The organism is Micromonospora sp. U21 (assembly GCF_018070045.1).
In the GTDB taxonomy this organism is placed as follows: Bacteria; Actinomycetota; Actinomycetes; order Mycobacteriales; family Micromonosporaceae; genus Micromonospora.
Genome location: NZ_JAGPYK010000003.1, coordinates 285,714 through 343,058, shown reverse-complemented (window position 1 = coordinate 343,058; position 57,345 = coordinate 285,714). Strand labels below are relative to the sequence as shown.

Genomic DNA, 57,345 nt, shown 5'->3' with positions numbered 1-57,345 from the left:
TAGGTGCCGTCGCTGATCCGGCTCAGCGCACCGGTGATCTGCTCGATGTTGCGGCGGGTGGCCACCAGCAGCGCGGCCTGGTGATGGGCCTCGCTGGGGTCGCCGGTGTCCGCGTTGAGCTCGGTCAGTTCCCGCAGCCGAGCCGTCTGTGTGGCGAAGTCGTCCGCCAGGGACGCTCGCAGATCAGCCAGCCAACTCTGGTCGACAGTACGATGATCGGCGCTCATGGTCTGCCTTTCAAAAGGGACGTGAAAATGAAAAAGGGCCGAAGCCTGAATAGCTTCGCCCTGGCGGTCGTTCTGGGGTGCAACGATTCCGCGGGAGGGCCTCGGCCGGTTCGCGCCGGGCTCGACAGCCTGTGCGTGGGCGCGATGTGCAGCGCGCGGACAACCGGCACCCGCATCCCGGCCATCAGGCGCGCCGCCGTCGCTACGCGGACAGCGCCGGGTGCCGCCACCTCGGTGACGGCAGGCGAGCGGACCGTCACCGGCTGCATGCCTCCACCATAGGTCGATGAATGCCCTAAAGCCAACGCCCGCGGTAAGGCCTCACTCCGATCACGATCTGCCTCATCGAGCGCAACCCCCTGAGTCATCGACAGCAACGGCGGATTCGAATCTCTACAGCGTCTGCTCAGGTGCTGGCTACCACTCGGTGACCAGGGGTTCGTTGAAGATGTGCTCGCCCTGGGCCGGCTCCCGCAGGGGTGCTGATGCCAGGACCGTGCCGTCGCCGGCCAGGGCGCGCAGGGTGACTTTCGCGCCGACGGCGATCGTGAGTACGGCCGCACCACTTCGGACGTCCGCGCTGGCCCGTGCGTCGGCGGGAGCGCCGTCGGTGACCGCGTCGACGCGTGCCGCTGCGGGTGGTGGAACGACCAGCAGTTGGTCCGTCAGTACGCCGCGCCCGCCGGAGACAGCTGGTACCCGGACCGCGGCCAACGTCGCCGAGGTGGTGACCGCCGTTGCGACCAGCGAGCCTTCGGCGCTGCTGGCGGCAGTTTCCTCGCCGTCGTTCGACGTGGTGTCACCGGGCTTCGCGAGTGCCAGCACGCTTCCCTGAGCGCCCACGTGCAGCAGCAGAGGGCCGGTGCCTGAGGCCGGGCCGATGACGGCTGCCTCCGGTTGGCCGTTGCTGTCCAATCGCCCGGACCAGCGGACAACTGGATCCGGGGCGGATGGCAAGCCGCTCATGTCCATCAGGTTGCGGTACGAGACGCCACCCCACCGCTCGGCCCGCCAGGCGTCCATTCTCCTGGAGGTGTCCCCGCCAGGCAGGGCATCAGCGAGCTCGGTTGGCTGGTAACGGCCGCCCTCGCCACGGATGACAACGCCGCTGTGGCCCACCGGCCCCTCCACGCGGACCTGCCCTTCACACTCCACCCGCCACCAGCCGCGAACCTGCGACGCGTCCAGAAGGACGTAATCCCCCGTCGGCGACGATTCCCACTGCCGCCGTGGTACTCCGTCCGCGCCCACCACGGCCGCATCCGCTACGGACACGACGCAGCCGGCCGGAGCGAGACCCAAGAGCCCCACATCCTCCGGCCCACGAGGGTCGTACGAGGCATCGAGCACGCTGAACGGCTTCATCCGTACGTTGACGGAGCCGTTGTAGATGCGGACTGACTGCTGAGGCTGGGTGCCGACGGGAACCTTCAGTTCAACCAGGGCGGCGGAGCGGTCGGAATGGTAAGCGGCAACCAGTTGCCGGAACCCGGCCGATTCGTCGGCGTAGAGCACCTTCACCTCCGGCAGCGATTCGGACATCCGCAGATCGGCCCGGTCGCGGTCGAACAGCCTGGTCAACTCGTCGATCAGCTTCTGATCTCCGGCCAGGCTCCCCCGTGTCGGTGAGTTGATCAGCCGCCACTCCCAGTCTGAGGTCACCGCATAGCCATCGAGCACCCGACCGTCCTCCCGATCCTGGCCGCCGGAACCGGCACCGAGGGCGACCGGGCCGAGCAGCACCGTGGCCAGCAGGCCAGACACCGCCGCGACCAGGCCGGCGAGCCGGTGACGCTTCCGCCGTCGCGCGTGACGCAGCAACCGTCCGTACGGGTCCTCATCCGGCACCACCGGCTCCGCGATCCGTGCCAGACCGGCACGCAGCTCGTCCACGCTCATGCCCGTTCCCCCATCAACTCACCACGGACCGCCGGCCCAGCAACCGGCGCCGGCCGGAGCACCTCGCGCATCCGAGCCAGACCGCGCGCCGCCTGACTCTTGACCGTCCCGACAGAACATCCCATCGTCGTTGCGACCTCAGCCTCGGAAAGGTCCTCCCAATACCGCAGTACCAGCACCGCCCGCATCCGTACGGGCAGCCGGTCCAGGGCCGTCAGCAGTTCGTCTCGGACGACCACCGCCTCGGTGGAATCCGGGCGGGACCGGTCCGGCACAGCAGCGGTGAGCAGCTCACGCAACCCGAGCCGCCGCCATCGGCTGGTCCGCTCGTTGACCATCACTCGCCGCACGTACGCCATCGGCTCATCGACTGTGCGCCAGTACCGCATCGCCTTGAGCAAGGCATCGTGCACCAGGTCCTGCGCCGTGTCCCGACTACCGGTCAACAGGTACGCCGTTCGTAGCAGATCGCCGTAGCGCACCTCGACGAACTCCCGGAAGTCGGCGTCATCCACACGCCGCCCCTTCACCATGGCCACCCATCCTGCCGCTCCCCTCATCAGCGCTGTCACCCGAGACGACGCGGAAGGAGGGTCAAAGGTTGAGAGGGCGAGCCCTACCGGATGGACCCGGTGGAGAACTGGACTCCGGGCGCCTGATCTGAACCCGGTGTCCGGCGCCCGTACGGACGCAGGGCGAACCGACGCCAGCAGATGATCGACGCGATAGTGCCGGGCCTCCTGTTCCTGATTGGCGTTATACCTGTGAGGCATACTTATGACTCACAGGTATAACCCTTTTGCGGCACATGCCGGCCGGGCAGCGTCACGGGCGGCATGACGATCGCCGTCTCGGCGCGGGCCACCACGAACAGGCTCGGCCTGACGCTCGCTGGGCGCGGCCCGCACCGTCGCAGCGCGCGCAGATCGGCCTGGCGACGGAGACCGTGGAAGCCGCGATGCGTGCTGACACGCACGTGGCGAGAGGTCCGGGGAAGCGGACCGGGAGCTGGCCTCTCCGCAATGACGGAGAGTGCTGTTCAGTCGAGCAAAATCCGGTGTCGCAGCGAACCCAGGGGGCGGCTTGCGCTTGCCGCCTTGCCGGTCGCGCGGAACGACGAATCGGACGACTTACGTCCGCTTATGGTACTCTTTGGGGATGCCTGATCTGGACCCTGCGCAAGGTGTCCGCGCGGACGCCCGACGCAACCGACGCCAGCTGATCGTCGCGACGCGGGAGGCGATCGCCTCCCGCGGGCTCGACGTCTCAGCTCTGGACATCGCGACGGCGGCGGGCGTGGGAGTGGGCACCTTGTACCGGCGCTTCGGCACCAAGGAGGCGCTGCTTGACTCCGTGGTGCTCGGCCTCTACGACGAGCTGTGCGACACCGCGCAGGTCTGTCTGGAACGTCCGGATGCGTGGGACGGCCTGGCGGAGTTCGTGATGGAGTTGGCCGGAGCGCACCGGGACAGCCGCGGCCTGGCCGAGGTCACCGCAGCATGCGAAAGGCCACCGTCGCCCGAGCTCGCACAGCGGACCGCCGCATTGCAGGACGCCGTCGCCCGGCTGACCGAGCGGGCGCGCGCCACAGGTGCGCTACGTGCCGACGTGACCTGGCAGGACATCCTGATCTGCTCGCGCGCGGCGCTGGACACCGACCACTGCCTCGGCGTCGATGCAGGACCCGAGGGGTGGCGTCGAGTCGTGACCATCCTGCTCGACGGGATTCGCGCCCCCGGGCGCACCCCTCTCGAGGGGCCCGCACCGCAGGTCCACGAGGCAGCATGACGAATCCTGCGTGGAGTGGACGTACAACGAGGCGCTGCCGTAGGTGGCGCCGGCCACGTGGCAGGACTCTTCCGCGTTCATGAAGGCACCGGAGAAAGCACCGCGGAACCACTGATGGCGGTGGCGACGACCCAGAGCGCCGCTGTTCCGATGAACCAGCCTGGAGCTTTCCATCGGCCGGTGTACAGGGGCCTGCCCCACAGCCACAGCACGAGCAGGGTGGGCATGGCGACGCAGAGGGACGTCGTGATGAGACCCATGCTTGAGTTGCCGCCATCCCTCGGTTGGTTCACCGGCGGTGCGAGGGAAGCATTGGGGCTGCTCCACGTCCGGTCGGGTCAGCAGTCGAAGTAGAGGGCGAACTCGTGTGGAGTCGGGCGCAGCACCATGGGTTGGACCTCATCGGTGCGCTTCCAGCTGATCCAGGTGGAGATCAGGTCAGGGGTGAAGACACCGCCGTCGAGCAGGTAGTCGTGATCGTGGGCGAGGGAGTCCAACGCATGTGCGAGGGCGCCGGGGACCTGCTTGACGTCGCCCCATTCCTCCGGTGGGAGGTCGTAGAGGTCCTTGTCGATCGGGGTGGGTGGTTCGATCTTGCTTTTGATGCCGTCGAGGCCGGCCATCATCATCGCGGAGAAGGCGAGGTAGACGTTGGCCGAGGGGTCGGGGACGCGGAATTCGACGCGCTTGGCCTTCGGGTTCGCGCCGGTGACGGGGATGCGGGTGCAGGCCGAGCGGTTGCGCTGGGAGTAGACCAGGTTGACCGGTGCTTCGAAGCCGGGCACGAGGCGGCGGTAGGAGTTGATGGTCGGGTTGGTGAAGGCCAGCAGTGAGGGGGCGTGGTGCAGCAGGCCGCCGATGTACCAGCGGGCGGTGTCGGACAGGCCGGCGTAGCCGGTCTCGTCGTAGAACAGTGGTTCGCCGTTGAGCCAGAGGCTCTGGTGGGTGTGCATGCCGGAGCCGTTGTCGCCGAACAGCGGTTTGGGCATGAAGGTGGCGGTTTTGCCGTTGGCCCAGGCTTCGTTCTTGACGATGTACTTGAAGAGTTGGAGTTGGTCGGCGGCGTGCAGGAGGGTGGAGAAGCGGTAGTTGATCTCCGATTGGCCGGCGGTGCCGACTTCGTGGTGTGAGCGTTCGACGGTGAAGCCGGAGTCGACGAGGCGGCGCACGATCGAGTCGCGTAGGTCGGCGTAGTGGTCGACCGGGGGCACCGGGAAGTAGCCGCCCTTGTACGCGGTCTTGTAGCCGCGGTTGCCGCCCGGCTCCTCGCGGCCGCTGTTCCAGGCGCCCTCGATGGAGTCGATGTAGTAGAACGACTGGTGCGCGGAGGTTTCGTGGCGGATGGAGTCGAAGATGTAGAACTCGGCTTCGGCGCCGAAGTAGGGGGTGTCGGCGATGCCGCTGGCCGCGAGGTACGCCTCGGCTTTCTTGGCGACGTTGCGGGGGTCGCGGGTGTAGGCCTCGCGGGTGAACGGGTCGTGGATGAAGAAGTTCAACGCGAGGGTCTTCTGCGCCCGGAACGGGTCGATGAAGGCGGTGGCGACGTCCGGGAGCAGGAGCATGTCCGACTCGTGGATCGCCTGGAAACCGCGGATCGATGAGCCGTCGAACGCGAGGCCGTCGGTGAACAGATCGTCGTTGACGGACTCGACCGGCAGGTTGAAGTGCTGCATCACGCCGGGCAGGTCACAGAAACGAACGTCGACGAACTTCACGTCCTCGTTCTTGAGGTATCGCAGCAGTTCCTCGGGATTGGCGAACACACGTCCTCCCGGAAGGCGTAGTCCGATCACGGGCCAGGCCGACGGCCGTACCGGACTTGGTCGGTGCACCCATGCTCCGACCGTACGACGACTCGTGGGACCACCGTCGCCCATCCGCCCATCCGCCCATCCGCACGGCCACACCGGCGGGTGAAAGAGCGTGCATGCGGCGGAGCACACCGGGTACGCCGCTGCGGCCCTACAGCCAGCGGGGTGTCCAGGTCTGACCGCTTCCAGCGCAGCCGAGGAGCACCGACATGAGTACCGCGGGGCGGGCGCGACTCTCACCGAGGGCGTCCCTGTTGCTGCTCGCGTCGATTCTCGTGTCGTTCCTGGCCGCGTCGGCGGCTCCGACCCCGCTCTACGGCATCTACCAGGAGCGCTGGCACTTCTCGCCGGTCACGACCACCGTGGTGTTCGCCGTCTACGCGCTGGCGGTGCTGGCGTCGCTGCTCACGTTCGGCAAGCTGTCCGATCATGTCGGTCGCCGACCGGTCCTCGCCGTCGCGATCGTGGTGCAGATGGTCTCGCTGGTCGTCTTCGTCTTCGCCAACGGCGTACCCACGCTGCTGGCCGCCCGGCTCGTGCAGGGGCTCGCGGCCGGCGCCGCCACCGGCGCCGTCGGTGCCGCCATGCTCGACATCGACCGCGCCCGCGGCACGCTCGCGAACTCGATCGCCCCTGGTATCGGAACCGGTAGCGGTGCCCTGCTCTCGGCGCTGCTCATCCAGTTCCTGCCCGCGCCGACGCGGCTGGTGTACGTCGTCCTTCTCGTGATCCTGCTGATCCAGGCCGTCGCGGTCGCGCTGATGCCGGAGACGGTCACGCGGATGCCGGGAGCGCGACGCAGCCTACGGCCCGACATCAAGCTGCCCCACTCCGTGCGCCAACCGGTACTGGTCGTCGTTCCGGTGCTGTTCGCGGTCTGGGCGCTGGCCGGCTTCTTCGGGGCGCTCGGCCCGGCGCTCGTGCGCGCCCTCATGAACACGTCGATCGTGGTTGGCGGTCTGGTCCTCTTCGTCTTCGCCCTCTTCGGGTCGATCGCCGTCCTGGTGCTGCGGAACACCGCCGCGCGGACCGTGATCCTGACCGGGATCGCCGCCCTCATCCTGGGCATGGTCGTCACGTTGGTGTCGGTCATGGCCGAGTCCGTCCCCGGCTTCTTCGTCGGACTCGCGCTCGGGGGCGTCGGCTTCGGTGGCGGTTTCCAGGGCAGCCTCAAGATGATCATGCCGCTGGTCGAGGCGCACGAACGCGCCAGCGTGCTGTCCCTGCTCTACGTCGTCTGCTACGTCGGCTTCGGCCTCCCCACCGTGATCGCCGGCTTCCTCGTGGTCTACGGCGGCGGCGTGCCCCGGACCGCCGACGAGTACTCCGTCGCCGTCATCCTCCTGGCCCTCGTCGCCCTTTTCGGGGTGCGCCGGGCGACGAGGATGTCCCCCGGCTGATGCCGGGAACGAGGCACCCGGGCGCAACGCAGGCAGTAGCGTGGTGATCGAGCTGGCGCCGCTCACGGGAGCGGTGGCTCAGGTGCTGATCCGGGGAAGGTTCGGCCGCCGTCGCGGCATGCCGGCCAGGAAATCCCCCATGAGTACGCCGGGCAAGCGCATGGCGCCGCACGCAATCCAGGGAGGCCGCGATGAGCCCGAGGGATGCCCAGAGCGACGCGAGTGGGACGTCGAGCATCGAGAACCTCGACGTGAAGCTCGAGGTGGTCGTCGTCCCGGTGTCGGATGTCGACCGCGCGAAGGAGTTCTACGGGCGCCTCGGGTGGCGGCTCGACCAGACACCGCCTGGCGTGGTCCAGTACACGCCGCACGGCTCCGGGTGCTCGGTGCAGTTCGGCCCGAAGCTCACCTCGGCCGCGCCCGGTTCGGCCACGGCGTACCTGATCGTGTCCGACGTCGAGGCGGCCCGGAACGCCCTGGTCTCTGCCGGTGTCGAGGTGAGCAATGTCTTCCACGCCAGCCCGGACGGCCCGGTCGACGGGCTGGATCCCGAGCGACGCAGCTACTTCTCGCGCGCCACGTTCCGCGACCCGGACGGCAACACCTGGTTGATGCAGGAGATCACGACCAGGCTTCCCGGGCGCATCGAGGGGGGCGTGACGTCGTTCGGCTCCGCGAGCGACCTGGCGATCGCACTCCGGCGCGCGGCCGCCGCCCACGGCAAGCACGAGGAGCGCACCGGCGAGAGGGACGAGAACTGGCCCGACTGGTACGCGACGTACATGGCGAGCGAGCAGACCGGGGCGAAGCCGCCCGAGTGAGCCGTGACGACGCGAGGCGTCGGGTCGGTTCGGTCATCTGGTGAAGGACCGGAGATGCGTGAGCCCCTGTGACACCTCGGCCCCGGTGACGGCCGTCACGAACGCGTGGTGTCACAGGAGGTGCCGGGGCGGCGTCTCGTGAGGGACAGTCGGGACCGAAAGCGACAGGAGCGGCCATGGCGAGCACAGTTCCGGACGCCGGGAGCGCAGCCACGCGGGAGAATCGCCGGCTGGATCCCACTACCGACGCATTCGTCACCCACCGCAACCTGCTTTTCACCGTCGCATACGAGATGCTCGGCTCTGCCGCCGACGCCGAGGACGTCCTCCAGGAGACCTGGCTGCGGTGGGCGGACGTCGATCTCGACGCGGTGCGGGACCAGCGCGCGTACCTGGTCCGGATCGCCACCCGCCAGTCACTCAGCCGGCTGCGTACGCTCGGCCGCCGCAAGGAGTCCTACGTCGGCTCCTGGCTCCCCGAGCCCCTGCTGACCACGCCCGACGTCGCCGAGGACATCGAGCTGGCCGAGAGCGTCTCGATGGCCATGCTGCTGGTGTTGGAGACGCTCGCTCCGACCGAGCGGGCGGTGTTCGTACTGCGCGAGGTGTTCGATCTCCCGTACGACGAGATCGCCGAAGCCGTCGACAAGAGCCCGGCCGCGGTCCGCCAGATAGCCCACCGGGCACGAGCACACGTGGCCGCGCGCCGGCCGCGCGGGGTGGTTTCTCCGGCCGAGACCAAGGGTGCGCTCGAGGCGTTCCAGCGGGCGGTCGAGACCGGTGACGTGCAGGGCCTGCTCGACATCCTCGCGCCGGACGTCGTGCTCCTGGGTGACGGTGGCGGAGTCAAACAGGCCGTGCTGCGGCCCATCGCCGGAGCCGGCAAGGTGGCGCGGCTGATGGCCTCCAAGAAGGCCAGGATCGCCACCGCGTCGCTGCAACCCGCCCAGGTCAACGGCTACCCTGCGCTGGTCCTGCGGCTCGACGGCGAGATCGACACGGTCATCGCGCTGCGCGTCGACGACGGCCTCATCACCGGGCTCTACGCCGTACGCATTCCCGAGAAGCTGTCGCACATGCAGGCTGAGACCGCCCTGCGTCGCTGAGTCCGCGGCCCTCGAAACGAGCACCAGCGTCCCTGCCCGCGGCCGCAAAGTCCGGGTGGCGGTCGGCCGGTTACCGTTGCCGGTGTGCGGGCGGAGGTGGGCGAGACGATCGGTTTCTCGGTGCTCGGCTCGATCAGGGTCGTCCGTGCCGGCGCCGAGCTGCATCTGGGCGCGCGCCAACAGCGCCTGGTGCTCGCGTTGCTGCTGGCCCGGGCCGGTTCACCGGTCTCCCTGGCCGAACTGGTCGACCTGCTCTGGGACGAGGAGGCCCCGCCCAGCGCCGCGAACGTCGTGCACCGCCACGTCGGGGTGCTCCGGCGGCTGCTCGAGCCCGGCCTGCCCAACCGGTCGGCGGGCCGGCACATCCTCCGGGAGCTCTCGGGCTACCGGCTGCGCGCCGACGAGGAGTCCCTTGACCTGCTGAAGTTCCGGTCGTTGAGCCGGCTGGCGGGCCGGAGCCTGCAGGACGGCGACCCGGAGTCGGCGCTGCGGCATTCCCTCGACGGGCTGCGGCTGTGGCGCGGCCGGTGTGCCGCGGGCCTGGAACCGGTCTCCCGCCTGCATCCCGCGTTCCTCGCCGTGGAGGCCGAACGCGCCGAGGCCGTGCGCGAGGCCGCCGACGCCGCCGAGCGCTGCGGCCGGATGGGCGCCGTGCTGGCGCCGTTGCGGCAGGCTGCCGAGCAGCATCCGCTCGACGAGTCGCTGCAGAGCCGGTTGCTGCTGGCGCTCGCCGCCGACGGCCGCCAGGCGGAAGCCGTCGAGATGTACCGGGTGGTGCGCCGCCGGCTCGCCGACGACCTGGGCATCGATCCGGGTGAGGAACTGCGGGAGGCGTACGACCGGCTGCTGCACCAGCGCACCCGGCCGGCGCGTACCGAATCGCAGTCGCCCCTTCCCCGGCCCGCGCAGTTGCCGCCCGACCTGCCCTTCTTCAGCGGCCGGGACGACCTCGTCGCCGAGGCCCGCGCGGCGGTCGCGGGCCCGGGCGGTCCGGTAGTGCTCGCGATCGACGGCATGCCCGGGATCGGCAAGACCGCCCTCGCCGTCCACCTCGCCCACGAGTTCGCCGCCGGCTACCCGGACGGGCAGCTCTATGTGGACCTGCGTGGATACGACGGGCGCGAGCCGGCGATGAGCCCGGCCGAGGCGCTGCGTGGCTTCCTCGGCTCGCTCGGGGTGCCGCAGGAGGGCATTCCCGCTGAGCTGCACGCGCAGGCGGGCATGTACCGCAGCAGCCTCGCCGGCCGGCGTCTGCTGATCGTGCTCGACAACTGTCGGGACGCCGAGCAGATCCGGCACCTGCTGCCGGGCAGCCCCGGCTGTCTGGCGATCGTCACCAGCCGCAGCCGGCTCAGCAGCCTGCTGACCACGGCCGGCGCCCACCCGTTGCCGGTCGGTCTGCCGAGCCTCGACGAGGCCCGTGCGGCGCTCCTGCGACCGCTCGGCGCCGGCCGCGTCACGGAGGACCCGGCCGCGATCGACGCCATCATCGCCAGCTGCGGGCGGCTGCCGCTCGCGCTGGCCGTGGTGGCGGCCCGCGCGGCGAGCCTGCCACGGACGCCACCGGCGCAGATCGCCACCGAGTTGACCCGGGCGCCGGGCAGCCTGGACGGCTTCGACGGCGACGACCCGCAGACCGGCCTGCGTGCCGTCTTTTCCTGGTCCTACCGGGCACTTTCCGCCCCGGCCGCCCGGCTCTTCCGACTGCTGCCGATCCATCCCGGCCCCGACATCTCGATCGCCGGGGCGGCGGGCCTGGCCGGCGTCCCGCTGCGGACCGGGCGTGCGCTGATCGGCGAGCTGAGCCGCGCGCACCTGATCAGCGAGGAACTGCCGGGCCGCTACCGCACCCACGACCTGCTGCTGGCCTACGCCACGGAACTCGGCGAGGAGAACGACAGCCCGGCGGAGCGCGCCGCCGCGGAACTCCGCTGCCTGCGGTTCTACCGGGCCACCTGCTATCAGGCGCACCGACAGCTGCTGACCTCCGAGCACCACCCGATGATCGAGCCAGGGCCGGGCGAGACCCCGTTGCGCTTCGCCGGCCACGGCGAAGCCATACGCTGGTTCAGCGCCGAGCGGCAGGTCCTGATCGCGCTGGTCGGCCGGGCCGCCCGGCAGGGTTGGCACACCGAGGCCTGGCAGCTCGCCCTGGGAATGCAGCATTTCTTCGACCGCACCGGCAGGTGCGCCGACTGGACGGCCACCGGCGAGGTGGCCCTCGATGCCGCGCGGGCGGGCTGCGACCTGGTCGGGCAGGCCCGGATGCACCGCAGCCTGGCCGGCGCGGCTTACTTCCGGCGCGAGCACGAGACCGCGGTCGCGCATCTCGACCAGGCGCTCGATCTGCTCGCCCGGCTCGGCCTGCACGACGAGCTGACCCGGGCCACGATCAACCGGGTGATGATCCTGGCGGCGCAGGGGCGACACGAGGAGGTCGTCCGGACGCTCTCCGCGGTGCTGGGGCCATGGGCGGCCGGAGACGACAAGCTGTTCGCGGACGCCCTGGTGATCCTGGCCGCGAGCAACGCCGAACTGGGCCGGGAGGAAGAGGCCGTGCGCTGCGCCGAGCAGGCGATGGCGCTGTCCCGCCGAGCGCAGTACAACCTGGGGGTCGCCGAGGCGTGGGAGGTGCTCGGCCAGGTGCATTCCGCCCGCGGGGAGCCCGGCAAGGCTGTCGGCTGCTGGCGCGAGGCGGCCGTCGCGTACCAGGAGGCCTCGGCGTCGGCCCCGGCCGCGGAAGTGCTGGCACTGCTCGGTGACGCCCTCGCCGCCACCGGCGACCAGGACGCCGCGATACGGGCGTGGCAGGAGGCGTTGGCTCTGATTCCGTACGCGCAGACCCGGACCGGCCGGCGGCTGGCCGGCCTGCTCGCGGCGGTCACGTCGCGTCCGTGACCGGTTGCGATCGGCGACGGCACTCGATCCGCACTAACGCGTCAGTCCATTGGCAGCGGGCGTCCCTAGGCTCATGCCTCAATCACCGTTGCTCCTGCCTGTGGGGGAGATGCCGTGCTGCGGACACTCGACGAATCACCGGCCGGCCGGGCCGAACGCATGACCACGCTGCATGCCGATCACGCCCGTGCCGTGCTGCGTCTCCTGCTCGTGCTGACCCGCGGTCAGCGGCAGACCGCCGAGGATCTGCTCCAGGACACGATGCTGCGGGCCTGGCGGCACCTCGACTCGGTGCCGGCCGAGCCCGATGCCGCCCGTCGGTGGCTCGTCACCGTCGCCCGACGGCTCGTCATCGACGGCGTCCGGCTGCGGCGGGGCCGCCCGGCGGAGGTCCATCTCGTCGACATGACGTGGATTCCCGCTGGGGACGACACCACCGGCGCCGCGCTCGCGTCGTGTGCCATCCGGCACGCGCTCGGCCGGCTGAGCCCGGCGCAGCGCAGTCTGCTCTCCGAGGTGTACCTGGTCGGGCGGTCAGCGGAGGAGGTAGCGGGCCGGCTGGGAGTGCCGATCGGCACGGTGAAGTCCCGCACCCACTATGCGCTGCGCGCCCTGCGCACCGGTCTTGATGCGGCCTGAGCAGGGACGACTCCACCGCCCGGCGATCCGGCTCCTGAGCCGAAGCTCACACTGCCACAACACACGCCCGTCTCGCGGCGCGCGCCCTGCCATGCTCTGGCGATCGTGGCAACCAGCCCCAGACGGATCGCATCACCATGACCAGCCTGCTCTCCTTCGCGGTTCTCGGCCCGGTGCGGGCCTGGCGTGGCCAGTCCGAAATCGACCTGGGCACCCGGCAGCAGCGGCTGATCCTGGCGTTGCTGCTCGCCCGGGCCGGCGGCGCGGTCAGCGTTGCCGAGCTCGTCGACCTGCTCTGGGAATCCGACCCTCCGCCCAGCGCGGTCAATGTGGTGCACCGGCACGTCGGGATGCTCCGGCGGCGCTTCGAGCCGGGCCTGCCGACACGGGCAGCGGGCTCGGTACTGATCCGTGACGGCGCCGAATACCGGCTGCGGATCGACGGGGAGTCGCTCGACCTGCTGCGTTTCCGGCACCTGGTCGCCCAGGCCGCTGGCGGCTCCGGCGAGCCGGCCGTCGAGCTCTACCGGGAGGCGCTGGCGCTGTGGCGCGACCGTTGCGCCTCGGGCCTGCAGGCCGGCGGTCGGGCCCACCCGGAGTTCGTCGCTGTCGACGGTGAACGGTTCGCGGCAGTCCGGGCGGCGACCGACATCGCTCTGCGGACCGGCTGCGTCCACGCGGTGCTGCCGGCGATCCGGCTCGCCGCCGAATACGAGCCGTTGGACGAGGCACTGCAGGCGCGCCTGCTGCTCGCGCTCGCCGCAGACGGCCGGCGGGCCGAGGCCCTCGCGGCCTATGCCGACATCGAGCACCGGCTCGCCGACGAGCTCGGCATCCAGCCAGGCGGTGACCTGCGCGCAGCCCGGGACAGCCTGTTCCACCACGACGCGCCGGCCGACGGCGCCAGGTCGCGGCGCGGGGTCGGACCGGCCTTCAATCGGCCCGGAGCGCTGCCCAGCGGTGCGAAGGCCGAATCATGGCCGCCAGCCGAGCTGGAGGTGTCGCAGTCGACCCGGGCCGAGCGGCCGGCGCAGTTGCCGGCCGACCACCCCTATTTCATCGGTCGTCGCGGCCTCGTGGTCGCCGCGGAGGAGCTGCTGGCCGGAGACCGGCGGACCACCGCGCTGGTCATCGACGGAATGCCCGGCGTCGGGAAGACGACCTTCGCAGTGCACCTGGCCCACCAGCTGGCCGCCCGCTACCCCGACGGGCAGTTGCACGCGGACCTGCGCGGCTTCGATTCCGGCGACTCGGTGATGACACCGGCGGAGGCGTTGCGCGGCTTCCTCTGGTCCCTCGGGGTGGCGCCGGGCGCCATCCCGGCCGAACTGCACGCCCAGGCCGGCCTCTACCGCAGCATCCTGGCGGAGCGCCGGATGCTGATCCTGCTCGACAACTGCCGCGACTGGGACCAGATCCGGCACCTGTTGCCCGGCACCGGCGGCAGTCTCGTCATCGCCACCAGCCGCCGCCGGATCACCGGTGTCGCCGGTCAGGCGGGTGCCCACCCGCTACACCTCGACCTGCTGACCGATGCCGAGGCCCGCGAGCTGCTCACCCGCCGGCTCGGCGACGCGGCGGCCGCCGACCCGGACGCCGTCAACGAGATCATCGCGCGCTGCGGACGTCTGCCGCTGGCCCTGGCGCTGGTCGCCACCCGCAGCGTCGGCCGGCCCGGGCTCAGCCTGCCCGCGGTCGCCGGTGAGCTGGCCGAGTCTGACGGCCGGCTGGCCGGCTTCGGGGACGCACACGCCGATCTGGAGGCGATCTTCTCCTGGTCCTACCGGGCCCTGACTCCCGAGGCGGCCCGACTCTTCCGGCTCCTGCCCCTGCACGCGGCGGGGGAACTGAGCACGGAAACGGCCGCCGCCCTGGGGGGTCTGTCCCTGCGCGCCGCCCGCAGCCTGCTCGCCGAGCTGGGGGCACAGCTGCTGGTCCAGCCCGCCGACGGCCGGTGGCGAATGCATGATCTCCTGCGCGCCTATGCCGTGGAGCTCGGGGAGGAGCACGACGACGCGGCCGAGCGGAACGCTGCCATCGAGCGGGTCCACGACTACTACCAGCTCAGTGCCTACGCGGCGCATCTGCCCTTGCAGCCGCAGGTGCCGCTGCCCGAGCCGGAGCCGTCCGAGCGCGAAGTCACCGGGCGAGGTTTCTCCGGCCGGGCCGACGCGATGGCCTGGTTCGCCGCCGAGCAGCGGGTACTGGCCGACATCGTCGCGCGAGCCAAGGAGCGCGGCCGGCCCCGCACGGCCTGGCAGATCGCGTTGGCAATGCAGAACTTCTTCCAGGACACCGCGCAGTTCAAGCAGTGGGCGGAAGTGGTGAGCGCCGGCCTCGCGGCGACCGGGGACGACCCCGCCGCTCAGGCCCTGCTGCACCGCAGCCTCGCCGGCGCCTGCTACTTCCTGGCCGACCTGGACCGCGGGCTGTCACACCTCCAGCACGCCCGGGCGCTCTTCGACCGGCTCGGCCGGCGCGCCGAGCAGGGCCACGTGGAGAACAACATCGCTGAGATCCGGCTGGACCAGAGGCGCTACCGCGAGGCGATCCGGCATGCCGAGGCGGCGCGGGCGCTCCTTCGCGCCGAGGGCAACGTGCGGGGCGCCACCAACGCCCTGTTGTCCATCGCGCGGGCAAAGGGCTGGCTGGGCCGGCACGCCGAGGCGCTGGGCATGTTCGTCGAGGCGCGGCGGCAGTTCGAGGCCCTCGGCGACCTGCACGGAGTGGGCACCACCCAGACCTGGCTGGCGCACACGTACTCGATGATCGACGATCTGCCGCACGCGATGGCGACCTGGCAGCAGGCGATCGACACCTTCCGCGGCGCACGGGCCCCCCACCACACCGCGGAGGTGCTGGTCTCCATCGGCGACTTCCACTCCGCGAACGGCGACCCGGCCCTGGCCGGGCAGGCGTGGAGCGAGGCCCTCGCCGAGCTCGACGGAACGGACTCGCCGATGGCCCGGCGGATCCGCGACCGGCTGTACTGGCACCGGTGACCCGGACGCGGCGCCGCCAAGGCGCCGCGTCCGGGGTCCAGCCTCAGTACCGGTAGGCGCGGATCACAGTCTGCTTGACCGTGTTACCGCTGCTGTCCGTCGCGCCGGAGCGCAGCGAGACGAAGCCGGTGCCGGCCGGGTTGTGCACCCAGGCGACCGCCTTCTCGCCCGACCGCTGCACGGGCAGCTGCCGCCAGGTCTTGCCGTCGTCGAAGGACGCCTCGACGGTCAGGGTCCTGGTTCGGCCCGGCGCCGCCCCGACCTGACGGTCGAGCGAGACCGGGATCGGGAACAACCGGCCGGCCGGCGCCCGGTTGTCGATGTTGAGCTCCGGGGTGTACCGGATCGCCGTCATCGGCAGCTTCACCAGGTCGCCGTCGCCCACATGTGCGGACTTGAAGGTCCACTCCGCGTCGACCACGGTCGACAGGGTGAAGGCCGGGTCGCTGCGGAAGGTCGCGGCCAGCCGGTAGTCACCCTTCTCCGCGGGCACGTCCCACGTCCAGGGCGCCTGGTTCGCGTCGCCGATCTTGACCCCGTTGCGGTAGAGGTCGACCTGCACGCTGCCGCCGACGACGTGCCGGAAGCCCATGTGCCCGGCGCCGTCGCCGTGCAGCGGCCCGGGCCCGCCCATCGTGTCGCCCCAGTAGCGGGTGGCGAACTGCTGGCCGAAGTTCGGCTCCGGGAAGACCGGCCCGGCCACCGCGTTGGCCCACTTCACGTTGTACGTGCGCCCGGGCTTGAAGCTGGTCCACGCCGACTCGTAGTACGTGTACCGCGGCTGGCCCGAGGTCGACTGCCACACCGCCTTCTTGTCCTGGTTGTAGTACTCGGTGATGGTGCTCGGCACGTCGTAGGTGAAGCTCGGCGGGCCTACGCGCTCGGTGCGGTAGACCGGCGAGTTGCCGGGCGCGTGTGCGCGCGCGAGCCGCCAAACCGGCACGCCGGCCACGTCCGCGCTGATCTGGGAGCGGACCGTGGCGAAGTCGCCCGCGCGCAGCTTGCGGGTCAGCCCGGTCATCATCTTCTCCGGCTCGTACAGGTAGACCCGGTAGACGTACGGGCTGTTGTGCAGGCTGCCGTCCTGGGCCACCTGGCCCCACATCCCGTGGACGTAGGAGACGAAGCCGGGCGTCTTGCCGGCCCCGATCTGCGCGGTCCGCACGTAGTCGAAGGGGACGTTCATCAGCACGCCGAACGGGTCGTTGCTGCCCCAGATCTGCGGCTCCTCGGTCCGGATCGTCCAGCCGGACTCCTGGAAGACCGCCGTGGCCTCCGGGTTCGGCACCGACACCGCGATCGGCTTCGCCAGGCGGGTGTCCATGGTGAGCGCCTGGTCCCTGGTCAGGTCGAGGCTCGGGCGCACCAGCGACGTGATCTGCGGGAAGTTCGGGTCGCTAGTCTGCAGGTAGGTCTGGACCAGGTAGCGGCCCGCGCGGACGCGGTGCTGGGTGGCCGTGGGGTCGCCGAGCACCAGGAGGGTCTGCCGGTCCAGGTCGGTCAGGACGGTCACCCAGCCCTGGTCCGCCCTGGGTGCGCCACCATCCGGCCCGACGAGCTTGAGGGTCAGCTGGTGGCGGGCGATGTCGAGCGCGACCGGGGTCTGCACCCGCGTACCGCCGCCGGTGGCGGTCACCTCACCGCCGAAGTAGCGGTCGGGCAGGTTCGTGCCGGGCTGCGCGGTGACGGTCACGGTGGCCGTGCCGCCGGCCGGGACCGTCACCGAGGGGGCGCTGAGGCTGAACAGGCCGGCCGGTGCCGGGGCGCCGTCGGCGTCCTTGGCGGCGAGGGAGACAGCCAGGGTGAGCGCGGACGAGCCGCTGTTCGCGTACGTGACGGTGCGCTGCTGCGCGGCGGTGGTCCGCTCGAAGGCGACGCTGACCGGGCTCGCCGTGACGGTCTGGTGGATCGCCCGGGCTACGTCGAGGAACCCCGCGCCCTGCTCGTAGACGCCGATGCCGGCGTTCGGCTGGGCGGCCGCCATCAGCGTGGACTTGATCCGCTCAGGCGTCCAGTCCGGGTGCTGCTGGGTCAGGATCGCCGCCGCGCCGGCCACGTGCGGCGTGGCCATCGAGGTGCCGTTGAGGCTGGCGTACTGCGGGTTCTCGTCGCTCGGCCACATGTCGGAGGTCGAGCTGCGGGCGGCGACGATGCCGACGCCGGGAGCGGTGATCTCCGGCTTGATGCCGGCGTCGCCCGTGCGCGGGCCCCGTCCCGAGAACTCGGCCAGCTCGCCCGTCTTGGTCACGGCGCCCACGGTCAGCGCCTCGGCGACGGAGCCGGGCGAATCCACCGTGGAGTCGCCGGCCATTCCGCTGTTGCCCGCGGCGACGACGAAGAGCACGCCGTAGCGGCGGGTGAGGTCGGCCAGGGCCGCCTCGATCGGGTCGGTCTCCGGGCTGTCCGGGCCACCGAGGCTCATGTTGACGACCTTGGCGCCCTGCTCCGCCGCCCAGGTCATGCCGGCCAGGATCGCCGACTCCGGGCAGCCCTCTGCCATGCAGACCTTGGCGCTGTAGAGGGTCGCGCCGGGCGCCATGCCCTTGTAGCGGCCCTGCGAGGCGGCTCCGTTGCCGGCGATGGTGGACGCGACGTGGGTGCCGTGGCCGACCCGGTCGAGGGCGTCCGGGTCGGCGGTGAAGTTCTCCGCGGCGGCGACGTGACCGACCAGGTCGGGGTGGGTCTGGTCGATGCCGGTGTCGATCACGCCGACCTTCACGCCGGTACCCGTCCAGCCGGCCTGCCAGGCCTGCGGCGCGCCGGTCATCGGGACGCTGACGTCAAGGCTGGGCTGGCGCAGCCCGTCGAGCCAGACCTTCTCGAACCCGGCCCGGAGTTTGCGCTCGGCGCCACCCGCGGTGGACGTGAGGTTGTTCCAGAAGGACACCGCTTCGGCGCGGTTCTCCGCGACAGCGCTCGCCCCGGAAAGCTCCCGGGTGGTCCGGGCGCCGGCGAGGCCAGCGGGGGCGGCGCCGCCGTGCTGGACGATGAGCGGCAGCGTGGCGCGGGTGTCGTCGTAGCCGAAGTCGACCAGCGTCGAGATGTCGAAGAGTCGCGGGTCGAGCTTGCCCCGGTTGAGCAGGCCGACGGCGTCGGCGGGGATGACCCGCACGTCCTCGCCGGCGCTGTGGGTGATGAACGGGATCCGTTCCCGTCCCTTGCCCGGCACGACGTCGACAGCCGTCTGGCCGTTCACAGTGCTGAGATGGACGGTGTCGCCGGTGAGCAGAGTGACCGTCCGGGGCTTGGACGCGACCGTGGGTGTGGTCGCCGGCTTCGCGGCCCGGGGCTGCGCCGAGGCCGGCACACCGCCCGGAGCCACCGCCGAGACGCCCAGCACCAGCAGTGCCAGCGCCGATAACTTGCGAACTGAACGCATCATTCTCCCTGGATGAACTCGAGAGGTATCCAGGTGCTCCGGACGTGACCGGCGGGTGAAAGTTCACCTCGAGTGACCTGGGTCACTCCGGCTGAACCTGCACGGGCGGGGCAGCACCGCCGGTGTCTCTTCCGGGGCCGGCGTCGAAACGCCTCAGCGGGAGGTCGGCGTGGGCACGTCCGACCTCCCGCTGCGAAGCGACCGCGTCCTCAGCTGACCGCCTGCTTCACGAGTGCCCCGATCCGCGCCTCGTCGTCGGCCGTCAGCTCGGTCAGCGCGAAGTAGCACGACCACATGGTGCCCTCGTCGAGGTTCGCCTGGTCACTGAAGCCGAGCGTCGCGTACCGCGTCTTGAACTTCGCCGCGCTCTGGAAGAAGCAGACCACCTTGCCGTCGCGGGCGTACGCGGGCATCCCGTACCACAGCTTCGGGGTGAGGACCGGCGCGTTGGCCTTGATCACGGCGTGCAGCCGCTCGGCGATCACGCGATCGGACTCCGACATCTCGGCGATCTTCGCGAGTACGTCCTTCTCCGTGTCGGCCTTGGCGCCCCGACGCGCGCCCGCCTTCAGCTCCTTGGCGCGCTCCTTCATCGCGCCCCGCTCCTCGTCGGTGAAACCACCGCGCTGCTCGCGGGTGGCGGTGGTGGTCTTCGTCGTGGTCGACATGACAACGTCCTCTCGGTGACGTGTGGCTTCGGGCGGTACTGGTCGGTGTGACCCTGTCGGTTCCGATCAGGAACGGGTCACCACGTGCCCGCCTGCTGGCGGGTCGGCGCGTTGAGCCGGTTGAAGGCGTTGGTCATCGCGATGTTGAGCAGCAGCGCGGCCAGCTCCTTCTGGTCGAAGTGCTTGGCGGCCACGTCCCACAGCTGGTCCGGCACCGGGTCCGGCTGGTCGGCGAGCCGGGTCACGGCCTCGGTCAGCGCCAGCGCGGCGCGCTCCTCGTCGCTGAACCAGGGCGTCTCCCGCCACGCGGCGACGGCATGCACCTGGTCGGCGGTCGCACCGTGCTGGCGGGCCTGGTGGGCGCCGCCGGCCACACACGGGCCACAGCCGTTGATCTGGCTGGCCCGCAGGTGGCTCAGCGCCAACAGCCTGCCGTCCAGCCCGGCGCCCGCCACGGCCCTGTTGACGGCCATCAGGGCCTCCATCGCGTCGGGGAGCAGAACCGCGGGGTTCGGCATGCGCTCGGTCGACATCGCTTCTCCTTCGTCTCCGTCGTCGGTGTCTCTGACGGGAGTCATCCGACCACCGGCGTGCCGGGGCACGCGCGGTCCGTGGGACACCGTGGGACACCCAGGCCCCTGCCCAGCAGCGCAAACGCATCGCCGATCGGCCCGCGCGGGCCGGGACGGTACGGTGTTGCAGGTGTCCAGCCCCCAGGAGCGACTGGTGGCTCAGCTGGCCCGGATCAAGGAGCTGAGCGGGCTCAGCCTGCGCGCCCTTTCCCGCGAGTCGGGTCTGAGCAGCTCGTCGCTGTCCCGGTACCTGACCGGTCGGCTGGTGCCGCCGTGGGAGGCCGTCGTGGCGCTGTGCCGGGCTGTGGGCCGCGACCCCCGGCCACTGCGCGCGGTGTGGGCCGAGGCGGACAAGGCCGGCGCGGCACCCGTCCCACGCCGCAACGACCTGCCGGCCGACCTGTTCGACTTCACCGGCCGGGAGGCGGAGTCCGCGCTGGTCGAAGAGCTGCTGCGTACCGCCGGCGCGGTCGCGATCGACGGCATGGCGGGCGTGGGCAAGACGAGCCTGGCCGTGCACGTGGCCCATCGGCTCGCCCCTACGTATCCGGACGGCGGGCTCTACCTGGACCTGCACGGCTTCACCCCCGGCCAGGAGCCGCTGGAGCCGCAGGCCGCGCTGGGCCGGCTGCTGGGCGCGTTGGACGTCACGCACCCGCCGGCCAGCGCCGCCGAACGCGCGGCGCTCTGGAGGTCGGAGCTGTCCCGCCGGCGGGCGCTCGTCGTGCTCGACAACGCGGTCGACGCGGAGCAGGTCCGCCCACTGCTCCCCGGCGCGGGTAAGTCCACGGTCCTGATCACCAGCCGCTACCGGCTGGTCAGCCTGGACGGGGTGCCGCCGGTGTCCCTGGAGCCCCTGGCCGACGGCGACGCGGCCAACCTGTTCGGCCGGGCGGCCGGACTCGCGCTCACCGGGGAGGAAGCGGTCGGCCAGGTGCTGCGGCAGTGCGGTGGCCTCCCGCTGGCGCTACGGATGGCCGGCGCGCGGCTTCGCCACCGGCCGGGCTGGACGGTGGCGGTGCTGGCTGAGCGGCTGCGCGACACCGGCAACCGCTTCGGCTCCGTGTTCGGCATGTCGCTCCAGCAGCTCGACGCCGTCCAGCGCCGCATGTTCCGGCTACTGGGCGTGCTGCCGGGCGCCGACTTCGACGCGGCGGTGGCCGGCGCACTCGCCGACATGCCGTCCGGGCGGGTCGGCGCGGTGCTGGAGGAGCTTGTCGACGCCCACCTGATCCAGGAGCTTGCGCCCGGGCGGTACCGGATGCACGACCTGATCCGGCTGTACGCGGCAGACATCGCCGCCGACGAGGAGCCGCAGGCTGACGCCGCCCTGCGCCGGGTCCTGAGGCACTATCTGGCGCAGGCGGTCGCCCACGACCGGACGCTGCCCTCGCCGTACCGCAAGGAGCCTTCGCCGGGCGATCCGGCGAAGGCCATGGCCTGGTTCGACCTCGAGTACGTCAACCTGGTCGCCTGTTTCGACGCCGCCGTGCGGCTCGGCATGGACGAGGTGGTGGCCGACCTGCCGCAGGCCATGCGGGTGTGGTTCTTCCGGCACCGGGGCACCGACGACCAGGCACGCCTGCTCGAAGCCGCCGCGGCCGCCGCGGCACGTCTCGGCCGCGACCAGCAGCGGGCTTCGCTGCTGGCGGACCTCGGCTTCGCCCGTGCCGCCGCCGGACGCCTCGCCGAGGCGCTCGCCGCCTACGAGCTGGCCGAGCGGTCCGGGCCGGACGACGACCTCGCAGCCGGTCTGGCGCTGCGCATCGGCCTCGTCCGCCGGGATCTGGGCGATCTCGAAGCGGCGCAACTGTGCTTTCGGCGGGCGCGCGAGCTGTTCGAGAAGATCGGGCGCCGCGCCGGGCAGTCCCAGGCGCTGGCCTTCGACGGATGGGTGACGCTTCACCTCGGGCGGCACAGCGAAGCCGTCGAACTCGCCCGGGCGTCCGTCGCCCTGGCCGACGGGCCTGCCCAGATCACGGGGCTGGTCACCCTCGGCGTCGCGCTGGCATCGCACGACCCGGCGGAGTCACTGCGGACGCTGCACGACGCGTTGCGGCTGTCCGAGCAGAACAATCTCCAACACAACCAGGCGTGGTGCCACAACTGTCTCGGCGTCGCGCTGCGGGTCATGGGTTCACCCGAGAAGGCTCTCGAACACCACCGGCGCGCCTTCGAGCTGCTGGAACCGCTGGCCGAGGTGCAGCTGGAGATCGACTGCCTGCACGCCTACGCCGAGACGTGCCGTGTCGCGGGTCGCGGTGACGAGGCGCTGGCGCTGCTCGACCGGACCATCGAGCTCGCGCGTGAGCTGGGCCGGCCGCACGACGAGCAGCTCGCCCAGGCGGCGCGGGAAGCCGTGCGCGCCGGCTGCTGACGGGCTACGCCGCGTCCTGCGACGTCGAGGATCGCGCAGAGGCGATGGTCCGTCCACGTTCCGATTCGGGAAAACGGTCGAGCATGGCCCGTACCTCGTCTGCGCTCACGTTGGCGCCGAACAACTCGCTGCCCGGTTCGAGCCGGACGCCCTCGGCGAGGGGACCGGCGACGACCGGATCGAAGCCGAGCGCGTCGACAAGGGACGCGACCACCGCGAGATCGGCGGCGTCGTCACCAGCGATCGCGATGGCCTTGCGGCCGGCTGCTCCCGCCGGCCGCGCCTCGTCCTCAAGATCGTGATATCCCATGTGGTTGAACGCCTTGACGACCCGGGCGCCGGACAGGAACATCTGGACGGTCTCGCTCGACGAGGTACGCGGGTTGGTGAGGTCGTCGCGGATGCCGTCGACCTCCCACCAGTAGTTCATCGCGTCGACGACGAGCTTGCCGCGGAACGTCTCGGAGGGAACGCTGCGGTACTTGCCGAGCGGGAGGGCGAGGATGACGATGTCGGCGGCGGCCGCGGCGTCGACCGCGGTGGTGGCGACCGCTCCGGGTGTGAGCACCTCGACGGTGAGGGCGATCCTCGCCGGGTCGCCGGAGCCGGCGACGAGCACCCGGTATCCGGCGGCGACGGCGAGCCGGGCGAGCACGGTGCCCACCTTGCCGGCGCCGAGGACCGCGAGGGTCTGTGGCCTGTTCCGGCCGTTGCCGTTCATGTCTTCCTTCCGGGTGCCGATGCGGCGTTCGTGGGGACGGGTCAGCTGGCCAGGATGTCACGGACCATGGGGATCACCTTGCTGCCGTACAGCTCCACGGCGCGCATCCGGGCGCTGACCGGCTGCGCTCCCGCTGTGTAGATGAGGTCGAAGCGGCCGACGCCGACGCTGCGGATCGCCCGGGCCATGCGGCGGGCCACGGTCTCCGGTGAGCCGATGTAGAGGGAACCGTGCTCCACCTCGGCGTCGAACTCCTGGCGACGGATCGGCGGCCAGCCCCGCAGCCCACCGATCCGGTCCCGCATGACCCGGTAGTGCGGCCAGTACAGCTCCTTCGCCTCCTCGTCGGTGTCGGCGATGAAGCCGGGGGAGTGCATCCCGACCGGGTGCGCGGTCGTGCCGAGTTGCTCGGCTGCCCGCCGGTACAGGTCGATGTAGGGCGCGAAACGCTCGGGACTCCCGCCGATGATGGCGAGCATGAGCGGGAGGCCGTACCGGGCGGTGCGTACGACCGACTGCGGCGAGCCGCCGACGCCCACCCAGGTCGTGAGCCGCCCCGACTCCGTCTTCGGGAAGACGTCCGCGTTCTCCAGCGGAGCCCGCATGGTGCCGCTCCAGGTGACCGGCTGCTCGTCCAGCAGTTTCACGAACAGCTCGATCTTCTCCTCGAACAGCACGTCGTAGTCGCGCAGGTCGTAGCCGAACAGGGGGAAGGACTCGGTGAACGAGCCGCGACCGAGGATGACCTCGGCCCGGCCGTGCGACAGCGCGTCGACCGTCGCGAAGCGCTGGAACACCCGGACCGGGTCGTCCGAACTCAGTACGGTCACTCCGGAGGCGAGCCGGATCCGCGATGTGCGGGTGGCGATACCGGCCAGCACGGTCTCCGGTGTCGAGACCGAATATTCAGGCCGGTGGTGCTCGCCGAGGGCGATGACGTCGACGCCGAGTTGGTCGGCCAGCACCGCCTCGTCGACGACCTGCCGGATGGCCGCCGCGTAGGAGATCGGCTTACCTGAGTCGTCCTCCGGTACGTCGCCGAAGGTGTCGAGGCCGAACTCGAGGTCAGACATTGGTGGGCTCCTTCGCCAGCAGCTCCCGGACCCGCGGCGCGACCTCGCTGCCCAGCAGCTCGATGGTGCGCGCGCGTGCCTCGCGAGGCAGGTGCATGATGTCGTATTTGAGGTCGAAGCGGCTCAGCCGCAGATCGCGGGCGACCGTCGCGATCTTTCGCGCGACCGTCTCCGGCGACCCGACGAACAGCGCCCCGTGGTCGATTTCGGCCTGGTAGCGCGCGCGGTCCGGCTTGTAGAAGCCGCGCTCCTCGGCGAGCGCCGCCACGACCGGCTGCCAGTACCGCCACCACGTCTCCACCGCCTCCTCGTCGGTGTCCGCGACGAGGCCCAGCGAGTGTTGCCCGATCGGCTGGACAGTATGCCCGGCCTGTTCGAGCGCCCGGAGATAGAGATCGACGTGACCGGCGAACCGCTGCGGGCGCCCGCCGATGATCGCCATCATGAGCGGAAGTCCGTAGCGCGCCGCGCGGAGCACCGAGTTCGGGCTCCCGCCGACGCCGATCCACGTCGGGATGCCACCGGGCCGCATCCGGGGATGCAGCCGCTGCGCGGTCAGCGGGCTGCGTACGGTACCGGACCAGGTGACCGGTTCGTCCCGCCGGAGTCGTACGAAGAGGTCGAGCTTCTCCTCGAACAACCGCTCGTAGTCGGCCAGGTCGTAGCCGAACAGTGGAAACGACTCGGTCGCCGACGCCCGCCCGAGAACGATCTGGGCCCTGCCGTTGGACACCGCGTCGAGGGTGGAGAACTCGTGGTAGAGCCGTACCGGATCATTCGTGCTGAGCACCGTGACCGAGGTGCCGAGGCGGATCCGATCAGTCGCCGTCGCGATCGCCGCGAGCAACACGGGGGTGGCCGAGTCGTTGTGGCCCTCCCGGTAGTGCTCACCCAGGCTGAACACGTCGAGTCCGACCGACTCCGCGAGCCGCGCCTCGTCGACGAGCAGCCGCACGGTCTCGGCGTCGCTGAGGACCCGGTCGCCATCGGTGGCCACCTCCCCGAACGAGTTGAGCCCCAGTTCGAAGCCTCCAGCCGGCATGGTCTCCTCCTCAGGCGGTCCCACCAGGGTGACCCCTTGGACGGGGGTCTAAGCGGTTGACACGTCAACGATGCTAGCCTGCCAATTGACACGTCAACCAAGGGGAAGTAGATGACAAAGGCCACACCCGGGCGGCGGGCAGGACGCCAACTGCCGACCGCGGAGGAGCTACGGATCTGGCGGGACTTCATCGAGACGACGGAAGCACTCAGGTCCCGGCTCGCGTCACGCCTCCAGACCGAGTCCTCGCTCTCGCCGGGGGACTACGCCGTGCTGCTCGCCCTCAGCGAGGCACAGGACCGGCGGATGCGCTCCTCCGAACTCGCGACACACATCGGCTGGGAACGGAGCAGGCTCTCCCACCACCTCGGGCGCATGGAGCGGCGCGGGCTCATCCGCCGCCAGGAGTGCCCCACCGTTCCCCGAGGGGCGGAGGTGCTGCTCACGCCGGCCGGAGCCGAGGCGTTCCAGCGGTCCACGGTTCCGCACCTGCGTGCCATTCGCGAACTCTTCGTCGACGCTCTCACGCCGGATCAACTCGTCGCGGCGGGCGAAATCGCGGAGGCGCTTCGCGCGCAACTCGACCGGCACCACGAGGAATGAGTGGCGCTCGCGAAAGCTCGCCGGCTGTCTCGTCCCGCGCGTCAGCAGGCGGCGAGCAGCGTACGGAGAAGCCCGGCCAGTTGCTGGCGCTGCGCGGCTGGTAGCTGGTTCAGCGCCGCCGTCTGCTCGGCGAGCCCGGCGGTGAGCGCCTCGTCCACCACCTGCCGACCCTTGGCGGTCAACTGGGCACGCAGCGCACGCCGGTCCGTCGGATCGGGAATGCGCCGCACCAGCTCGGCACGCGCCAGCTTGTCCAGCCGGCCGGTCATGCCGCCGGTGGTGAGCATCAGGGTTGCCGACAACTGGCTCGGCGACAGCGTGTGAGGCTCGCCGGCCCGGCGCAGGGTGGCGAGCACGTCGAACTCACCGCGTCCGATACCGAAGGGCGCGTACGCCCGCTCGACCCGGTCTCCCATCAGCCGGGAGATCCGGTAGATCCGGCCGAAGACCTCCATCGGGAGGGTTTCAAGGTCGGGTCGCTCGGCCGCCCACTGCCGGACGATCACGTCCACCCCGTCGGTCGCCGTCACTCTCTCCTGCCGCATGACCCGATTGTGTCACGTCTCATAGCCGGTCAGATACTTGAGACTAAGTTTCTTAGCACTAAGCTACCGGCAAGCCACGAGGAGGCGGCACGATGACCAGACGAAACCCCGGCGAGCGGGCCCTCATCACCGGCACGACGATCGACGCGCTGGGGCTCCGGGATGTACGTCCCGTTCTCACTGATGAGGGGACACCGCGATGAACCGGATGCTTGTCAGCACCGCCGTCACGCCGATTGTCTGGGGCACGACCTATGCCGTGACCAGTGAGTTCCTACCGGACGGGCGGCCGCTGCTGGCCGCGGCCCTACGGGCGCTGCCGGCCGGCCTCGTCCTGCTCGCGGTGACCCGCCTCCTGCCCCGCGGAGACTGGTGGTGGAAGGCGGCGGTCCTCGGCACGCTGAACATCGGGGTGTTCTTCGCGATGCTCTTCTTCGCCGCCTACCGGCTACCCGGCGGCGTCGCTGCCGTGCTCGGCGCCGCCGGCCCGCTGCTCACGGTCGGCCTCTCGGCCGCCCTGCTCCGGATCCGACCCACCATGATCGCGATCGGGGCTGGACTGCTCGGGGTGCTCGGCGTCTCGTTCGTGGTCCTGCGCCCGGGTGCCCACCTCGACCTGCTGGGCATCCTGGCCGGGCTGCTCGGCACGGCGTCGATGGCCGCCGGCACCGTCCTGACGAAACGATGGGGACGACCGATCGGGACCGGTGCGCTGCCGTTCACCGCGTGGCAGCTCACCGCCGGTGGTCTGCTGCTCGCTCCCGTGGCGCTCGCCGCGGAAGGACTGCCGGCCGCCCTGACCGGGACCCACCTCGCCGGGTACGGGTACCTGGCCACCGTCGGTACGGCGCTGGCGTACTGGCTCTGGTTCCGTGGTATCGCCGCGCTGCCGGCGACCTCGGTGGCATTCCTCGCCCTGCTCAGCCCGATCACCGCAGCGGTCCTGGGTTGGCTGGCGCTCAGTCAGACGCTGCGCCCGGTGCAGGTGCTGGGATTGGTGGTCGCGCTGGTCGGCACCCTGCTCGGTCAGCTGTCCGGGAGTGGCGTTGATCGGTCCCGTCGAGCCCTACTGGGCTCGCAGGGGAGCGAGGGCCTGGCTCCAGGCCACGACCTGGTCGAGGGTGGCGTTCAGCGAGTCCCGCTGAAAGTCGTTGGGCTTGAAAACGCTGAAGTTCTCGAAGTCGGTGAAGAGCGAGAGCGCCACCTGGGACCGCACGTCCGCCAGTTGCAGCTCAGCGGAGATCAGCCGCAGGTGCTCCACCGCCCGGGCGCCGCCCACCGAGCCGTAGCTGACGAACCCGACGGCCTTGTTGTTCCACTCGCTGTAGAGGAAGTCGATCGCGTTCTTCAGTGCACCGGAGGTCGAGTGGTTGTACTCCGGCGTAACCATCACGAAACCGTCGAATGACGCGATCTTTCTGGCCCACTCCAGCGTGTGCGGTTGCTGGTACTGGCCCATCGACGGCGGGTACACCTCGTCCAGGTGCGGCAGCTTGTAGTCGAGCAGGTCCACGAGCTCGAACTCGACGTCCGTGCGCTGCTTGGCGATGTCGTACACCCACTGCGCGACGGCGGCGCCGTTCCGTCCGGGCCGGGTGCTGCCGATGATGATGCCGATCCTGGTCATGTTCCGTTCCTCCTGTTCGGGCACCCGAGCGGTGTCCTTGCTGGGCGAAACATGTCGGCGCCAGCACCAAGACCCAGGTGCTGGCGCCGACAGTGCTGGTCAGCCCTTGGCTTCCCGCTTGGCCATCTGGGGCTCGGCGCCCTTGCCAACCTTGCGTAGCGCCTGCCGGAGCTGATCCTCGGTCATCTTGGAGTTGCCCTCGATGCCCGCGTTGTGGGCCTGCTGACGCAGGTCGTGGAGCTGATCCCGGTCCGCCATGTCGCTCTCCCCTCACCACGGCACAGGTGCGTCCCGCACCTGTTTGATCGCTGGCTTCCCGGACGCAACCGACGCAAACCGCGCCCGTTGCCCCGGTCCGGACCGTTGACGGGGGCCAGGGTCACGATTCGCGTCGACGCGTGACCTCGTTTGTCGACATGGAGCCTGGGAACTCGACTGCTCCAACGGCGAGAGGAAGGCCGCACGGTGAACGACAACGAGTTCCTCGCCCTGGTGGCGACGCGATCCGGGATGTCGTCGGAGCAGGCGACTGCCGTCACACAGGCCACCTTGACCACCCTGGCCGAACGGATCGACGGCGGTGAGGCGCGCGACCTGTCCGGCCAGCTTCCCGAGGGGCTGCGGGCGTACGCCTTCGGCGGCAGCGAGACCGCGGAACGGTTCGGCCTCGACGTCTTCGTCGACCGGGTCAGCGGTCGCGCGGACCTCGACGTGGACACGGCGAAGGACGGAGTGACGGCGGTCTTCGACGTCCTCCGAGACGCCCTCGACCCCACCGGCTACGAACAGGTGGTCACCCAGCTGCCGGCGGAGTACGGGGACGTCGCTGACCAGACCGCGCCGTTCGTCCGCCGGCAGGCCTGACGGTCGCGCGACCGTGCACGATTGACCGTCACGGGAGCGATCAGCGGCGCCGCAATGACGGGTCGAGCAGCGCGGGCGGAGTGTCGAACTTCTCGTGTGCGGCAAGGTCGACGCCGGGAGGGACGATCGCGTCGATCGCATCGAGCACGTCAGCGGTGAGCACGGTGTCCGCGGCGGCGAGCTGAGAGTGCAGGTGGTCCATGGTGCGGGGGCCGATGATCGCGCTGGTGACGGCGGGGTGCGCGGTGACGAACCCGAGCGCGAGCTGGATCATCGTCAGGCCGGCCTCGTCGGCGACCGTGGCCAGTTGCTCGACGGCGTCGAGCTTGGCACGGTTGGCGGGGACGGTGGTGTCGAAGCGCAGCGGCATGAACGCTGAGCGGTTGGTGGCGATCTCCTGGCCCTCGCGGATCACGCCCGACAGCCAGCCGGAGGCCAGGGGGCTCCACACCAGCACGCCGAGCCCGTACTGCTCGGTCACGGGCAGGACGTGGGTCTCGATCCCGCGCTGCAGGATCGAATAGCCGGGCTGCTCAGTGACGTAACGGCTCAGGTGGTTCTCCCGGGCGGCCCACTCGGCCTGCACGATGCGGTACGCGGGAAAGGTCGAGGAGCCGAAGTAGCGAATCTTTCCGGCACGCTGCAAGTCGGTCAGGGCCGACAGCGTCTCCTCGTCGCTGGTCCTCGGGTCCCACCGGTGGATCTGGTAGAGGTCGACGTGGTCGACGCCCAGACGGCGCAGGCTGTTGTCCAGCTCGGTGACCAACCAGCGGCGCGAACTGCCCTGATGGTTGCGCTCGTCGCTCATGGGCATGCTCGCCTTCGTGGCGAGCACGATGTCGTCGCGGCGGCCGGCGATGGCCTTGCCGACCATCTCCTCCGACTCGCCCTGGCTGTACATGTCGGCGGTGTCGATGAGGTTGATCCCGGCTTCGAGGGCGGCGTCGACGATGGCGGTGGCCTCGTCCTGGGTCGTCTGTCCGATCTTGCCGAAGTTCATCGCGCCGAGCACGAGAGAACTGACCTGCACACCGGTGCGGCCCAAGGTGCGGTACTGCATGACGTGTTCCTCCGCTGGTCGGTGAGGTGTGGTGGTGGTGCGCGGCTTGGTTGTCGGCCCCTGCTCTGGCATCATGAGCAAACGGAACCTCGCTCCGTTAAACGATACGGAACGGCGTTCCGTTTCACAAGGCCGGTGACGGAAGGAACAGCGTGGCGACCGAGGCGGACGGGAGTGCGGGCGCGTCCCAGCGCAAGCGGGCAGATGCCGTACGCAACGAAAAGGCCCTGCTCGACGCGGCCGCCGCGGTCTTCGTGACAGCAGGCGTTGAAGCGCCGGTACGAGACATCGCGGCCAGAGCCGGCGTCGGGACGGGCACGATCTACCGACACTTCCCGACGCGCGCCGATCTGATCATCGCCGTCTACCGGCACCAGGTCGAGGCCTGCGCAGAGGCGGGTCCAGCACTGCTCGCAAGCAGTACGACTCCGCACGCCGCCCTCGGTCGATGGATCGACCTCTTCGTCGACTTCCTGGTCACCAAGCGCGGCCTGGCCGGCGTACTGCACCCCGACAACGCCGGCTTCGACGCGCTGCACGCCTACTTCCTCGACCGCCTCGTGCCCGTGTGCACCCAACTGCTCGACGCCGCAGCAGCGGCCGGCGAGATACGCCCCGACATGAATGCCTACGAGTTGATGCGCGGCGTCGGCAATCTCTGCATCGGCGCCGACAGCGACCCGAACTACGACGCCCGGCGCCTCGTCGAGCTGCTCATCGCAGGGCTGCTCCGACAGCAGTAATCACCGTGGCGGCGCCACACCTGGGACAGGCTGGGTCCGCAGCTGAGGTCGTTCTGGCTCTCCGGAGGTCAACCCACCTGCGCCGGCGTCCGGCATCGAGGTCAAGACTCCAGGCATGGAGTTTCTCTGCTATCACCGCGACCGGCGTGGCTCGCTCGCGCTGCGCGGCGAGCTGTTGGAAGAGCACTGGTCCTACATGGACCGCTACGCGGCGGAGATGATCGCCCGCGGCCCGACCTTCGCCGACGACGGCGACACGCCCACCGGCAGCCTGCACATCGTCGACCTGCCCGATTCCGCCGCCGCTCGGTCGTTCGCCTTCGACGAGCCCAACTACCAGGCCGGTGTGTACCGGGACGTGCTGCTACGCCGCTGGCGCAACACGTTGGGCCGCACCATGTGGGACTTCCCCGGAGGGCGCACCGGCGGTGGGCGGTACCTGGTGCTCGGCCTCGGCGCGGGGCAGGCCGCCGACCTCGCCGTGCCGTCGGACCGGGACGGACTGATCGCGTACGGGCCGCTGCTGTCTGACGACGGGGTCACCTGGCTGGGTACGGCCGCGCTGGTCCAGGCATCGGACCCGGAGACGGCGCGCGCCGTCCTGACCCCGCATCGGTACGTCGACATCGAGGTGCACAGGTGGGCGTTCGGCGGGCGGCCGTCGTGACCCGAGGGCGGCTGTGAGCTGCCCCGGCGGTCCGGCCCGGGGTGGAGGGCGGCACGTGGCCTTCCACCCCGGACCGGGCACTGGCTCAGGCGATCCGGTAGGCCCGCTGGATCGTCTGCGTCACCGTGTTGCCGGCGGTGTCGGTGGCTGTCGTGCGCAACGACACGAAGCCGGGCTGGCGCGGATGGGTGATCAGGGCGACGCCCCGGAAGACCGGCAACGCGACCCACGTCCGGCCATCGTCGAACGACGCTGAGACGCCGAGCGTCCGGTTCGGCGCGGCCGCCGATCCCGGCTGCCGGTCCAGTGCCACGGGGATGGTCATCGCCCGGCCCGCCCGGGCCGTGTTGGTGTCGTCCAACGCGGGCGTCGGCCGGGCCGTCGTCAAGGGCAGCGGCTCCGGCTTTGCCGTGTGCGCCGAGGTGAACGTCCAGGCCACCGAGACCGACGTCGACAGGGTGTCCGGAGCGCCGCGGGTGACGGTCGCCTCCAGGCGGTAGGTGGCCTTGCCGGCGGGCACCGAGAAGTCCGCGTACGAGCCGTCGGCGGTGGCGATCTCCTTGCCGTTGCGCGACAACCGGTAACGGACCTGCAGGTCCTCACGGCTGGCGGGGCGGCCGGAAGCGTCGCCGAAGAGGGGCGGCGACGCGACCGAGATGGTGTCCCCGTCGCGGCCCGCGTAGCCGAGCGGCGACCAGGCCGGCGGCTGGGCCACCGTGGGCCCGAAGGGTGCCGCGTTCCAGGTCTGGTGGTAGGTCCTGCCGGCCCGGAAGGTGGACTCCTGCGTGGTGAAGTTGTCGCCCTCCACGAACGTGGACGTCCAGACGAGGCCGCCGTCGGTGTTGTAGTACTCGGTGGCGTGGAACGGCAGGTCGAACGAGGTGCTCGAACCGATCGGGCCCGGGCCGCCGGGGGACGCCGCGCGGTGGAAGCGGACGGCGGTCGCGGTGCTGGACTGGCTGCGGTAGGTCGTCTTGACGGTCGCGAGGTTCTTCGGGGAGAGCTTCCTGGTCAGGCCCGTGAACATGTCGCCCTGGCGCACGTACGCGAGGTCGTACGTGTAGGGGCTGTTCCGGAACGTCCCGTCCCGGCCCGGGCGGGCGAGCCCGACGCCCAGCGTCGCCGCGAATTCGGGGGCCGTGACGGCGGGCCCGACCCGGCCGAAGAAGACGTCCGCGAACGACACCCCGCTGAGCTGGACACCCGGGTAGCGGAAGCCGTCGTTCCAGTTCGCGCTCACGTTGATCGAGATTGGTGCGGCGTCCCGCTGGGGCACGGTCAGCGAGACCGGCCGGGCGGTGCGGGCGTCGAGCGCCTCGGTGAGCGGGCCGCGTACGTCCAGGACCGGCTGCACGAGCATGGTCGACACGTCGCCCTCGTGGATGGTGCTGTACAGCGCGTAGCGACCCTTGGGCAGCCGCAGCGTGCCGCCGCCCGGTTGCCCGGCGAGGGTGGTGAACTCGCCGGTGGTCAGGTTCGCCGCCACGGTCTCGTACTCCGTGGCCGGTCTGCCGTCGCGCCCGGTGTGGTCGAGCCGGACGTCGTAGCTCTCGATCTCCCGGTTGAGCGCGAACGGCGTCCGCACCCGCAGGTCGCCGGCGCCGGTCGCGGTCACCGCGCCCGGGTAGAGGCCGTCGGGGGCGTCCACCCGGGTGTCCACGGTGACCGTGGCCTCGGCGCGGCCGCCGGCCGGCACCACCAGGGTGGCCGGGCTGACAGTGATCATGCCGGCGGGAGCCGGGGTGACGCTGAGCGAGAGACTGACCGGGGCGGTGCCCGTGTTGCGGTAGCCGATGACGCGGGTGAACGGGGTGTCGTCGGCGTGGGGCCAGCGCTGGACCGGGAAGTCGATCGCGGCGATGTCGGTGGCGACGGGCTGGGCGACGGCACGACCGACGTCGACCCGCCCGGCGCCCTGGTCGTAGAGGCTGTCGGCGTCGGCCGGCTTGGCCGAGCCCATCAGGGCAGCCTTGAGCTGGGCACCGGACCAGTCCGGGTGGCGTCCGGCGAGGATCGCGGCCGAGCCCGCCACGTGCGGGGTCGCCATCGACGTGCCCGACATGGGGACGTAGCCGCCGCCGGGGGCGGCCGCCACGATGTCGACGCCTGGCGCGCTGATCTCGGGCTTGATGTGGTTGTCGCCGACCCGGGGGCCCCGGCTCGAGAAGTAGGCCCGCTGGTCGTCGGCGTCGACCGCGGCGACGGCGAGGGCGTCGTCAGCGGAGGCCGGCGTCGAGACCGACTTCGGCTTGCCCTCGTTGCCGGCGGCGACCACGAAGAGGGTGCCGTACCGGTGGCTGAGGTCCTGGACCGCGGCCTCCAGCGGGTCGAGAGCCGGCGTGTCCGTGTCGCCGAGGCTCAGGTTGATCACCCGGGCCTGCGGCGCGGCCCACTGCATCCCGGCGATGATGTCCGAGTCCTGGCACTGGGTGGTGGCGCAGACCTTGCCGACGACCAGCTTCGCGCCCGGTGCCACGCCGCGGTACCTGCCGCCGGAGGCGGCGCCACTGCCCATGATGGTCGACGCCACGTGAGTGCCGTGGCCGACCGTGTCGCTGGGGTCGTTGCCGCCGGTGAAGTCGTGGATCGCGGCGATGTGCCCGGCGAAGTCGGGGTGGTCGGCGTCGATGCCGGTGTCCAGCACCCCGACCGTCACGCCGTCGCCGTCGAAGCCTGCCTGCCAGGCCGTCGGCGCGCCGATCTGCGGCACGCTCCGATCGAGGGAGACGCGGCGCTTGCCGTCCAGCCACACATGGGTGATCCCGGCGGCGAGCGCGCGCGCCGACGACGTGCCGCGGGTGAGTGACGACCACAGCTCGGCCCGGTCGTCCAGGCCCGCCCGCACGGCCAGCGCGTTGGCGGCGGGCAGGTCGGCCCGCACCCGCGCCGCACCGGCGACGGCGGCGGACCGCGCCTGCGCCGCCCTGTTCTCCGGGTACGCGACCAGCAGCGGCAGCTCGGCCGTCCGGTCGTCGTAGCCGAAACCGCCGAGCGCGGTGAGGTCGAACAGCCGCCGGTCGAGCCGCCCGTCGCGCAGCATCGGCATCGCGTCGACCGGGATGACGTACTGGTGGCCACCTTCTCGGCTGCTCACGAACCGCATGCCGACCCGTCCCGGTCCCCGCTGGATCTGCGGACGGCCCTCCGCGTCCAGTGAAACCCGGTCCCCGGTGATCAAGGTGAAGGTGCCGTGCGGCCCGGAGACCGTTGCCGGCGGCTTCTCCTGCGCGTCCGCGGGGGAAGCCGTGAGGCCCGCCGCCGCCAGCGCGGTGGCGAGCACTCCGGCTGTCAGGGCGCGTCGTTGCCGTCGTCGCACATCGTCCTCTCCGCCACGGGCCTCTCCCGGGACGGCACGATGACGCCTGGCGCGGCCGGCGGGTTGATCACTAGGGGTGTGACGGTCGCCACAATCGCGCACCGCGCGGGCGCGACCAGATGCCCCTGCCGGTTACATGCGCCGGTGACCACGGGACGAGACCTCGGAAAGCGCAGGTCAGATGCGTGACGCCGAGGAGTTCGACGCCCTCTACGCGGCCTGCGCCGGCCGGATCGTGGGTCACGTCTATGCCCTGACCGGCAACCGCAGCGAGGCGGAGGACGCCGTCGCCGAGGCGTTCACCCGAGCCTGGCAGCGCTGGTCGACCGTGCGCGAGGCGGACAGCCCGGAGGCGTGGGTCCGCCGGGTCGCCTCCCGAACCGCGGTGAGCAGTTGGCGCAAGACGTTCAACCGGATCCGCGCGCACCGCCGGGCAGCTGTCGACCAGAGCGTGCCCGGACTCAACGAGGACCACGTCGCCCTGCTTCAGGCGCTGCAGCGGCTGACCGCCAACCAACGCCGCGCCGTCGTGCTGCACCACCTGAACGATCTCAGCGTCGCCGAGGTGGCAGCCGAGATGCAGGCGCCCATCGGGACCGTCAAGACGTACCTCGCCCGCGGCCGGAGAGCCATGGCCGGGCTGCTGGACGAGGCGCGGCAGGAGGGAACCTCCCATGACTGATCCGCATGACGGCCTCACGACGATCGCCGATGCGGTCCGGCGAGTCACGACGCTGCCCGCAGCCGGGACGCTGCGCCGCCGTGGCGAGCAGCGCCGGCGGCGCCGAACGGCCGTCCGCGGGGCGGGACTGGCCCTGCTGGTCGTGACCGCTGGCGCGGCCCTCCTGCCGACGCGGGATCAGACGGTGGACCAGGGTGTCGGCTCCGCGGACACGGTCCCGCCGTCGGTCGTCCCGTCCGTGACCGCCTCGGCCGGACCGCAGGAGATCCTCGGTGGCCGGCGGCAGGTCCTGATCGTGGTGCCCGGCATTGGTCGGGCCGCACTGGCGGTCGGCCGTGACGACGATCGGGTGCGGGCCACCACCGAGCAGGGCATCGACGACCGTGCGCTGTGGGTGCTACGCCCCGAGGGGAACGCCTTCCGGATCATGCTGGCCGCGGCGCGCGGGGCCAACCAGGTCTGCATGACCGTCGTGCACGACGCCGCGCCGGGCAGCGTCCGCGGCCGGGTGTGTGACACGACCGCGCAGACGCAGCTCTTCACGATCGAACAGGTCGCCGACGGCAGTTACTCGATCTTCCAGGGCAAGCGCTACGTCCAGGTCGTCGACGGCACCAACGCCCTGGTCCCCGACCTGCCGGAGGCCCTGACCACGACGTACGAGTTCGAGGACCGCGGCAACCGGCGCGACTGAGCGCGCCCCCTCGCCCGGACAGACGGATCAGCCCAGGCGAAGGCGTCCTTCGCCGAGGTCCTCGACGAGCCCGTGCGGCGCACGCATGCGCCACGCGTCGGTCACGAGCTCTCGCAGGCGATCGACTCCCACCTCCGCCAGGCGCAGCATGACCAGCGGCAGGCCGTCGTAGCCGGGAGTGGTGAAGAAGAGGTCGGGCTCCCCGAGCAGCAGAGCCTGCTTCTCGGCCTCATCGCCGACGAACAGCACGGCGACATCGGTCCGGATCAGGCGTGGTCTGCCCGGGCTGCGCTCGGGATAGGACCAGACGAACCCCTTGCCGTCCACGCGGAAGTCGAAGCCCTCACTGTCGATCTCCACCGCCTCCGGCAGGGCCAGCGCCAGACGACGAACATCGTCCGCGTCAGCCACCGAAACCCCTCGCGGAGCGCAGAATCCCCATGCGCCCAGGCTACTGGGTCAGGTGAAGCCGTTCCGCGGTCCGGGTGAAATGCAACACCAGACCTGACCTTGCAGCCCGGAACCCCTCCGGGAAGGCTCGTGGCTCGGAACACCACACCCGGTGCCGCAACCAAGGAGATGGTCGTGCGTAAGCTCGTGTACTTCATCGCTGCCACAGTGGACGGTTTCATCGCCGGACCCGACGGCGCGGACCCTACCGGCCCTGGCGGGTTCTGGCCCATTCCGGACGACTACCTGCGCCACCTCATCTCCGGGTATCCGGAGACCCTGCCGGGCCCGGCTCGGCAGGCATTCGGCATCGACGCGGAGGGCTCGCGGTTCGACACCGTTCTGGAGGGGCGTCACTCCTACGAGGTCGGGCTCAAGGCCGGCGTGACGGACGCCTACCCCCACCTGCGTCACCTGGTGTTCTCACGCACGCTGGCGGAGAGCCCCGACCCGGCCGTCGAGGTCAGGTCCGGGGACCCGGTCGCCACCGTGCGCGAACTCAAACGGCACGACGGCAAGGACATCTGGGTGATCGGCGGTGGCGCCCTGGCCGGCGCCCTGTATCCCGAGATCGATGAGCTGATCGTCAAGCTGGCTCCACTGACCATCGGCGCCGGCATCCCGCTGTTCGGCCGCGCCGCGGTCTTCGCGCCGCGTACCTGGCAGCTGACCGATCACACCGTGCTGGACAGCGGCGCCCTCTTTCTCACCTACAGCCGTCTCGCCTCGGACGGGAGCTGACACGCCGGCAGCGGCGCCCGGGGTGGTGGCGCCGCCGTGCCTGCGGGTGGGCCGGGCGGATCGCAGGCCCGAAAACCGTAATCTGATCTCGCCTGGGAGAGTCTCGGCTGACCTGCGGAGATAACGCTCTCACGAATGGTGGGAGAGCCCTTGACGCGCCGGTGATCGAGCCGCAACGATGCATTCACATGTGTCGTGCTGGTTGCGGTCGCCCGACATGCCGGGCGACCGCAACCAGGCTCGGCGCCACCCTGCCCACCACCAGGCGTGATCGGCGCACGCCGTCCCCCGCACCGCGAAAGGACCTACCGTGCGCAGATCCCTGAGATCGTGGCTCGGCGCCGTGCTGAGCGCGATCCTCGTCGTGGGCGGCATAGTGGCCGTGCCACCCGTGGCCAGCGCCGCACCGTTCACCGTGCTGGTGTTCACCAAGACCGCCGGATTCCGGCACGGCTCCATCACCCCGGGCATCACCGCCATCCAGCAGCTCGGCGCCGCCAACGGGTTCACCGTCGAAACCACCGAGGACGCGGCCCAGTTCACCGACGCGAACCTGGACCGGTTCGCCGCGGTGATCTGGCTGTCCACCACCGGCGACGTGCTCAACGCCGCCCAGCAGGCCGCCTTCGAGCGCTACATCCAGGGCGGCGGCGGTTACGTGGGCGTGCACGCCGCCTCCGACACCGAGTACGAGTGGCCGTGGTACGGCGGGCTGGTCGGGGCGTACTTCGCCTCGCACCCGGCCGACCAGACCGCGACCATCAAGGTCGCCGACCAGGTGCACCCGTCCACCGCGACGCTGCCGCAGCGGTGGAACCGGCTGGACGAGTGGTACAACTACCGCGCCAACCCGCGGGGCAACGTGCACGTGCTGGCCACCCTGGACGAGAGCACCTACAGCGGCGGAAGCATGGGGTACGACCACCCGATCTCCTGGTGCCAGAACTACTCCGGCGGCCGGTCCTGGTACACCGGCCTCGGCCACACCGACGCGTCGTACACCGACGCGAACTTCCGCCAGCACCTGCTCGGGGGCATCATGACCGTGGCCGGCGCGGTCGACGCGGACTGCGGCCCCACGGTCACCAGCAACTTTCAGCAGGTGGAGCTGGCCAAGGGCGCGGCCGAGACCGGCGAGCCGATGAGCCTCACCGTCCTGCCCGACCGGGGCGTGCTGCACACCTCGCGCAACGGCGTGATCCGGCACACCGACGCGGCCGGCAACACCAAGGTCGCCGCCACCCTGCCGGTCTACACCGGAGACGAGGAGGGCCTGCAGGGCATCAAGGCCGACCCCAACTTCGCCACCAACCGCTGGGTGTACGCGTACTACGCGCCACCGCTGAGCACGCCGGGCGGTGGCGCGCCGGCCACCGGCACCCCGGCCGACTTCGCCGTCTGGGACGGCGTCAACCGGCTGTCGCGGTTCACGGTGAACGCGGACAACACCCTCAATCTGGGCAGCGAGACGCTGATCCTGAACGTGCCGACGAGCCGGGGCATGTGCTGCCACGTCGGCGGTGACATGGACTTCGACGCGGCGGGCAACCTGTACCTGTCCACCGGCGACGACACCAACCCGTTCGACTCGGCCGGGTTCACCCCGATCGACGAGAGGGCCGGCCGCAACCCGGCCTTCGATGCCCAGCGCACCTCGGCGAACAGCAACGACCTGCGCGGCAAGGTCCTCCGGATCAAGCCGAGCGCCGCCGGCGGGTACACCATCCCGGCCGGCAACATGTTCGCCCCCGGCACCGCGCGGACCCGCCCGGAGATCTACGCGATGGGCTTCCGCAACCCGTTCCGGATGAGCGTGGACAAGGCCACCGGCGTCGTCTACCTCGGTGACTACGGCCCCGACGCGGGCACCGCCGACCCGAACCGGGGACCGGCGGGCAACGTGGAGTTCGCCCGGATCGACCGGCCCGGCTTCTACGGCTGGCCGTACTGCACCGCCCGCAACGACGCGTACAACGACTACACCTTCCCGTCCGGCCCGTCCGGGCCGAAGTTCAACTGCGCGGGCGGGCCGGTCAACAACTCGCCCAACAACACCGGCATCACCCAGCTGCCGCCGGCCGTCTCGGCGTGGCTGCCGTACGGCGGCTCCGGCTCGCCGCCGGAGTTCACCGGCGGTGGCCTGTCGCCGATGGGCGGCCCGGTGTACCGGTACGACCCGGACAACACCTCCGCCGTGGCGTTCCCCGAGTACTACGACGGGACCTACTTCGCGGGTGAGTTCGGCCGCCGCTGGATCAAGAACATCAAGCTCGACGCGTCCGGCCAACCGCTGAAGATCAACCCGTTCCCGTGGACCGGCACGCAGGTCATGGACATGGAGTTCGGGCCGGACGGCGCGCTCTACGTGCTCGACTACGGCACCGGCTGGTTCAACGGCGACGCCAACTCGGCGCTCTACCGCATCGAGTACGCCCGCGAGGGCCGGGCACCCGTCGCCAAGGTGTCCGCCACCCCGACCAGTGGCACCGCGCCGCTGACCGTGGCCTTCTCCTCGGCCGGCACCCTCGACCCCGACGGCGACCCGTTCACCTACGCCTGGGACTTCGACAACAACGGCACCACCGACTCGACCGCGGCGAACCCGAGCTTCACGTACACCACCAACGGGACCCGCAGCCCGACGTTGACGGTCCGGGACACCACCGGCAAGACGGCGACCGCGAGCGTCGTCGTCACGGTCGGCAACAGTGCCCCGGTGGTCACCGTGAACACCCCGTTGAACGGGCAGACCTTCACCTTCGGGGACGCGGTGCCCTTCACCGTCACCGTCACCGACGCCCAGGACGGTGCGATCAACTGCGCCTGGGTGAAGGTGAACTACGTCCTCGGCCACGACTCGCACGGCCACCAGCTCGGCAGCGTGCAGGGCTGCTCCGGCGTCATCCAGACCTCGGCGGACGGCGAGCACGACACCGCGGCGAACATCTTCGGCATCATCGACGCCGAGTACACCGACCTGGGCGGTGGTGGCCAGCCGCCGCTGACCACGCACACCCAGGCCGTCCTGCAACCACGGGTGCGCCAGGCCGAGCACTTCGGTGACTCGTCCGGCATCCAGATCGTCGCCGGGGCAGCCGGGCACGGCGGCGCGGCGGTCGGCTACGTCGACAACAACGACTGGATCTCGTTCCGCCCCTACAACCTGACCGGCGTCCAGTCGTTCAGCGCCCGGGTCGGCGCTCCGGCTGGCGGCGGTGGCACGCTGGAGCTGCGGGTCGATTCGCCCACCGGGCCGCTGGTCGGTTCGGCCACCGTGGTACCCACCGGCGGGTACGCCAACTTCGCTACGGTCACCGGTGGGGTCGCCGCCCCGACCGGCACCCGGACCCTGTTCCTGGTCTTCAAGGGCACGGGCCCGTACTTCGACATCGACGAGTTCACCCTCTCCACCAGCCCCGGTGGACCAGGGCCGGACCCGGACCCCGACCCGGGCGCCAACCTGGCCCGGGGCAAGCCGGCGCGTGCGTCGAGCTTCGAGGGCGCGTACGGCGCGGCCAACGCGTTCGACGGCGTGGCCGGGACCCGGTGGGGCAGCGCCTTCAGTGACCCGCAGTGGATCGATGTGGACCTCGGTGCCACGTACTCGGTCAACCGGGTCAAGCTGACCTGGGAGGCGGCGTACGGCAGCGGGTACCAGATCCAGACGTCGCCGGACGGGGTCAACTTCACCACGATCCGTACGGTGACCGGTGGCGACGGCGGCGTGGACGACCTGACCGGGCTCAGCGGCTCCGGCCGGTACGTCCGGCTCCTCGGCACCACCCGGGGCACCGCCTGGGGTTACTCGCTGTTCGAGTTCGAGGTGTACGGCGGCACCGGGAGCCCGACCGGGGGCAACCTGCTGCTGAACAAGCCGACTCTGACGTCCAGCAACGAGGGGGCCGACGTGTCCGGCGCCAAGGCGGTGGACGGCAGCCTCACCACCCGCTGGTCGAGCGCCTTCTCCGACCCGCAGTGGATCCGGGTCGACCTCGGCAGCCCGACCGCGATCGGCCGGGTCAAGCTGAGCTGGGAGGCGGCGTACAGCAGCGCGTACCAGATCCAGACCTCGAACGACGGCACCAGCTGGACGACCGTGAAGACGGTGACCGGCGCGGACGGCGGGGTGGACGAGCACACAGGGCTCGGGGCCAACGGTCGCTACCTGCGGATCAACGGCACCGCCCGGGGCACCGGGTACGGCCACTCGCTCTGGGAGGTGGAGGCGTACGGCAGTTGAGCCACCATCGCTGACGTGGCCGGCACGGGTCTCCGTGCCGGCCACGGTCTGCCCCCGTAGCCAGCAAGTTAGTCGTCGGCGACCGCCACCGGTTCCGAGCCGATGCAGCGCACCTTCAGCTCGTACTCGCGGGCCGAGCCCTCGAACGTGACCTCGACGTCGTCGTCGGGGCCCCGGTCCACGTCACGGACCCGGTAGCCCTGCGCGGGCGCCCAGGAGACGAGGCGTACGCCACCGGCACCGCACTCGGCCACGGCCGTGCCGCCGTCGGTGGCGAACCCCCGGCGGACCCCGGAGCTGGCGCTCGGTGCGGCGCTCGCCGTGCCCGGCCCGGCCGAGGCGGTGCCCGTCGTGCCGGTGGGCACCGGCTCCGGCGAGGCGAGCGCCCGTTCGATCTCCGCCTCGCTGCGCACGCCGCCCGGGGTGCCGGTGATGCTCTCGCCCACCAGCCGGATCGCGCCCAACCCGATCAGGGTGGCCACGGCGGCGGTGGCCACCCACCCGGTGGCGACGAGGATCGAACGACGGCCCATCCCCTGACTATCCCCGATCCAGCATTGTCGTCGGCACATCCGGAGGCTAAGGCACGGTTAACGTGCGCCTCGCTGCCAGCCGCAGCGGTTAGCCTGCCAGCTGTGGCCCGCCTGCTGCTCATCGAGGACGACCTGACGATCCGTACGCCGCTGATCCGGGCGTTGCGGGAACGCGGCCACGCGGTGGCCGCCGCCTCGACGGCGATGGCCGGGCTCCGCGACGCGCTGGAGGACCGGCCCGATCTCGTCGTGCTCGACCTGGGGCTGCCGGACCTGGACGGACGCGAGCTGCTGCGGATGCTGCGCGCGGTCAGCTCGGTGCCGGTCATCGTGGCCACCGCCCGGGACGACGAGGCCGAGATCGTTCGGGTCCTCGACGCGGGGGCTGACGACTACGTGGTCAAGCCGTTCACCGCGGCGCAGCTCGACGCCCGCGCCCGGGCGGTGCTGCGCCGGGGGCCTTCCGGCGCCGACGAGCAGGCCCCGTCGCTCGTCGTCGGCGGGTTGCGGGTCGACCCCCGGGCCCGACAGGTCACCCTGGACGGAGTGGTGGTCGAGCTGACGCCCCGCGAGTTCGATCTGCTGCACCATCTCGCCGGCCGGCCCGGTCAGGTGGTCACCAAGCGCGAGCTGCTCACCGAGGTCTGGCAGATCCCGTACGGCGGCGCCGACAAGACCGTCGACGTGCACCTGTCCTGGTTGCGCCGCAAGTTGGGTGAGAGCGCCGTGGAACCCCGCTACCTGCACACCGTGCGCGGCGTCGGGGTGCGGCTGGAGGCGCCCGGGGCGCAGCGGTGAGGGCGCGCCTCGCGCTGCTGGTCGCCGCGGTCAGCGTCCTCACCCTGATCGCGTTCCTCGTGCCACTCGCGCTGCTGGTCCGCACCATCGCCGAGGACCGGGCCACGGTGCGGGCCACCGCCGACGCGCAGAGCCTGGTGCCGGTGGTCGGCACCGCCGACGCGGCGACCATCCGGCTCACCGTCGAGCAGCTCGCCGCGGAGTCCGGTCGACCGGTGAGCGTCTTCCTGCCGGACGGCACGGTGCTCGGCGCCCAGGCACCCCGTACGCCCGCGGTGGCCCTGGCGGCACGCGGGCAGAGCCTCACCGGGGAATCGGCGGCCGGCCGGGAGGTGGTCATCGCGGTGCAGGGCAGGGCGGACGGCACCGGAGTGATCCGCATCGTGGTCCCCCGGGACGAGCTGACCGCCGGGGTGACCCGGGCCTGGCTGGTGCTGGCCCTGCTCGGGGTGGTCCTGGTGATGATCGGGCTGGTGGTCGCCGACCGGCTGGCGCGCACCCTGGTCCGGCCGATCAGCGACCTCTCGGCGGTCTCGAACCGGCTGGCGAACGCCGAGCTGGACGCCCGGGTCGTGCCGGGCGGCCCGGCGGAGCTGCGTGAGGTGGCCGGCGCGCTCAATCACCTGGCCGGCCGGATCCAGGTGCTCCTGCTGCAGGAGCGGGAGCAGGTCGCCGACCTGTCGCACCGGCTGCGTACGCCGTTGACCGCGCTGCGGCTGGAGGCGGAGTCGTTGCGCGACCCGGACGACGCAGCCCGGATCACCGCTGCCGCTGACGGGCTGGAACGGGCGGTCACCGGGCTGATCCGGCAGGCCCGCTGGCGCCGGTCGCCGGCAACGGGAACGGCGGCCTCGGACGCCGCGGCGATCGTCGGCGACCGCGTCGCGTTCTGGTCGGTGCTGGCCGAGGACACCGGCCGGGCCGTCACCCTGGACCTGGAGCCCGGCCCGCTTCTCGTCGGAGTGCCCGCCGACGACCTGACGGCGGCCGTGGACGCCCTGCTGGGCAACGTCTTCGCGCACACCCCCGACGGCACGCCCTTCGCCGTCCGGCTCGCCCGAGACGCGGGCCAGGTGCTGCTCACCATCACCGACGAGGGCCCGGGGATGCCTGCCGGGGCGGTCCGGCGGGGCGCCAGCCCGGCCGGGTCGACCGGCCTCGGCCTGGACATCGCCCGGCGCGCCGCGCAGGCCGGCGGTGGTCGGCTGGAGCTGCGCACCGGTCCGGGAGGCGGGGCCCAGGTGCTGCTACGGCTCGGACCACCGACGCCCGAGCGACCGGCGACGGACGGCGGGCCCAGGTCCGCCGGGAACGGCTTAACCCGGCCTTAGCGTCCGGACAGCGCGGCGCTATCCCGATCCAGCCGATCCTCGAAGTCGACAACCGAGGAAAGGTGGACATCACGATGAAGCGCACCTCTCTGCTCCTGGCGTCGGTCGGCGGAGCGGCGGTGCTGGCCGTGGCCGGGGTCGCCGTGGGCGTCGGTGCCGCCGGCGACTCGCGGGCCACCGGCACGGCACTCGCCGCTGCCACCGTCGACCCGACGGTCACGGGCGCACCGGACGACAGCGGGACCAGCCCGGCGCCGGGCACCAGCGGCGCGCCGTCGAGCGGCGCGCCCTCCAGCGGTACGCCGTCGACCAGCAGCCCGTCGGCCGGCGGGGCCGTCGACCAGCAGCGCGCCGGCGAGATCGCGCTCGCCAGGGCCGGCGGTGGTCAGATCGTCGAGGTGGAGGCCGAGCAGGAGCACGGCCGGCCGGTCTGGAGCGTCGAGATCGTCGCGGGCGACACCGAGCACGAGGTCGACGTCGACCGGGACAACGGCACGGTGCTCAAGGCCGAGCAGGAGCCGGTCGACGACGATGACGACGGCCGGGACGACAACGGCGACGACCGGGACGACGACGGCGACGACAGGGACGACGATGACGACGACAAGTCCGGCGACGACGACTGACGCCGGGTTGCCGCCGCCCACCACGGGCTCACCGTGGCGGGCGGCGGTACGACGGCGTTCCTCAGACGGCCGCGACGCGCTCCTCCTGGACCACCGGCTCGTCCTGGTCGAACTGGGTGCGGTACAAGTCCTGGTACCGGCCACCGGCGGCGAGTAGCTCGCTGTGCCGCCCGCGTTCGACGACGCGTCCGTCCTCGATGACGAGGATCTGGTCGGCCGCGCGGATGGTGGACAGCCGGTGCGCGATGACCACACTGGTCCGGCCGGTCAGGGCCTCGGCGAGGGCGGCCTGCACGGCGGCTTCCGATGTGGAGTCGAGATGCGCCGTTGCCTCGTCGAGGATGACCACCCGGGGACGCGCCAGCAGCAGCCGCGCGATGGTGAGCCGTTGCCGCTCGCCGCCCGACAGGCGGTACCCGCGTTCACCGACGACGGTGTCGAGCCCGTCCGGAAGTGAGCGGATCAGGGTGTCGAGCCGGGCCCGGCGCAGCACGTCCCACATCTCCTCCTCGGTCGCGTCCGGCCGGGCGAACACCAGGTTGGCGCGGATGCTCTCGTGGAACAGGTGCCCGTCCTGGGTCACCACGCCGAGTGCCGTTCGGATCGACTCGGCCGACAGGTCGCGTACGTCGACGTCGGCGAGCTTCACCGCGCCATCCTCGACGTCGTACAGGCGCGGCACGAGTTGGGCGATCGTCGACTTGCCCGCTCCGGAGGAGCCGACAAGGGCCACCATCTGCCCCGCTTCGGCACGGAACGACACGCCGTGCAGAACCTCCTCGCCGCCGCGCGTATCGAGCTTCGTCACATCCTCGAGGGACGCGAGCGACACCTTGTCGGCCGACGGGTAGCCGAACCGGACCGAGTCGAACTCCACGGCGACCGGTCCGTCGGGGAGCGGCCGGGCGTCGGACCTGTCGAGGATCAGTGGCTTGAGGTCGAGGATCTCGAAAACCCGCTCGAAGCTCACCAGCGCGCTCATCACCTCGACCCGGGCGCTGGCCAGCGACGTCAGCGGCGCGTAGAGGCGTGACAGGAGCAGCGCGAGCGCGACCACGGTGCCGGCGTCGAGGCTGCCCCGAAGGGCGTAGAGGCCGCCCAGCCCGTAGACCAGTGCCAGCGCCAGCGAGCCGACAACGGTGAGCGCGGTGATGAAGACCCACTGGAGCATTGCGGCGCGGATGCCGATGTCGCGCACCCGCCGTGCCCGCGCCGCGAACTCGGCCGACTCCTCGGCCGGACGCCCGTACAGCTTGACGAGTGTCGCGCCGGGTGCGGAGAAGCGTTCGGTCATCCGGGTGCTCATGGCCGCGTTGTGCTCGGCCGCCTCGCGCTGCAACTGGGCGAGCCGCGAACCCATCCGCCGGGCCGGGAGGACGAAGATGGGCAGCAGTACGAGCGCCAGCAGCGTGATCTGCCACGAGAAGCTGAGCATGACCGCCAGCGTCAGGAGCAGTGTGACGGCGTTGCCGACCACACTCGACAGGGTGTCGCTGAAGGCCCGTTGCGCGCCGATCACATCGTTGTTCAATCGGCTGACCAGCGCACCCGTACGGGTGCGGGTGAAGAACGCCACCGGCATGCGCTGGACGTGGTCGAAGACGGCTGTCCGCAGCTGGACGATCAGGCCCTCACCGATGCTGGCGGACAGGAACCGCGTCACCAGACCCAGGCCGGCTTCGGCCAGGGCGATCACCGCGATCAGCACCGCCAACCGGATCACGATGCCGCTGTCGGCGCCGTCGACGATCGCGTCGACCACCCGACCGGCGAGGACCGGCGCCGCCACCGTGAGGACCGCCGTCACCACGCTCAACAGCAGGAACCTCATGATCAAACTACGGTGCGGCCGCGCGAACCGCGCGATGCGCTTCAAGGTGGCCCGGGACAGTGGTCGTTCGTCCTGCGCGTTCATCGCGTGGTGCAGAGACATCCACGCGGTAACTTCCATGCTCATGCCGTACCTCCGTGTAGCAGGCTAGAACCTCGTGCGAGGTTGAGGTCAAGCCGCCGCGCAGGAGGCATATGCGGTGCGGCCACGGGTAGCTGCGATTTATGGCTCAGTACACGAAGCCCGAGCTCAGAGAACAGATCAAGGAAGAGATCAAGGCTTCCGACAAGGGCGGCAGACCGGGGCAGTGGTCGGCGCGGAAGTCACAACTGGTCACTCAGGAGTACAAGAGGCGCGGCGGGGGGTTCCTGGGCCCCAAGGACGAGCGGCAGAAGTCCCTGCAACGGTGGGGCGCGGAGGACTGGCAGACCAGGGAGGGCGACACCCGGGCCCGGCGCGGCGACACAACCAGTCGCTACCTGCCGAAGAAGGCCTGGGAGGAGCTGTCGGAGGACGAAAAGCGCGCCACCGACACCAAGAAGCGGAAGGCGTCGCGGACCGGCAGGCAGTTCGTGGCCAACACGGGGCCGGCCAAGCGTGCCCGCCGGGACGCCACGACGGCCGGACGGATGTCGGAGATGTCCGTCGCCGAGGCGGCCAAGCTGGTCCGTGGCCTCGACACGCGACAGCTCAGGTCCGCCCTGCGGAACGAGCGCGGCGGCAAAGCCCGCAAGACGCTCATCCAGCGACTCGAGGCGGAACTCAACCGACGCTGACCGAGCTACAGGCCGGCCTGGGTGGTCAGGGTCTGTCGCAGGTGAGTCTTCGGCCGGGAGCCCACGGTCGAGCCGACGACCTCGCCCTGGCGGAACACCAGCAGGGTTGGCAGGGACATGACGCCGTACCGCCGGGTGGCCTCCGGGTTCTCGTCGGAGTTGAGCTTGGCCACGACCATCCGCCCGCCGAACTCCCCGGCCAGCTCGGCCAGGCTCTTCTCGATCGCCCTGCAGGGCGGGCACCAGTCGGCCCAGAAGTCGACCACCACGGGCCGGTCGCTGGCCAGCACCAGCTCGGCGAACGTGTCGTCGGTGACGGTGACTAGTGAGCCGAGTGCCGTTTCCTGGGGCATGGTTCCTCCCGATGCGCGATGGCGTGGGTGAGCTGGGTGTGGAGCTGCCGGCGTACCGCCCCGAGCCGGTCGAGGTAGGCGTCGACCTCGGCGAGCTTGCGTCGCAGCACCGTCACCGAGTCCGGGCAGACGTCGCCGGACGCGTTGCCGGCCCGGAGGCAGGCGACGAACGGGCGGACGTCGTCGAGGCCGAAGCCGACGTCGAGCAGCGCCCGGATCTCCCGTACGACCCGAAGCTCCGCCTCGTCGTAGACGCGGTAGCCGTTGGCGGAGCGCTCTGGGCGTACCAACCCGTGCGCCTCGTAGTAGCGCAGGGCGCGCGTGCTCGTGCCGGCCCGCTCAGCCAGCTCACCGATCAGCATCCGACCCCCTCCGCCAGCCCGTCGCGACCACGCTAAACCTTGTCGCCGGCGTCAAGGCAAGGGCGCCTAGCCGATGCGGAACTGCTCCCCGTAGACGGCGAACACCAGCGGCGTGTTCAGGTCGAAGTTGCCGTTGTTGAGGAACACCCGCTGGGCCGTGTCGACGCGGGACGTGTCCGAGTGGGCCGCTTCCTTCTTCATCTCGATGACCCGCTCGTCGAGGAAGGCGTGCAGCCAGGCGCGCTCGTCGCCGCCCTGGGGCGGTGGCTTCGCCCGGGCCAGGGCGCGGTTGCGGATCGCCCGCATGCCCTCGTACCCGTGCATCACCGCCGCGTCGTAGTACGCGAACTGGCCGAGCGCCCGAACCTGGTCGGTCTTGCCGTCGCGTACCGACGGGTTGAAGTAGACCCGGTCCCGCTCGGCCTCCTGCGCGGCTCGGAAGACTGGGTCGGTGGCCGCGGCCCGCCAGTCGCGGGGGAAGTTGGGGTCGAGGCCGGCGTGCGAGTCGGTGCCGTTGACGGAACGCAGCGCCGGCAGGTACGGGGCCAGCACGTTGCCCGGCTTGGTGCGGGTGTACGCCTCGACCAGTTCGAGCATGTCGCCGGTGCCGGAGCAGAAGCCGATGATGCCGGCGGTGTAGCCCCGCCCGTCGCCGATGTCCTCAATGTAGGAGAACTGCGCGCGCCAGTCGAGCGACGAGTTCTCCGCGGCCGAGACGAGCTGCATGGCGGCGTCCTTCTTCGCCGGGTCGTCGAGGTTGCGACCAGCCGGGACGGTCGGGGTGGGGGTGCCACCACCGGGCAGGGTCCACCGTTGGTTGGTGGCGCCGGAGCAGCTCCAGATCTGCAGCCGGGCGCCGTTCGCGGTGCTCCGGTCCGTGACGTCGAGGCACTTGCCGGAGCCCGTGTTGATCAGCGCGCCGTTGTTGGCCGTCCACTTCTGGGCGCCGGTGGTGTTGCAGTCGTACAGCTGCACCTTGGCGCCGTCGGCGGTCGACGCGGCGGTGACGTCCAGGCACTTGCCGAGTGCCCGGATCGAGCCGTCGGCGTTGCCGACCGTCCACGTCTGGGCCGCGCTGCCGTTGCAGTCGTAGAGCTGGACCGGCGTGCCGTTGGCCGGGTTGGCCCCGGCCACGTCGACGCACTTGCCTCCGAGGCCGGTGATCGGGCCGGCGGCCGCCGCGCTGGCCGACGGCAGGCCGTACCCGAGGGCCGCCGTGCCGACCAGCAGCGCGCCCACGACGTAGGCGGCTGACCTCTTGCGAAGCATGATGCTCCTCGGGGACGGGGCGGCGTGCCGCCGGCGGGTCGGTGGCCCCCGTGCGGCGGACCGAACCCCGAGGGCGCCGCGAGCATCAGGAAACTCTGTTAACAAATAGCAGCGCGTCGATGAGCTGTCAATTCAGGGGCGGCGTGGTGGACGCGCCCTACGGCCGCAGGCCGCCCGAGGTCAGGATGACCTCTCCGGTCAGCCACCGGGCTTCCGGGCCGGCGAGGAAGGTCACGACGCCGGCGATGTCCGAGGGCTGCCCGAGTCGGGCGAGCGGAGTCTGCGCGACCAGCTCTCTGATGTACGGGCTGTCGATGAGCCCGTGCTCGTGCCCACCCTCGGTCTCCGTACCGCCGGGCGCCACGGCGTTGACCCGGATCTGCCGTGGGCCCAGCTCCTTGGCCAGTACGCGCGTGATGGCCTCGACGGCGCTCTTCGTGGCGGTGTAGATCATCAGATTCGGCTGCGACATGTGCACGGCGGTCGAGCTGATGTTGACGACGCTGCCACCGTTCGGGCCGAAGCGCTGCACGGCCTCCCTGGTCGCCAGGATGACCCCGAGTACGTTCACGTCGAACTGGAACCGGTAGTCCCGCTCGGTGACGCGCTCCAGCGCGCCGAACTCGTAGACGCCGGCGTTGTTCACCAGGATGTCCACTGACCCGAACTCGGCGACCACCTGCTGGAACATGCTCTCCACATCCGGTGCCTTGGTGACGTCGGCAGCGATGGCGATCGCCCTGCCGCCCTGTTCCTCGATGTTCGTCACCACGTGGGCCGCCCGGTCCGTGTCGCCCGGGTAGTAGTTGACGACCACCGCGGCGCCTGCCGCGGCCAGGTTCGTGGCGATGGCGGCCCCGATGCCCTGGGCAGCGCCTGTCACGACGGCGACCTGGCCGGTAAGTGTTCCCATGATCCCTCGCTTCGACGGTCAGCGCGTCCTGGTGCGGACGCCCTGTAGGTGTCCGAGCATGCGCGCCAACCGTTTGTTCGACAACTCATGTTGTGACCAACACATTTGCTGATCGGCGCGGAATGTGCGGACGAGCAAATAAGTTGTGGATCAACAGAAGTTGACCGACGAGAAGCAGATTGGTGGGTACGGCAATGCCCGATTACGGACACGACCTCCTGTTCGGGACGTTCCTCACGCCGAGCGCGCACGACCCGGACCGGGTCGTGGCGCTGGCTGAGCTGACCGAGGCGTCGGGGCTGGACCTCGCCACCTTCCAGGACCATCCCTACAACGCCGAGTACCTCGACACCTGGACTCTGCTGAGCTGGGTGGCCGCCCGTACCGAGCGGCTACGGATCTCGGGGAACGTCCTGAGTCTGCCGCTGCGCCCGCCGGCCGTCCTGGCCCGGGCCGCGGCGAGCCTGGACCGGCTGTCGCACGGCCGGTTCGAGCTCGGCCTTGGCGCCGGCGCCTTCTGGGACGGGGTCGAGGGGATGGGCGCGCGCCGGCTGACCGCCGGGCAGGGCGTCGACGCGCTGCGCGAGGCGATCGACGTCCTGCGCGGCGTCTGGGACGACAGCGCCGCCGGGCCGCTCCAGCGCGAGGGAAAGTACTACCCGGTTCCGGGCATGCAGCGCGGCCCGGCACCGGAGCACGACATCAACATCTGGCTCGGCGCCTATCAGCCTCGGATGCTGGCGTTGACCGGCCAGAAGGCCGACGGTTGGTTGCCGACGCAGGAGTACCTCCGGTCGCCGGACCGGACCACCGCCAACCGGCTGATCGACGAGGCGGCGGTGGCGGCCGGACGCGACCCGCGACAGATCCGCCGGCTGCTCAACGTGTTCACGGTCGACGTGTCGTCGCGTAGCCGCGGCTTCCTCCAGGGGCCGGCCGAGCAGTGGGTCGACCAGCTCCTCCCGCTGGTCCTCGACGAGGGGTTCAGCACCTTCCTCATCGGCCGCGACGATCCACGCCTCATCCAGGTTCTCGGGCAGGAGATCGCCCCCGCGCTGCGGGAGGCCGTGGCCAAGGCACGCTCGGAAAGCACGACCACGACCGGCCGGGTCCGGTCGAGCGTCGCCCTGGCCAAGCGCCAGCCCGGCGTCGGCTACGACGCCCTGCCCGCGTCGCTGGCCACCAGATCCGTCGAGCCCGGCGACCCGGAGTACGAGCGGGTGCGCCACAGCTACAGCTGGCAGGGATCACCGGCCCTGGTGATCCGCCCCCGGGACGCGGCCGAGGTGGTCGACGCCGTGACCTACGCGCGGACGCAGCAGCTTCCGCTCGCCGTACGCAGCGGTGGGCACGGCATCAGTGGCCGGTCGACGAATGACGGCGGGGTCGTCATCGACATGTCCACGATGGACAAGGTCGAGGTGCTCGACCGGTCCACCCGCCGGATCCGCCTCGAGCCGGGCGCCCGCTGGGGACACGTCGCCCAGGCGCTCGCCCCGTACGGGCTGGCGATGAGCTCGGGGGACTACGGCGACGTGGGTGTGGGTGGACTCGCCACCACCGCCGGCGTCGGATACCTGGTGCGCAGGTACGGCCTGACCATCGACCACATCGTCGCCGCCGAGATCGTCACCGCGGACGGGAACCTGCTCCGGGTGGACGCACACCATCACCCCGACCTGTTCTGGGCGATCCGCGGCGCCGGCGGCAACTTCGGCGTCGTCACCGCCCTCGAACTGGAGGCGTACGAGGTCGACAAGGTCGTGTTCGCCCAGCTCGTGGTCGACGCGAGCGACACCGCCGACCTGCTCGGTCGCTGGGGGCGGCTCATCGAGGACGCGCCGCGGGAGTTGACCAGCTTTCTCTCCCTGTTCCCCGGACGCCGCGGCAACCCACCGATGGCCCAGGTCACCCTGGTCTACGCCGGTGACGACATCGAGGCGGCGCACGCCGCCCTGAGCCCGTTCCTGGAGATCGGGCCGATCCTCGACCAGCAGGCCCAGCTCGCGCCGTATCCGGCGCTCGTCGCACCGCCCGGCAACCAGCATCGGGGCCAGGGGCTGTCGGACAGCCACAGCGGCCTGCTGCATCACATCACACCGCAGGCCGCGGAGGTCATGGCGACGATGATCCGCTCCGGTGACGTGATGGTCATGCAGTTCCGGTCCGTCGGGGGAGCGGTCAACGACATCGCCCGCGAGGCCACCGCCTACGCGCACCGGGATCAGAACTTCTCCGTGCTCGCCGCCACCGTCCCGGACCGCAGGCTCCGGCTCGACAAGCTCTGGGCCGACCTGTACGAGCACCTCGACGGCATGTACCTCAGCTTCGAGTCCGACACCAGCCCGGAGCGGCTCCTGGACGCCTTCCCCGAGCCCACCCTCAGCCGGCTGCGCGCCGTCAAGGCGACGTACGACCCGGACAACGTCTTCAACCGCAACTTCCCCATCCCACCGGCGCCTGCCGAGCAGGCTGGAGAGGGGACCGACGATGGCGCCTGAGGTCGGTCCGGGCCCGCGTCAGCGCGGGGACTGATCCGTCGGGCTGATGACGCTGCTCACCGCGGCGCAGGGGTCGGTGCCGGGTGCGGCGGCCTGGATCGCCTCGGCGGCGCGGTCGGCGAGGTCGCGGAAGGTGGCGCGCTGCTCCTCGGGCAGCCCGGCCAGCACGTGGTCCTCGGCGTGTGCGACCCGCTTCTCGGCGTCGGCGAGTGCCTGCCGCCCGCGCTCGGTGGCCACGATCCGGCGCGCGCGCCGGTCGCGGGGGTCCAACTGCCGCTCGATGAGGCCGGCGTTCTCCAGGTCGTCGATCACGTACGTCAGGACACTGCGGTCGATCACGAGCCGGGACGCCAGGGCCGCCTGTGTCGGCACCTCTTCATGGACGACCACGGCCAGGATGTGGTAGCCGCGGCTGCCGTGGGGCAGGTCCTTCAGCGCCTCTTCGACGTACTCGTGCCAGCGGCGCAGCACCATGCCGAGGGACCACCCGAAGTTCGAACCGCGCTGGCGGTCGGCTGGCAGCTCGCACGGGTCGATGTCGGACATGTTCCCACTCTAGCAGGCGGTGTGTTGATCGGAACATCGGTTGTCGAACAAACTATTTGCGGCACATACTTGTCGGAGTGCTGGCCTGCTGACCAGCCCCATCAGCCGAAAGAGGCACGAACATGACAACCACCGAAAGCGCCGACGTCGTGGTCGTCGGCGGCGGGACCGCCGGCTCCGTCGTCGTGCGGCGGCTCGTCGACGCCGGGCACCGCGTCGCCGTCATCGAGGCCGGCCCTGCGGACGGGCGGCCCGAGATCGGCAGCCCGTTCGGTGCGGGCGCCCTCTTCGCCAGTGAGGTCGACTGGGCGCTGTCCACCGTGCCGCAGTCGCACGCCAACGACCGCGTGCTCTACCAGCCCCGGGGCAAGAGCCTCGGCGGCAGCACGATCCTCAACGGCATGCTGTACATCCGTGGTGCGCACAGCGACTACGACGCGTGGGCCGCCGCCGGTGCCACCGGTTGGTCCTGGCGCGAGGTCGAACCGTACTTCCGCCGGCTCGAGAACTACGACGGGGCGGCCGACCCCACTCGCGGCGCCCACGGCCCGCTGCGCGTGCACCGCAACACCGACCCGGACCCCCTGGTGACCGCCTTCGTCGACGCCGCGGTCCAGGCCGGGCATCGCTTCAACGACGACTACAACGCCGGGGACAGCCGAGGTGTCAGCTACACCCAGGCCACCGTCGATGACGGGAACCGGGTGACGGCATGGCGGGCATACGTGAGCCCGGTGGCCGACTCCCCGCTCCTGCGGGTCATCACGGACGCGCTGGTTACGAAGATCGTCATCGAGAACGGTCGGGCGGTCGGGGTGGAGTACGTCCACGACGGCGAGCGCCACGTCATCCGCGCCGACCGGGAGGTCGTGCTCTCCGCCGGCACCTTCGGCACGCCCCAGCTCCTCATGCTGTCCGGCGTCGGCGCCTCCGCCGACTTGCGCCAGCACGGCATCGAGGTGGTGGCGGACCTGCCCGGCGTCGGGCGGAACCTCCGTGACCACGTCGCCAGCCCCGTCGTGTGGGAGAGTGGCCGCGCTGTCCCGACACCCCGGATGACCGGCATCGAGGCGCAGGTCATCGCCGACTCCGGAGGCACCGGGGCGACCGAGCCCGACCGTCAGGCGGTCTTCCTCTCCTTCGTCTACTCCACCATCGCGGAGAACCTGCCGGAGCAGGGGTTCACCGCACTGGCCATCCTGCTGCACCCGCACAGCCACGGCCAGGTGCGACTGCGCTCCGCGAACCCCGGCGACCCGCTCCTCGTCGATCCCGGCATCCTGTCCGATCCCCGCGACATCGAGGCCATCGTCGACCACCTCGAATCGTTGCGCGACATCGCCCGACACCCCGCGCTGGCGGACTGGATCACATCCGAGGTCCACCCCGGCCACGACCGCGTCAGCCGGGACGCACTCCGCGACTATGTGCGGGCCTCGGCGGGCAGCGGTCACCACCAGGTTGGTACGGCGCGCATCGGCACCGACCCGTTGGCCGTCGTCGACCCGCAGTTGCTCGTGCACGGCGTCACCGGGCTGCGGATCGCGGACGCCTCGGTCATGCCGACGACGCCCGCGGGCAACACCGCCGCACCCACCCTGATGATCGGAGAACGCGCGGCCGATCTCATCCTCGGCACCCACTGAGCGGGGCCACCCGAAGCGGCGGGGTGACGATTCCGGCCAGGGCGACGTCCCGAGCCACAGCAGCGGCCGGGCCTGGCCCCGGCGGAGTCGGCGTTGCCGCAGCCGCGACACCAGGGGCTTATTGCAAACTCTTGGCAGTTGCGACAACATGGCAGCAGTGATGATCCTCTTCATCGGACCCGACCGGCGCGTCCGGCCGGGTAGGGCCGGTCACCCTGGCGCGGCGACGATCCGCTGCACCTGTCAGGGCGACCGGCTCCGCACGTCGTCTGGACCACGAGGAGTTGTGAGTGGGCGTCCACACGCTGCCCGACCTGCGGTACGTGACCTCCCGGCTGACAGCCCTCACTGTCGCCGTGCTCGCCCTCGCCGCCTGTTCCGCGCCGTCCACGACACCGTCGGCGCCGGGAGGTGACACCCTGGTCGTCGCCACGGCCGGCGAGCCGGACGCCCTGAACCCGGTGTTGAACTACGGCGTGGACGGCGGGTCGCTGATCTTCGACGGCCTCGTCAGCCGCGACGAGAGCAACCGGCTCGTCCCGGCCCTGGCCCGGGACCTGCCGACGTTGTCAGCCGACGGAAAGACGGTCACCGCGAAGCTGCGCGACGGCGTGCTGTTCCACGACGGCAGCCCGCTGAGCGCGCAGGACGTGGTGTTCACCTACCAGTCGGTGCTGGATCCGAAGGTCGACTCGACGCTCCGCTCCGACCTCGACATGCTCGTCTCCGTCACGGCACCGGACCCGGCAACCGTGGTGTTCCGGCTGAAGTACCCGTACGCACCGTTCCTGCAACGGCTGACGCTGGGCATCGTGCCGGCCAAGGTCCTGGCCGGGCAGGACATCAACAAGGCGGCGTTCAATCGCCAGCCCGTCGGCACCGGCCCGTACGAGGTGAAGTCCTGGACGCCTGGCGACCGCCTCGTCCTGTCGGCCAACCAGAAGTACTGGGCCGGCCGGCCGGCGAACAAGGGCGTCGTGGTGGCCTTCGTCGCGGACGACAACGTCCGCGCCCAGCGGGCCCGGGCGGGGGAGTTCGACGTCGCGGAGCTCGCGCCGAAGCTGGCCGCCGGGTTCGACGGGCAGGCCGGCTACCGCGTACAGAAGGTCCCGACGGCCGACTACCGCGGGGTGACGCTGCCCATGGGCAACCCCGTCACCGGGGATGTGGCCGTGCGTCGGGCGTTGAGCGCCGCGGTGGATCGGGCGGCGCTGGTGACCGGGGTGCTCGGCGGGGCCGGGGAGCCCGCGTTCGGGCCGGTCCCACCGTCGTCGCCGTTCGCCGAGCCGTCGATCGCCGGGAAGGCGGGCGCCGCCCCCGATGCCGCGGCCGCCCTGCTCGACGCTGCGGGCTGGAAGCCCGGCCCGGACGGCATCCGGGCCAGGGACGGCCGGCCGGCGGCGTTCGCGCTCATGTATCCGGCCACCGACAGTCTGCGCAAGGAGCTGGCCCTCGCCGTGACGGCGGATGCGAGGAAGGTCGGCATCAAGGTGACCCCGGAGGGCCTGACCTGGGACGCCATCACCCCGCGAATGGGCAACGACGCGCTGGTCATGGGGTACGGAACCCCGTACGACCCGGACTTCGTCTCCTACAAGTTGTTCGGCTCCGCCTTCGCCGGTCAGGGCTTCTTCAATCCCGGCTCGTACCGGTCCCCGACCGTGGATCAGGCGTTGCAGGAGGGCCGCGACCACGCCGACCCGACTCGCCGCCAGGCCGCCTACTCGGCGTTCCAGAAGCAGATCGCCGCCGACGTGCCGTGGGTGTTCCTCACGTACCTCCAGCACACCTATGTCGTCAGCGCCACCGTCACCGGCGTCGCGGCGCGGGTCGAGCCGCACGAGCACGACGTGGCCAACAGTCTGTGGTGGAACATCCACACCTGGACGAAGAAGCCGTGAGCACACCCACGCCTGTCCGGCCGGGCGCGCCGCCCCCGCGCCGGCGCTCCCGTCGACTGGCGGGGGTCGGCGCCGTGGTCCGCCGCCGGCTACTGGTCGCCGTACCGGTGCTGGCCGCCACCAGCGCCGGCATGTTCGCCCTGGGCGCGGCGTCGCCGATCGACCCCGCCCAGCAGTACGCGGGCGCGGCGGCATTCACCACCAGCGAGGAGAACCTCGCCCAGATCCGCGCCAACTGGGGAGTGGACGACCCGCTGCCGGTGCAGTACGCACGCTGGGTCGGCCACCTGCTCCAGGGAGACCT

Annotated in this window: 47 protein-coding genes and 1 pseudogene (2 of these 48 running past the window's edge); 25 read left to right on the top strand and 23 right to left on the bottom strand. The window is 71.1% G+C overall.

Features of this window, described 5'->3' with window-relative positions:
• The 3 genes from KBX63_RS06205 to KBX63_RS06195 all read right to left on the bottom strand — a co-directional run.
• A protein-coding gene (locus tag KBX63_RS06205; protein ID WP_210909143.1) for a TraR/DksA C4-type zinc finger protein crosses the window boundary here: on the bottom strand, positions 1 to 227 show its 5' portion. 103 nt of this gene lie to the left of the window's left edge; only the first 227 of its 330 coding nucleotides appear in the window; the start codon lies at positions 225 to 227; its stop codon lies off the left edge, out of view.
• Between the two features lie 417 nt (positions 228 to 644).
• Entirely contained in the window at positions 645 to 2,126 is a 1,482-nt protein-coding gene (locus KBX63_RS06200; RefSeq protein WP_210909141.1) for a hypothetical protein, read from the bottom strand.
• Positions 2,123 to 2,641 (bottom strand): SigE family RNA polymerase sigma factor, encoded by a 519-nt coding sequence (locus tag KBX63_RS06195; protein ID WP_307871633.1) that lies wholly within the window; start codon positions 2,639 to 2,641, stop codon positions 2,123 to 2,125. Before KBX63_RS06195 ends, KBX63_RS06200 begins: the two co-directional genes overlap by 4 nt.
• 643 nt (positions 2,642 to 3,284) lie before the next feature.
• Here KBX63_RS06195 and KBX63_RS06190 point away from each other — a divergent pair.
• A complete protein-coding gene (locus tag KBX63_RS06190; RefSeq protein WP_210909139.1) occupies positions 3,285 to 3,914 on the top strand; it encodes a TetR/AcrR family transcriptional regulator in 630 nt (209 codons plus the stop codon).
• 338 nt (positions 3,915 to 4,252) lie between these two features.
• Here KBX63_RS06190 and glnA read toward each other — a convergent pair whose 3' ends face one another.
• Entirely contained in the window at positions 4,253 to 5,677 is a 1,425-nt protein-coding gene (gene glnA / locus KBX63_RS06185) for a type I glutamate--ammonia ligase (protein ID WP_210909135.1), read from the bottom strand.
• A gap of 257 nt (positions 5,678 to 5,934) precedes the next feature.
• Between glnA and KBX63_RS06180 the strand changes: the two genes are divergently transcribed.
• The 6 genes from KBX63_RS06180 to KBX63_RS06155 all read left to right on the top strand — a co-directional run bounded on the left by KBX63_RS06180 (position 5,935) and on the right by KBX63_RS06155 (position 15,591).
• The gene (locus KBX63_RS06180; RefSeq protein ID WP_210909134.1) at positions 5,935 to 7,125 is read left to right on the top strand and encodes an MFS transporter; all 1,191 of its coding nucleotides are present in this window, start codon (positions 5,935 to 5,937) and stop codon (positions 7,123 to 7,125) included.
• Positions 7,126 to 7,316: 191 nt separating this feature from the next.
• A complete protein-coding gene (locus tag KBX63_RS06175; RefSeq protein ID WP_210909132.1) occupies positions 7,317 to 7,946 on the top strand; it encodes a VOC family protein in 630 nt (209 codons plus the stop codon).
• Between the two features lie 176 nt (positions 7,947 to 8,122).
• Entirely contained in the window at positions 8,123 to 9,052 is a 930-nt protein-coding gene (locus KBX63_RS06170; RefSeq protein ID WP_210909124.1) for an RNA polymerase sigma-70 factor, read from the top strand.
• An 84-nt stretch (positions 9,053 to 9,136) separates the two neighbouring features.
• The gene (locus tag KBX63_RS06165) at positions 9,137 to 11,950 is read left to right on the top strand and encodes a BTAD domain-containing putative transcriptional regulator (protein WP_210909122.1); all 2,814 of its coding nucleotides are present in this window, start codon (positions 9,137 to 9,139) and stop codon (positions 11,948 to 11,950) included.
• Between the two features lie 114 nt (positions 11,951 to 12,064).
• On the top strand, positions 12,065 to 12,589 hold the full coding sequence (locus KBX63_RS06160) for a sigma-70 family RNA polymerase sigma factor (protein ID WP_210909120.1): 525 nt from the start codon (positions 12,065 to 12,067) through the stop codon (positions 12,587 to 12,589).
• Between the two features lie 137 nt (positions 12,590 to 12,726).
• The gene (locus tag KBX63_RS06155; RefSeq protein WP_210909113.1) at positions 12,727 to 15,591 is read left to right on the top strand and encodes a BTAD domain-containing putative transcriptional regulator; all 2,865 of its coding nucleotides are present in this window, start codon (positions 12,727 to 12,729) and stop codon (positions 15,589 to 15,591) included.
• A 43-nt stretch (positions 15,592 to 15,634) separates the two neighbouring features.
• Here the strand turns inward: KBX63_RS06155 and KBX63_RS06150 are convergent, their stop codons facing one another.
• The 3 genes from KBX63_RS06150 to KBX63_RS06140 all read right to left on the bottom strand — a co-directional run bounded on the left by KBX63_RS06150 (position 15,635) and on the right by KBX63_RS06140 (position 20,171).
• A complete protein-coding gene (locus KBX63_RS06150) occupies positions 15,635 to 18,970 on the bottom strand; it encodes a S8 family serine peptidase (protein ID WP_210909109.1) in 3,336 nt (1,111 codons plus the stop codon).
• Positions 18,971 to 19,179: 209 nt separating this feature from the next.
• Positions 19,180 to 19,638, bottom strand: a complete 459-nt coding sequence (locus KBX63_RS06145; RefSeq protein ID WP_210909108.1) for an iron chaperone — start codon at positions 19,636 to 19,638, stop codon at positions 19,180 to 19,182.
• A 77-nt stretch (positions 19,639 to 19,715) separates the two neighbouring features.
• Complete coding sequence (locus tag KBX63_RS06140; RefSeq protein WP_210909107.1) at positions 19,716 to 20,171, bottom strand: carboxymuconolactone decarboxylase family protein; 456 nt, start codon at positions 20,169 to 20,171, stop codon at positions 19,716 to 19,718.
• A gap of 169 nt (positions 20,172 to 20,340) precedes the next feature.
• Between KBX63_RS06140 and KBX63_RS06135 the strand changes: the two genes are divergently transcribed.
• A complete protein-coding gene (locus KBX63_RS06135; RefSeq protein WP_307871632.1) occupies positions 20,341 to 22,587 on the top strand; it encodes a helix-turn-helix domain-containing protein in 2,247 nt (748 codons plus the stop codon).
• 4 nt (positions 22,588 to 22,591) lie between these two features.
• On the opposite strand, the gene KBX63_RS06130 is transcribed toward KBX63_RS06135, so the two are convergent.
• Genes KBX63_RS06130 through KBX63_RS06120 form a run of 3 tightly spaced genes read right to left on the bottom strand, consistent with a single transcriptional unit; the run spans position 22,592 to position 25,423 of the window.
• Entirely contained in the window at positions 22,592 to 23,308 is a 717-nt protein-coding gene (locus tag KBX63_RS06130; RefSeq protein WP_210909105.1) for an NADPH-dependent F420 reductase, read from the bottom strand.
• 41 nt (positions 23,309 to 23,349) lie between these two features.
• Complete coding sequence (locus tag KBX63_RS06125; protein WP_210909102.1) at positions 23,350 to 24,381, bottom strand: LLM class flavin-dependent oxidoreductase; 1,032 nt, start codon at positions 24,379 to 24,381, stop codon at positions 23,350 to 23,352.
• Complete coding sequence (locus KBX63_RS06120) at positions 24,374 to 25,423, bottom strand: LLM class flavin-dependent oxidoreductase (RefSeq protein WP_210909100.1); 1,050 nt, start codon at positions 25,421 to 25,423, stop codon at positions 24,374 to 24,376. Before KBX63_RS06120 ends, KBX63_RS06125 begins: the two co-directional genes overlap by 8 nt.
• Positions 25,424 to 25,534: 111 nt before the next feature.
• Between KBX63_RS06120 and KBX63_RS06115 the strand changes: the two genes are divergently transcribed.
• The gene (locus tag KBX63_RS06115; RefSeq protein WP_210909099.1) at positions 25,535 to 26,026 is read left to right on the top strand and encodes a MarR family winged helix-turn-helix transcriptional regulator; all 492 of its coding nucleotides are present in this window, start codon (positions 25,535 to 25,537) and stop codon (positions 26,024 to 26,026) included.
• Positions 26,027 to 26,067: 41 nt separating this feature from the next.
• Here KBX63_RS06115 and KBX63_RS06110 read toward each other — a convergent pair whose 3' ends face one another.
• Positions 26,068 to 26,571, bottom strand: coding sequence for a MarR family winged helix-turn-helix transcriptional regulator (locus tag KBX63_RS06110; protein WP_210909097.1), 504 nt, complete (start codon positions 26,569 to 26,571; stop codon positions 26,068 to 26,070).
• A gap of 199 nt (positions 26,572 to 26,770) precedes the next feature.
• Here KBX63_RS06110 and KBX63_RS06105 point away from each other — a divergent pair.
• A pseudogene (locus KBX63_RS06105) lies at positions 26,771 to 27,535 on the top strand (EamA family transporter); the annotation flags it as partial.
• A gap of 102 nt (positions 27,536 to 27,637) precedes the next feature.
• Here KBX63_RS06105 and KBX63_RS06100 read toward each other — a convergent pair.
• Both KBX63_RS06100 and KBX63_RS06095 read right to left on the bottom strand, forming a co-directional pair.
• Positions 27,638 to 28,198 (bottom strand): NADPH-dependent FMN reductase, encoded by a 561-nt coding sequence (locus tag KBX63_RS06100; protein WP_210909095.1) that lies wholly within the window; start codon positions 28,196 to 28,198, stop codon positions 27,638 to 27,640.
• Positions 28,199 to 28,297: 99 nt separating this feature from the next.
• Positions 28,298 to 28,456 (bottom strand): hypothetical protein, encoded by a 159-nt coding sequence (locus KBX63_RS06095; RefSeq protein WP_210909093.1) that lies wholly within the window; start codon positions 28,454 to 28,456, stop codon positions 28,298 to 28,300.
• 207 nt (positions 28,457 to 28,663) lie between these two features.
• Here KBX63_RS06095 and KBX63_RS06090 point away from each other — a divergent pair, with 207 nt between their 5' ends.
• Entirely contained in the window at positions 28,664 to 29,062 is a 399-nt protein-coding gene (locus KBX63_RS06090; RefSeq protein WP_210909091.1) for a DUF2267 domain-containing protein, read from the top strand.
• A 40-nt stretch (positions 29,063 to 29,102) separates the two neighbouring features.
• On the opposite strand, the gene KBX63_RS06085 is transcribed toward KBX63_RS06090, so the two are convergent.
• Positions 29,103 to 30,122 (bottom strand): aldo/keto reductase, encoded by a 1,020-nt coding sequence (locus KBX63_RS06085; RefSeq protein WP_210909089.1) that lies wholly within the window; start codon positions 30,120 to 30,122, stop codon positions 29,103 to 29,105.
• A gap of 152 nt (positions 30,123 to 30,274) precedes the next feature.
• On the opposite strand from KBX63_RS06085, the gene KBX63_RS06080 reads away from it, so the two are divergent.
• Together KBX63_RS06080 and KBX63_RS06075 are read left to right on the top strand one after the other, a co-directional pair.
• Complete coding sequence (locus KBX63_RS06080; protein ID WP_210909088.1) at positions 30,275 to 30,865, top strand: TetR/AcrR family transcriptional regulator; 591 nt, start codon at positions 30,275 to 30,277, stop codon at positions 30,863 to 30,865.
• Between the two features lie 115 nt (positions 30,866 to 30,980).
• Complete coding sequence (locus KBX63_RS06075; protein WP_210909087.1) at positions 30,981 to 31,532, top strand: YciI family protein; 552 nt, start codon at positions 30,981 to 30,983, stop codon at positions 31,530 to 31,532.
• Between the two features lie 85 nt (positions 31,533 to 31,617).
• Here KBX63_RS06075 and KBX63_RS06070 read toward each other — a convergent pair whose 3' ends face one another.
• Positions 31,618 to 34,848 (bottom strand): S8 family serine peptidase, encoded by a 3,231-nt coding sequence (locus KBX63_RS06070; protein ID WP_210909076.1) that lies wholly within the window; start codon positions 34,846 to 34,848, stop codon positions 31,618 to 31,620.
• Between the two features lie 181 nt (positions 34,849 to 35,029).
• Between KBX63_RS06070 and KBX63_RS06065 the strand changes: the two genes are divergently transcribed.
• Entirely contained in the window at positions 35,030 to 35,530 is a 501-nt protein-coding gene (locus tag KBX63_RS06065; protein ID WP_210909074.1) for a SigE family RNA polymerase sigma factor, read from the top strand.
• A complete protein-coding gene (locus tag KBX63_RS06060) occupies positions 35,523 to 36,224 on the top strand; it encodes a hypothetical protein (protein ID WP_210909072.1) in 702 nt (233 codons plus the stop codon). Before KBX63_RS06065 ends, KBX63_RS06060 begins: the two co-directional genes overlap by 8 nt.
• A 27-nt stretch (positions 36,225 to 36,251) precedes the next feature.
• Here KBX63_RS06060 and KBX63_RS06055 read toward each other — a convergent pair whose 3' ends face one another.
• Positions 36,252 to 36,635 carry an MmcQ/YjbR family DNA-binding protein gene (locus tag KBX63_RS06055; RefSeq protein ID WP_210909070.1) on the bottom strand — a complete coding sequence of 128 codons (384 nt, stop codon included), beginning with the start codon at positions 36,633 to 36,635 and terminating at the stop codon, positions 36,252 to 36,254.
• 174 nt (positions 36,636 to 36,809) lie between these two features.
• Here KBX63_RS06055 and KBX63_RS06050 point away from each other — a divergent pair, with 174 nt between their 5' ends.
• Positions 36,810 to 37,415, top strand: coding sequence for a dihydrofolate reductase family protein (locus KBX63_RS06050; RefSeq protein WP_210909068.1), 606 nt, complete (start codon positions 36,810 to 36,812; stop codon positions 37,413 to 37,415).
• Positions 37,416 to 37,725: 310 nt separating this feature from the next.
• A complete protein-coding gene (locus KBX63_RS06045) occupies positions 37,726 to 41,655 on the top strand; it encodes a ThuA domain-containing protein (protein WP_210909066.1) in 3,930 nt (1,309 codons plus the stop codon).
• A gap of 68 nt (positions 41,656 to 41,723) precedes the next feature.
• Here KBX63_RS06045 and KBX63_RS06040 read toward each other — a convergent pair whose 3' ends face one another.
• A complete protein-coding gene (locus KBX63_RS06040) occupies positions 41,724 to 42,188 on the bottom strand; it encodes a septum formation initiator (RefSeq protein ID WP_210909064.1) in 465 nt (154 codons plus the stop codon).
• A 102-nt stretch (positions 42,189 to 42,290) separates the two neighbouring features.
• On the opposite strand from KBX63_RS06040, the gene KBX63_RS06035 reads away from it, so the two are divergent.
• From KBX63_RS06035 to KBX63_RS06025, 3 genes are all read left to right on the top strand, one after another.
• Positions 42,291 to 42,986 (top strand): response regulator transcription factor, encoded by a 696-nt coding sequence (locus tag KBX63_RS06035; RefSeq protein WP_210909062.1) that lies wholly within the window; start codon positions 42,291 to 42,293, stop codon positions 42,984 to 42,986.
• Entirely contained in the window at positions 42,983 to 44,317 is a 1,335-nt protein-coding gene (locus KBX63_RS06030) for a HAMP domain-containing sensor histidine kinase (RefSeq protein WP_210909060.1), read from the top strand. The genes KBX63_RS06035 and KBX63_RS06030 overlap by 4 nt, the downstream gene beginning before the upstream one ends.
• Before the next feature lie 74 nt (positions 44,318 to 44,391).
• Entirely contained in the window at positions 44,392 to 44,943 is a 552-nt protein-coding gene (locus KBX63_RS06025) for a PepSY domain-containing protein (protein WP_210909058.1), read from the top strand.
• 61 nt (positions 44,944 to 45,004) lie between these two features.
• Here the strand turns inward: KBX63_RS06025 and KBX63_RS06020 are convergent, their stop codons facing one another.
• On the bottom strand, positions 45,005 to 46,900 hold the full coding sequence (locus tag KBX63_RS06020; RefSeq protein ID WP_210909056.1) for an ABC transporter ATP-binding protein: 1,896 nt from the start codon (positions 46,898 to 46,900) through the stop codon (positions 45,005 to 45,007).
• A 98-nt stretch (positions 46,901 to 46,998) separates the two neighbouring features.
• Between KBX63_RS06020 and KBX63_RS06015 the strand changes: the two genes are divergently transcribed.
• Positions 46,999 to 47,550, top strand: coding sequence for a DUF5872 domain-containing protein (locus tag KBX63_RS06015; RefSeq protein WP_210909048.1), 552 nt, complete (start codon positions 46,999 to 47,001; stop codon positions 47,548 to 47,550).
• A 5-nt stretch (positions 47,551 to 47,555) separates the two neighbouring features.
• Here KBX63_RS06015 and trxA read toward each other — a convergent pair whose 3' ends face one another.
• The 4 genes from trxA to KBX63_RS05995 all read right to left on the bottom strand — a co-directional run bounded on the left by trxA (position 47,556) and on the right by KBX63_RS05995 (position 50,447).
• Complete coding sequence (gene trxA / locus KBX63_RS06010; RefSeq protein ID WP_210909046.1) at positions 47,556 to 47,903, bottom strand: thioredoxin; 348 nt, start codon at positions 47,901 to 47,903, stop codon at positions 47,556 to 47,558.
• Positions 47,873 to 48,265: a MerR family transcriptional regulator gene (locus tag KBX63_RS06005; protein WP_210909044.1), complete on the bottom strand. Its 393-nt coding sequence runs from the start codon at positions 48,263 to 48,265 to the stop codon at positions 47,873 to 47,875. Before KBX63_RS06005 ends, trxA begins: the two co-directional genes overlap by 31 nt.
• Positions 48,266 to 48,331: 66 nt before the next feature.
• A complete protein-coding gene (locus KBX63_RS06000) occupies positions 48,332 to 49,534 on the bottom strand; it encodes a chitosanase (protein WP_210909042.1) in 1,203 nt (400 codons plus the stop codon).
• Positions 49,535 to 49,691: 157 nt separating this feature from the next.
• On the bottom strand, positions 49,692 to 50,447 hold the full coding sequence (locus KBX63_RS05995) for an SDR family NAD(P)-dependent oxidoreductase (RefSeq protein WP_247661754.1): 756 nt from the start codon (positions 50,445 to 50,447) through the stop codon (positions 49,692 to 49,694).
• Between the two features lie 194 nt (positions 50,448 to 50,641).
• Between KBX63_RS05995 and KBX63_RS05990 the strand changes: the two genes are divergently transcribed.
• Complete coding sequence (locus tag KBX63_RS05990; RefSeq protein ID WP_210909038.1) at positions 50,642 to 52,948, top strand: LLM class flavin-dependent oxidoreductase; 2,307 nt, start codon at positions 50,642 to 50,644, stop codon at positions 52,946 to 52,948.
• A gap of 18 nt (positions 52,949 to 52,966) precedes the next feature.
• Here the strand turns inward: KBX63_RS05990 and KBX63_RS05985 are convergent, their stop codons facing one another.
• A complete protein-coding gene (locus tag KBX63_RS05985; protein ID WP_210909036.1) occupies positions 52,967 to 53,494 on the bottom strand; it encodes a MarR family winged helix-turn-helix transcriptional regulator in 528 nt (175 codons plus the stop codon).
• A gap of 122 nt (positions 53,495 to 53,616) precedes the next feature.
• Between KBX63_RS05985 and KBX63_RS05980 the strand changes: the two genes are divergently transcribed.
• The 3 genes from KBX63_RS05980 to KBX63_RS05970 form a co-directional block, all read left to right on the top strand.
• Positions 53,617 to 55,140, top strand: a complete 1,524-nt coding sequence (locus KBX63_RS05980) for a GMC family oxidoreductase (protein ID WP_210909034.1) — start codon at positions 53,617 to 53,619, stop codon at positions 55,138 to 55,140.
• 290 nt (positions 55,141 to 55,430) lie between these two features.
• Positions 55,431 to 57,041 (top strand): ABC transporter substrate-binding protein, encoded by a 1,611-nt coding sequence (locus KBX63_RS05975; protein WP_307871631.1) that lies wholly within the window; start codon positions 55,431 to 55,433, stop codon positions 57,039 to 57,041.
• Positions 57,038 to 57,345, top strand: the start of a protein-coding gene (locus KBX63_RS05970) for an ABC transporter permease (protein WP_210909030.1). The gene runs 727 nt beyond the window's last position; 308 of the gene's 1,035 nt are visible here — the first part of the coding sequence; its start codon is at positions 57,038 to 57,040; the stop codon falls past the right edge of the window. Before KBX63_RS05975 ends, KBX63_RS05970 begins: the two co-directional genes overlap by 4 nt.

What these genes read in the sequence shown, in the direction of transcription:
- KBX63_RS05995 (WP_247661754.1), bottom strand. Translation starts at nt 50,447, where the DNA reads ATGGGAACACTTACCGGCCAGGTCGCCGTCGTGACAGGCGCTGCCCAG.
- KBX63_RS06065 (WP_210909074.1), top strand. Translation starts at nt 35,030, where the DNA reads ATGCGTGACGCCGAGGAGTTCGACGCCCTCTACGCGGCCTGCGCCGGC.
- KBX63_RS06150 (WP_210909109.1), bottom strand. Translation starts at nt 18,970, where the DNA reads ATGCGTTCAGTTCGCAAGTTATCGGCGCTGGCACTGCTGGTGCTGGGC.
- KBX63_RS06170 (WP_210909124.1), top strand. Translation starts at nt 8,123, where the DNA reads ATGGCGAGCACAGTTCCGGACGCCGGGAGCGCAGCCACGCGGGAGAAT.
- KBX63_RS06175 (WP_210909132.1), top strand. Translation starts at nt 7,317, where the DNA reads ATGAGCCCGAGGGATGCCCAGAGCGACGCGAGTGGGACGTCGAGCATC.
- KBX63_RS06140 (WP_210909107.1), bottom strand. Translation starts at nt 20,171, where the DNA reads ATGTCGACCGAGCGCATGCCGAACCCCGCGGTTCTGCTCCCCGACGCG.
- KBX63_RS06085 (WP_210909089.1), bottom strand. Translation starts at nt 30,122, where the DNA reads ATGCAGTACCGCACCTTGGGCCGCACCGGTGTGCAGGTCAGTTCTCTC.
- KBX63_RS06145 (WP_210909108.1), bottom strand. Translation starts at nt 19,638, where the DNA reads ATGTCGACCACGACGAAGACCACCACCGCCACCCGCGAGCAGCGCGGT.
- KBX63_RS05990 (WP_210909038.1), top strand. Translation starts at nt 50,642, where the DNA reads ATGCCCGATTACGGACACGACCTCCTGTTCGGGACGTTCCTCACGCCG.
- KBX63_RS06060 (WP_210909072.1), top strand. Translation starts at nt 35,523, where the DNA reads ATGACTGATCCGCATGACGGCCTCACGACGATCGCCGATGCGGTCCGG.
- KBX63_RS06180 (WP_210909134.1), top strand. Translation starts at nt 5,935, where the DNA reads ATGAGTACCGCGGGGCGGGCGCGACTCTCACCGAGGGCGTCCCTGTTG.
- KBX63_RS05985 (WP_210909036.1), bottom strand. Translation starts at nt 53,494, where the DNA reads ATGTCCGACATCGACCCGTGCGAGCTGCCAGCCGACCGCCAGCGCGGT.
- KBX63_RS06040 (WP_210909064.1), bottom strand. Translation starts at nt 42,188, where the DNA reads ATGGGCCGTCGTTCGATCCTCGTCGCCACCGGGTGGGTGGCCACCGCC.
- KBX63_RS06005 (WP_210909044.1), bottom strand. Translation starts at nt 48,265, where the DNA reads ATGCTGATCGGTGAGCTGGCTGAGCGGGCCGGCACGAGCACGCGCGCC.
- KBX63_RS06020 (WP_210909056.1), bottom strand. Translation starts at nt 46,900, where the DNA reads ATGAGCATGGAAGTTACCGCGTGGATGTCTCTGCACCACGCGATGAAC.
- KBX63_RS06110 (WP_210909097.1), bottom strand. Translation starts at nt 26,571, where the DNA reads ATGCGGCAGGAGAGAGTGACGGCGACCGACGGGGTGGACGTGATCGTC.
- KBX63_RS06155 (WP_210909113.1), top strand. Translation starts at nt 12,727, where the DNA reads ATGACCAGCCTGCTCTCCTTCGCGGTTCTCGGCCCGGTGCGGGCCTGG.
- KBX63_RS05980 (WP_210909034.1), top strand. Translation starts at nt 53,617, where the DNA reads ATGACAACCACCGAAAGCGCCGACGTCGTGGTCGTCGGCGGCGGGACC.
- KBX63_RS06075 (WP_210909087.1), top strand. Translation starts at nt 30,981, where the DNA reads ATGGAGTTTCTCTGCTATCACCGCGACCGGCGTGGCTCGCTCGCGCTG.
- KBX63_RS06015 (WP_210909048.1), top strand. Translation starts at nt 46,999, where the DNA reads ATGGCTCAGTACACGAAGCCCGAGCTCAGAGAACAGATCAAGGAAGAG.
- KBX63_RS06120 (WP_210909100.1), bottom strand. Translation starts at nt 25,423, where the DNA reads ATGCCGGCTGGAGGCTTCGAACTGGGGCTCAACTCGTTCGGGGAGGTG.
- KBX63_RS06115 (WP_210909099.1), top strand. Translation starts at nt 25,535, where the DNA reads ATGACAAAGGCCACACCCGGGCGGCGGGCAGGACGCCAACTGCCGACC.
- KBX63_RS06025 (WP_210909058.1), top strand. Translation starts at nt 44,392, where the DNA reads ATGAAGCGCACCTCTCTGCTCCTGGCGTCGGTCGGCGGAGCGGCGGTG.
- KBX63_RS06190 (WP_210909139.1), top strand. Translation starts at nt 3,285, where the DNA reads ATGCCTGATCTGGACCCTGCGCAAGGTGTCCGCGCGGACGCCCGACGC.
- KBX63_RS06200 (WP_210909141.1), bottom strand. Translation starts at nt 2,126, where the DNA reads ATGAGCGTGGACGAGCTGCGTGCCGGTCTGGCACGGATCGCGGAGCCG.
- KBX63_RS06125 (WP_210909102.1), bottom strand. Translation starts at nt 24,381, where the DNA reads ATGTCTGACCTCGAGTTCGGCCTCGACACCTTCGGCGACGTACCGGAG.
- KBX63_RS06000 (WP_210909042.1), bottom strand. Translation starts at nt 49,534, where the DNA reads ATGCTTCGCAAGAGGTCAGCCGCCTACGTCGTGGGCGCGCTGCTGGTC.
- KBX63_RS06100 (WP_210909095.1), bottom strand. Translation starts at nt 28,198, where the DNA reads ATGACCAGGATCGGCATCATCATCGGCAGCACCCGGCCCGGACGGAAC.
- trxA (WP_210909046.1), bottom strand. Translation starts at nt 47,903, where the DNA reads ATGCCCCAGGAAACGGCACTCGGCTCACTAGTCACCGTCACCGACGAC.
- KBX63_RS06130 (WP_210909105.1), bottom strand. Translation starts at nt 23,308, where the DNA reads ATGAACGGCAACGGCCGGAACAGGCCACAGACCCTCGCGGTCCTCGGC.
- KBX63_RS06095 (WP_210909093.1), bottom strand. Translation starts at nt 28,456, where the DNA reads ATGGCGGACCGGGATCAGCTCCACGACCTGCGTCAGCAGGCCCACAAC.